This window comes from Rhizobium sp. BG4, from assembly GCF_016864575.1.
In the GTDB taxonomy this organism is placed as follows: Bacteria; Pseudomonadota; Alphaproteobacteria; order Rhizobiales; family Rhizobiaceae; genus Rhizobium.
In genome coordinates, this window is the sequence record NZ_CP044125.1 from 2160704 (window position 1) to 2215014 (window position 54311).

61 protein-coding genes and 3 pseudogenes (2 of these 64 running past the window's edge) are annotated in these 54311 nt (G+C 60.9%); 22 read left to right on the forward strand and 42 right to left on the reverse strand.

Annotated elements, in window-relative coordinates; all coding sequences use genetic code 11:
• The 4 genes from cobS to F2982_RS11010 form a co-directional block, all read left to right on the forward strand.
• Positions 1 to 478: the 3' end of a cobaltochelatase subunit CobS gene (cobS, locus tag F2982_RS10995; protein ID WP_112720187.1), read on the forward strand. The gene continues 515 nt to the left of window position 1, outside the view; only the last 478 of its 993 coding nucleotides appear in the window; its start codon lies off the left edge, out of view; the stop codon is at positions 476 to 478.
• Between the two features lie 12 nt (positions 479 to 490).
• Positions 491 to 2392, forward strand: coding sequence for a cobaltochelatase subunit CobT (gene cobT, locus F2982_RS11000; protein ID WP_203427829.1), 1902 nt, complete (start codon positions 491 to 493; stop codon positions 2390 to 2392).
• 5 nt (positions 2393 to 2397) lie between these two features.
• Positions 2398 to 3387, forward strand: a complete 990-nt coding sequence (locus tag F2982_RS11005; RefSeq protein ID WP_203427830.1) for an esterase-like activity of phytase family protein — start codon at positions 2398 to 2400, stop codon at positions 3385 to 3387.
• Between the two features lie 69 nt (positions 3388 to 3456).
• Entirely contained in the window at positions 3457 to 4017 is a 561-nt protein-coding gene (locus F2982_RS11010; RefSeq protein WP_203427831.1) for an AAA family ATPase, read from the forward strand.
• Between the two features lie 21 nt (positions 4018 to 4038).
• Here F2982_RS11010 and F2982_RS11015 read toward each other — a convergent pair whose 3' ends face one another.
• Positions 4039 to 4674 (reverse strand): VUT family protein, encoded by a 636-nt coding sequence (locus F2982_RS11015; protein ID WP_199627828.1) that lies wholly within the window; start codon positions 4672 to 4674, stop codon positions 4039 to 4041.
• A 133-nt stretch (positions 4675 to 4807) separates the two neighbouring features.
• Complete coding sequence (gene rpmB / locus F2982_RS11020; RefSeq protein ID WP_112720192.1) at positions 4808 to 5104, reverse strand: 50S ribosomal protein L28; 297 nt, start codon at positions 5102 to 5104, stop codon at positions 4808 to 4810.
• Positions 5105 to 5341: 237 nt separating this feature from the next.
• On the opposite strand from rpmB, the pseudogene F2982_RS11025 reads away from it, so the two are divergent.
• Both F2982_RS11025 and F2982_RS11030 read left to right on the forward strand, forming a co-directional pair.
• Positions 5342 to 6117, forward strand: a pseudogene (locus F2982_RS11025) (DUF3108 domain-containing protein).
• Between the two features lie 30 nt (positions 6118 to 6147).
• A complete protein-coding gene (locus F2982_RS11030; protein ID WP_203430052.1) occupies positions 6148 to 7041 on the forward strand; it encodes an EamA family transporter in 894 nt (297 codons plus the stop codon).
• Here F2982_RS11030 and F2982_RS11035 read toward each other — a convergent pair whose 3' ends face one another.
• Both F2982_RS11035 and gloB read right to left on the reverse strand, forming a co-directional pair.
• A complete protein-coding gene (locus F2982_RS11035) occupies positions 7042 to 7464 on the reverse strand; it encodes a cupin domain-containing protein (protein WP_130284258.1) in 423 nt (140 codons plus the stop codon). It abuts the gene before it with no gap.
• Positions 7464 to 8234: a hydroxyacylglutathione hydrolase gene (gene gloB / locus F2982_RS11040; RefSeq protein WP_112720195.1), complete on the reverse strand. Its 771-nt coding sequence runs from the start codon at positions 8232 to 8234 to the stop codon at positions 7464 to 7466. Before gloB ends, F2982_RS11035 begins: the two co-directional genes overlap by 1 nt.
• Before the next feature lie 53 nt (positions 8235 to 8287).
• On the opposite strand from gloB, the gene F2982_RS11045 reads away from it, so the two are divergent.
• The 3 genes from F2982_RS11045 (at position 8288) to F2982_RS11055 (ending at position 11190) form a co-directional block, all read left to right on the forward strand.
• Positions 8288 to 9064, forward strand: coding sequence for a class I SAM-dependent methyltransferase (locus tag F2982_RS11045; protein ID WP_112720196.1), 777 nt, complete (start codon positions 8288 to 8290; stop codon positions 9062 to 9064).
• Between the two features lie 87 nt (positions 9065 to 9151).
• The gene (gene hisC / locus F2982_RS11050; protein ID WP_203427832.1) at positions 9152 to 10261 is read left to right on the forward strand and encodes a histidinol-phosphate transaminase; all 1110 of its coding nucleotides are present in this window, start codon (positions 9152 to 9154) and stop codon (positions 10259 to 10261) included.
• Positions 10258 to 11190, forward strand: a complete 933-nt coding sequence (locus F2982_RS11055) for a prephenate/arogenate dehydrogenase family protein (RefSeq protein ID WP_199627825.1) — start codon at positions 10258 to 10260, stop codon at positions 11188 to 11190. Before hisC ends, F2982_RS11055 begins: the two co-directional genes overlap by 4 nt.
• 25 nt (positions 11191 to 11215) lie before the next feature.
• Here F2982_RS11055 and F2982_RS11060 read toward each other — a convergent pair whose 3' ends face one another.
• Positions 11216 to 12217 carry a DUF2125 domain-containing protein gene (locus tag F2982_RS11060; RefSeq protein ID WP_203427833.1) on the reverse strand — a complete coding sequence of 334 codons (1002 nt, stop codon included), beginning with the start codon at positions 12215 to 12217 and terminating at the stop codon, positions 11216 to 11218.
• Positions 12218 to 12268: 51 nt separating this feature from the next.
• Between F2982_RS11060 and F2982_RS11065 the strand changes: the two genes are divergently transcribed.
• Positions 12269 to 12799 carry a gamma-glutamylcyclotransferase gene (locus tag F2982_RS11065; protein WP_203427834.1) on the forward strand — a complete coding sequence of 177 codons (531 nt, stop codon included), beginning with the start codon at positions 12269 to 12271 and terminating at the stop codon, positions 12797 to 12799.
• Position 12800: 1 nt separating this feature from the next.
• On the opposite strand, the gene F2982_RS11070 is transcribed toward F2982_RS11065, so the two are convergent.
• The 4 genes from F2982_RS11070 to ftsE all read right to left on the reverse strand — a co-directional run bounded on the left by F2982_RS11070 (position 12801) and on the right by ftsE (position 16134).
• On the reverse strand, positions 12801 to 13598 hold the full coding sequence (locus F2982_RS11070) for a 1-acyl-sn-glycerol-3-phosphate acyltransferase (protein WP_203427835.1): 798 nt from the start codon (positions 13596 to 13598) through the stop codon (positions 12801 to 12803).
• Positions 13599 to 13684: 86 nt separating this feature from the next.
• Positions 13685 to 14401, reverse strand: coding sequence for a YdcF family protein (locus tag F2982_RS11075; protein WP_203427836.1), 717 nt, complete (start codon positions 14399 to 14401; stop codon positions 13685 to 13687).
• A 67-nt stretch (positions 14402 to 14468) separates the two neighbouring features.
• Complete coding sequence (locus F2982_RS11080; RefSeq protein WP_246777552.1) at positions 14469 to 15416, reverse strand: ABC transporter permease; 948 nt, start codon at positions 15414 to 15416, stop codon at positions 14469 to 14471.
• 58 nt (positions 15417 to 15474) lie between these two features.
• The gene (ftsE, locus tag F2982_RS11085) at positions 15475 to 16134 is read right to left on the reverse strand and encodes a cell division ATP-binding protein FtsE (RefSeq protein ID WP_112720204.1); all 660 of its coding nucleotides are present in this window, start codon (positions 16132 to 16134) and stop codon (positions 15475 to 15477) included.
• A gap of 207 nt (positions 16135 to 16341) precedes the next feature.
• Here ftsE and F2982_RS11090 point away from each other — a divergent pair.
• The 3 genes and pseudogenes from F2982_RS11090 (at position 16342) to F2982_RS11100 (ending at position 18087) form a co-directional block, all read left to right on the forward strand.
• Positions 16342 to 17003, forward strand: a pseudogene (locus tag F2982_RS11090) (hypothetical protein).
• A gap of 61 nt (positions 17004 to 17064) precedes the next feature.
• Positions 17065 to 17607 carry a hypoxanthine phosphoribosyltransferase gene (gene hpt / locus F2982_RS11095; protein ID WP_112720206.1) on the forward strand — a complete coding sequence of 181 codons (543 nt, stop codon included), beginning with the start codon at positions 17065 to 17067 and terminating at the stop codon, positions 17605 to 17607.
• Between the two features lie 120 nt (positions 17608 to 17727).
• Positions 17728 to 18087 (forward strand): response regulator, encoded by a 360-nt coding sequence (locus F2982_RS11100; protein ID WP_130284240.1) that lies wholly within the window; start codon positions 17728 to 17730, stop codon positions 18085 to 18087.
• Positions 18088 to 18099: 12 nt separating this feature from the next.
• On the opposite strand, the gene F2982_RS11105 is transcribed toward F2982_RS11100, so the two are convergent.
• From F2982_RS11105 to argH, 5 genes are all read right to left on the reverse strand, one after another.
• Positions 18100 to 18549: a hypothetical protein gene (locus tag F2982_RS11105; RefSeq protein WP_112720268.1), complete on the reverse strand. Its 450-nt coding sequence runs from the start codon at positions 18547 to 18549 to the stop codon at positions 18100 to 18102.
• Between the two features lie 78 nt (positions 18550 to 18627).
• The gene (locus F2982_RS11110; protein ID WP_246777429.1) at positions 18628 to 21315 is read right to left on the reverse strand and encodes a TIGR02302 family protein; all 2688 of its coding nucleotides are present in this window, start codon (positions 21313 to 21315) and stop codon (positions 18628 to 18630) included.
• 164 nt (positions 21316 to 21479) lie between these two features.
• A complete protein-coding gene (gene lysA / locus F2982_RS11115; protein ID WP_203427838.1) occupies positions 21480 to 22748 on the reverse strand; it encodes a diaminopimelate decarboxylase in 1269 nt (422 codons plus the stop codon).
• A 12-nt stretch (positions 22749 to 22760) separates the two neighbouring features.
• Positions 22761 to 22955 (reverse strand): lipoprotein, encoded by a 195-nt coding sequence (locus tag F2982_RS11120; protein WP_130284234.1) that lies wholly within the window; start codon positions 22953 to 22955, stop codon positions 22761 to 22763.
• A 96-nt stretch (positions 22956 to 23051) separates the two neighbouring features.
• Positions 23052 to 24455: an argininosuccinate lyase gene (gene argH / locus F2982_RS11125; protein ID WP_203427839.1), complete on the reverse strand. Its 1404-nt coding sequence runs from the start codon at positions 24453 to 24455 to the stop codon at positions 23052 to 23054.
• 41 nt (positions 24456 to 24496) lie between these two features.
• On the opposite strand from argH, the gene F2982_RS11130 reads away from it, so the two are divergent.
• The gene (locus F2982_RS11130; protein ID WP_199627819.1) at positions 24497 to 25159 is read left to right on the forward strand and encodes a TlpA disulfide reductase family protein; all 663 of its coding nucleotides are present in this window, start codon (positions 24497 to 24499) and stop codon (positions 25157 to 25159) included.
• A gap of 6 nt (positions 25160 to 25165) precedes the next feature.
• On the opposite strand, the gene F2982_RS11135 is transcribed toward F2982_RS11130, so the two are convergent.
• The 7 genes from F2982_RS11135 to F2982_RS11165 all read right to left on the reverse strand — a co-directional run bounded on the left by F2982_RS11135 (position 25166) and on the right by F2982_RS11165 (position 30528).
• The gene (locus F2982_RS11135) at positions 25166 to 26047 is read right to left on the reverse strand and encodes a 3-hydroxybutyryl-CoA dehydrogenase (RefSeq protein ID WP_203427840.1); all 882 of its coding nucleotides are present in this window, start codon (positions 26045 to 26047) and stop codon (positions 25166 to 25168) included.
• Between the two features lie 150 nt (positions 26048 to 26197).
• Positions 26198 to 27127: an electron transfer flavoprotein subunit alpha/FixB family protein gene (locus F2982_RS11140; protein WP_203427841.1), complete on the reverse strand. Its 930-nt coding sequence runs from the start codon at positions 27125 to 27127 to the stop codon at positions 26198 to 26200.
• Positions 27128 to 27150: 23 nt separating this feature from the next.
• Positions 27151 to 27900, reverse strand: a complete 750-nt coding sequence (locus F2982_RS11145) for an electron transfer flavoprotein subunit beta/FixA family protein (protein ID WP_203427842.1) — start codon at positions 27898 to 27900, stop codon at positions 27151 to 27153.
• 180 nt (positions 27901 to 28080) lie between these two features.
• Entirely contained in the window at positions 28081 to 28836 is a 756-nt protein-coding gene (locus F2982_RS11150; protein WP_203427843.1) for a rhomboid family intramembrane serine protease, read from the reverse strand.
• A gap of 34 nt (positions 28837 to 28870) precedes the next feature.
• Complete coding sequence (locus F2982_RS11155; RefSeq protein WP_203427844.1) at positions 28871 to 29449, reverse strand: cob(I)yrinic acid a,c-diamide adenosyltransferase; 579 nt, start codon at positions 29447 to 29449, stop codon at positions 28871 to 28873.
• Positions 29450 to 29472: 23 nt separating this feature from the next.
• Entirely contained in the window at positions 29473 to 29676 is a 204-nt protein-coding gene (locus F2982_RS11160) for a twin transmembrane helix small protein (protein ID WP_112386119.1), read from the reverse strand.
• An 18-nt stretch (positions 29677 to 29694) separates the two neighbouring features.
• Positions 29695 to 30528, reverse strand: coding sequence for an SDR family oxidoreductase (locus F2982_RS11165; RefSeq protein ID WP_203427845.1), 834 nt, complete (start codon positions 30526 to 30528; stop codon positions 29695 to 29697).
• A 76-nt stretch (positions 30529 to 30604) separates the two neighbouring features.
• On the opposite strand from F2982_RS11165, the pseudogene F2982_RS11170 reads away from it, so the two are divergent.
• Positions 30605 to 31569, forward strand: a pseudogene (locus tag F2982_RS11170) (YihY/virulence factor BrkB family protein).
• Here the strand turns inward: F2982_RS11170 and gluQRS are convergent.
• Positions 31534 to 32412 (reverse strand): tRNA glutamyl-Q(34) synthetase GluQRS, encoded by an 879-nt coding sequence (gluQRS, locus tag F2982_RS11175; protein ID WP_203427846.1) that lies wholly within the window; start codon positions 32410 to 32412, stop codon positions 31534 to 31536. The pseudogene F2982_RS11170 and the gene gluQRS sit on opposite strands and share 36 nt — an antisense overlap.
• Here gluQRS and F2982_RS11180 point away from each other — a divergent pair.
• Together F2982_RS11180 and F2982_RS11185 are read left to right on the forward strand one after the other, a co-directional pair.
• The gene (locus tag F2982_RS11180; protein ID WP_203427847.1) at positions 32411 to 33097 is read left to right on the forward strand and encodes a DNA-3-methyladenine glycosylase 2 family protein; all 687 of its coding nucleotides are present in this window, start codon (positions 32411 to 32413) and stop codon (positions 33095 to 33097) included. The genes gluQRS and F2982_RS11180 overlap by 2 nt on opposite strands.
• Before the next feature lie 111 nt (positions 33098 to 33208).
• Positions 33209 to 33766, forward strand: a complete 558-nt coding sequence (locus F2982_RS11185; RefSeq protein ID WP_112720222.1) for an HNH endonuclease — start codon at positions 33209 to 33211, stop codon at positions 33764 to 33766.
• 15 nt (positions 33767 to 33781) lie between these two features.
• Here the strand turns inward: F2982_RS11185 and F2982_RS11190 are convergent, their stop codons facing one another.
• From F2982_RS11190 to F2982_RS11200, 3 genes are all read right to left on the reverse strand, one after another.
• Positions 33782 to 34297 carry a disulfide bond formation protein B gene (locus F2982_RS11190; RefSeq protein ID WP_130284212.1) on the reverse strand — a complete coding sequence of 172 codons (516 nt, stop codon included), beginning with the start codon at positions 34295 to 34297 and terminating at the stop codon, positions 33782 to 33784.
• A 22-nt stretch (positions 34298 to 34319) separates the two neighbouring features.
• Positions 34320 to 34916: a YqaA family protein gene (locus F2982_RS11195; RefSeq protein ID WP_112720224.1), complete on the reverse strand. Its 597-nt coding sequence runs from the start codon at positions 34914 to 34916 to the stop codon at positions 34320 to 34322.
• Between the two features lie 115 nt (positions 34917 to 35031).
• Positions 35032 to 36795 carry a cation:proton antiporter gene (locus tag F2982_RS11200; RefSeq protein WP_203427848.1) on the reverse strand — a complete coding sequence of 588 codons (1764 nt, stop codon included), beginning with the start codon at positions 36793 to 36795 and terminating at the stop codon, positions 35032 to 35034.
• A 187-nt stretch (positions 36796 to 36982) separates the two neighbouring features.
• Here F2982_RS11200 and F2982_RS11205 point away from each other — a divergent pair, with 187 nt between their 5' ends.
• The 3 genes from F2982_RS11205 (at position 36983) to F2982_RS11215 (ending at position 38742) form a co-directional block, all read left to right on the forward strand.
• Positions 36983 to 37192 carry a hypothetical protein gene (locus F2982_RS11205; protein ID WP_112720226.1) on the forward strand — a complete coding sequence of 70 codons (210 nt, stop codon included), beginning with the start codon at positions 36983 to 36985 and terminating at the stop codon, positions 37190 to 37192.
• A 143-nt stretch (positions 37193 to 37335) separates the two neighbouring features.
• Complete coding sequence (locus F2982_RS11210) at positions 37336 to 37623, forward strand: hypothetical protein (protein WP_203427849.1); 288 nt, start codon at positions 37336 to 37338, stop codon at positions 37621 to 37623.
• Between the two features lie 66 nt (positions 37624 to 37689).
• A complete protein-coding gene (locus F2982_RS11215) occupies positions 37690 to 38742 on the forward strand; it encodes a tyrosine-type recombinase/integrase (protein ID WP_203427850.1) in 1053 nt (350 codons plus the stop codon).
• A 339-nt stretch (positions 38743 to 39081) separates the two neighbouring features.
• Here the strand turns inward: F2982_RS11215 and F2982_RS11220 are convergent, their stop codons facing one another.
• The 13 genes from F2982_RS11220 to F2982_RS11280 all read right to left on the reverse strand — a co-directional run bounded on the left by F2982_RS11220 (position 39082) and on the right by F2982_RS11280 (position 50712).
• Complete coding sequence (locus tag F2982_RS11220) at positions 39082 to 39636, reverse strand: hypothetical protein (RefSeq protein ID WP_203427851.1); 555 nt, start codon at positions 39634 to 39636, stop codon at positions 39082 to 39084.
• A gap of 626 nt (positions 39637 to 40262) precedes the next feature.
• Entirely contained in the window at positions 40263 to 41393 is a 1131-nt protein-coding gene (locus F2982_RS11225; protein WP_203427852.1) for a putative sugar O-methyltransferase, read from the reverse strand.
• A 140-nt stretch (positions 41394 to 41533) separates the two neighbouring features.
• Entirely contained in the window at positions 41534 to 41866 is a 333-nt protein-coding gene (locus F2982_RS11230) for a hypothetical protein (protein WP_203427853.1), read from the reverse strand.
• Entirely contained in the window at positions 41850 to 42305 is a 456-nt protein-coding gene (locus F2982_RS11235; RefSeq protein ID WP_203427854.1) for a hypothetical protein, read from the reverse strand. Before F2982_RS11235 ends, F2982_RS11230 begins: the two co-directional genes overlap by 17 nt.
• The gene (locus tag F2982_RS11240; RefSeq protein WP_203427855.1) at positions 42305 to 42604 is read right to left on the reverse strand and encodes a hypothetical protein; all 300 of its coding nucleotides are present in this window, start codon (positions 42602 to 42604) and stop codon (positions 42305 to 42307) included. The genes F2982_RS11235 and F2982_RS11240 overlap by 1 nt, the downstream gene beginning before the upstream one ends.
• Positions 42586 to 42981, reverse strand: a complete 396-nt coding sequence (locus F2982_RS11245; RefSeq protein ID WP_203427856.1) for a hypothetical protein — start codon at positions 42979 to 42981, stop codon at positions 42586 to 42588. Before F2982_RS11245 ends, F2982_RS11240 begins: the two co-directional genes overlap by 19 nt.
• Positions 42981 to 43580: a glycoside hydrolase family protein gene (locus tag F2982_RS11250; protein WP_246777430.1), complete on the reverse strand. Its 600-nt coding sequence runs from the start codon at positions 43578 to 43580 to the stop codon at positions 42981 to 42983. Before F2982_RS11250 ends, F2982_RS11245 begins: the two co-directional genes overlap by 1 nt.
• Before the next feature lie 16 nt (positions 43581 to 43596).
• Complete coding sequence (locus F2982_RS11255; RefSeq protein WP_203427858.1) at positions 43597 to 43893, reverse strand: hypothetical protein; 297 nt, start codon at positions 43891 to 43893, stop codon at positions 43597 to 43599.
• 24 nt (positions 43894 to 43917) lie between these two features.
• On the reverse strand, positions 43918 to 44229 hold the full coding sequence (locus tag F2982_RS11260) for a hypothetical protein (protein WP_203427859.1): 312 nt from the start codon (positions 44227 to 44229) through the stop codon (positions 43918 to 43920).
• Between the two features lie 3 nt (positions 44230 to 44232).
• Positions 44233 to 46320, reverse strand: coding sequence for a discoidin domain-containing protein (locus F2982_RS11265; protein ID WP_203427860.1), 2088 nt, complete (start codon positions 46318 to 46320; stop codon positions 44233 to 44235).
• 14 nt (positions 46321 to 46334) lie between these two features.
• The gene (locus tag F2982_RS11270; RefSeq protein WP_203427861.1) at positions 46335 to 47891 is read right to left on the reverse strand and encodes a hypothetical protein; all 1557 of its coding nucleotides are present in this window, start codon (positions 47889 to 47891) and stop codon (positions 46335 to 46337) included.
• Positions 47891 to 50305: a phage tail protein gene (locus F2982_RS11275; protein ID WP_203427862.1), complete on the reverse strand. Its 2415-nt coding sequence runs from the start codon at positions 50303 to 50305 to the stop codon at positions 47891 to 47893. The genes F2982_RS11270 and F2982_RS11275 overlap by 1 nt, the downstream gene beginning before the upstream one ends.
• A complete protein-coding gene (locus F2982_RS11280; protein WP_203427863.1) occupies positions 50305 to 50712 on the reverse strand; it encodes a hypothetical protein in 408 nt (135 codons plus the stop codon). Before F2982_RS11280 ends, F2982_RS11275 begins: the two co-directional genes overlap by 1 nt.
• Positions 50713 to 50796: 84 nt before the next feature.
• On the opposite strand from F2982_RS11280, the gene F2982_RS11285 reads away from it, so the two are divergent.
• On the forward strand, positions 50797 to 50994 hold the full coding sequence (locus F2982_RS11285; protein WP_246777431.1) for a hypothetical protein: 198 nt from the start codon (positions 50797 to 50799) through the stop codon (positions 50992 to 50994).
• 42 nt (positions 50995 to 51036) lie between these two features.
• Here the strand turns inward: F2982_RS11285 and F2982_RS11290 are convergent, their stop codons facing one another.
• Positions 51037 to 51318, reverse strand: coding sequence for a hypothetical protein (locus F2982_RS11290; RefSeq protein ID WP_203427864.1), 282 nt, complete (start codon positions 51316 to 51318; stop codon positions 51037 to 51039).
• A 66-nt stretch (positions 51319 to 51384) separates the two neighbouring features.
• On the opposite strand from F2982_RS11290, the gene F2982_RS11295 reads away from it, so the two are divergent.
• On the forward strand, positions 51385 to 51648 hold the full coding sequence (locus F2982_RS11295; protein WP_203427865.1) for a hypothetical protein: 264 nt from the start codon (positions 51385 to 51387) through the stop codon (positions 51646 to 51648).
• On the opposite strand, the gene F2982_RS11300 is transcribed toward F2982_RS11295, so the two are convergent.
• The 3 genes in view from F2982_RS11300 to F2982_RS11310 are tightly spaced (at most 44 nt apart) and all read right to left on the reverse strand, a layout consistent with a single transcriptional unit that may run on beyond the window.
• Positions 51635 to 52279 carry a DUF2163 domain-containing protein gene (locus tag F2982_RS11300; protein WP_203427866.1) on the reverse strand — a complete coding sequence of 215 codons (645 nt, stop codon included), beginning with the start codon at positions 52277 to 52279 and terminating at the stop codon, positions 51635 to 51637. The genes F2982_RS11295 and F2982_RS11300 overlap by 14 nt on opposite strands.
• Positions 52279 to 53127 carry a hypothetical protein gene (locus F2982_RS11305; protein ID WP_246777432.1) on the reverse strand — a complete coding sequence of 283 codons (849 nt, stop codon included), beginning with the start codon at positions 53125 to 53127 and terminating at the stop codon, positions 52279 to 52281. Before F2982_RS11305 ends, F2982_RS11300 begins: the two co-directional genes overlap by 1 nt.
• Before the next feature lie 44 nt (positions 53128 to 53171).
• Positions 53172 to 54311, reverse strand: partial view of a phage tail length tape measure family protein gene (locus F2982_RS11310; protein ID WP_203427867.1) — the 3' portion only. 813 nt of this gene lie beyond the right edge of the window; the window shows 1140 of its 1953 coding nt (coding positions 814-1953); its start codon lies off the right edge, out of view; its stop codon occupies positions 53172 to 53174.

The following is a 54311-nucleotide window of genomic DNA, read 5'->3' on the forward strand; positions in this document are numbered from 1 at the left end:
TATCCGTCCGCACCCGGCTTTCCGTCTGTTCGCGACTGCCAACACGGTCGGCCTCGGCGATACGACCGGCCTCTATCACGGCACGCAGCAGATCAACCAGGCGCAGATGGACCGCTGGTCGATCGTGACGACGCTGAACTATCTGCCGCACGACCACGAAGTGAACATCATCGCCGCCAAGGTGAAGACCTTCGGCAAGGACAAGGAAGGCCGCGACACCGTTTCGAAGATGGTTCGCGTCGCAGACCTGACGCGCGCTTCCTTCATGAACGGCGACCTGTCGACCGTCATGAGCCCGCGTACCGTCATCACCTGGGCCGAGAATGCGGAGATCTTCGGCGATCTCGCCTTCGCGTTCCGCGTCACCTTCCTCAATAAGTGCGATGAGCTCGAGCGTGCGCTCGTGGCCGAGCATTATCAGCGTGCCTTTGGCGTCGAGCTGAAGGAAAGCGCTGCCAATATCGTGCTGGAGGCCTAAGGCCGGTCGATCATGGCATCTCGTGGTGACAATTCGAAAGCCAAGCCCAACGGCCCCGTCGATGTGGAGCCGTTGCGGCGTGCGATAACCGGCTGCGTTCGCGCAATCGCCGGTGACGACGAACTCGAAGTGACCTTCGCCAACGAACGTCCGGGAATGACGGCCGAGCGTATCCGGCTGCCCGAACTTTCGAAGCGCCCGACGGCGCATGAGCTGGCGGTGACCCGCGGTCTCGGCGATTCCATGGCGCTCCGGCTTGCTTGCCACGACGAGAAAGTTCACACGACGATGGCGCCGCAGGGCTCGGATGCCCGCGCGGTCTTCGATGCTGTCGAGCAGGCGCGTGTCGAGTCGATCGGTGCGCTGCGCATGGAGGGCATGGCTGCAAACCTGCGCTCCATGACCGAGGAAAAATACGCCAAGGCCAATTTCTCCGGCATCGAACGCCAGGAAGATGCGCCGATCGGCGAAGCCGTCGCCATGATGGTCCGCGAGAAGCTGACCGGTCAGAAGCCGCCAGCGTCCGCAGGCAAGGTGCTCGATCTCTGGCGGCCCTTCATCGAAGACAAGGCCGGTGCCGAGCTCGATAACCTCTCGAACGTCATCAACGACCAGCAGGCCTTTTCGAAGGTGATCCGCAACATGCTGTCGGCCATGGAAATGGCCGAGGAGTATGGCGACGACGACAGCGAGCCGGAGACCGACGAAGATTCGGATCAGGACGATCAGCCGAGCGGCGACGAGCAGGATCAGGACGAAGTCGACGAAGATGCCGGCTCGGATGCAGCACCTGTCGAAGACAGCGAAGTTGCCGACGAGCAGATGGAGGACGGCGAGACCGAAGGCGCCGAGATCTCCGACGACGACATGATGGAAGAGGGCGAGGACGATTCCGAGACGCCGGGCGAAACCCGCCGTCCGAACACGCCTTTTGCCGATTTCAACGAGAAGGTCGACTACCACGTCTTTACCGAGGAATTCGACGAGATCATCACGGCCGAAGAGCTGTGCGACGCTGCCGAGCTGGAGCGCCTGCGCGCCTTTCTCGACAAGCAGCTGGCGCATCTGCAGGGTGCCGTCGGGCGTCTCGCGAACCGCCTGCAGCGCCGCCTGATGGCGCAGCAGAACCGCTCCTGGGATTTCGACCTCGAAGAGGGTTACCTCGATCCGGCGCGCCTGACGCGCATGATCATCGACCCGATGCAGGCTCTCTCCTTCAAGATGGAGCGCGATACGCAGTTCCGCGATACGGTCGTGACGTTGCTGATCGACAATTCCGGTTCGATGCGCGGACGTCCGATCACGGTTGCCGCGACCTGCGCCGATATTCTGGCCCGCACGCTGGAACGTTGCGGCGTGAAGGTCGAGATCCTCGGCTTCACGACCAAGGCCTGGAAGGGCGGGCAGGCACGCGAGAGCTGGCTTGCCGGTGGCAAGCCGCAGACGCCGGGCCGTCTCAACGACCTGCGCCATATCATCTACAAGTCCGCCGATGCTCCGTGGCGCCGCGCCCGCAGCAATCTCGGCCTGATGATGCGCGAAGGCCTGCTGAAGGAAAACATCGACGGCGAGGCGCTGATCTGGGCGCATAACCGCCTTCTCGCCCGCCGCGAACAGCGCCGCATCCTGATGATGATTTCGGATGGTGCGCCGGTCGATGACTCGACGCTGTCGGTCAATCCCGGCAACTACCTTGAGCGACATCTTCGCGCCGTCATCGAACAGATCGAGACGCGTTCGCCGGTCGAGCTGCTGGCCATCGGTATCGGCCACGACGTCACGCGCTATTATCGCCGTGCCGTCACCATCGTCGATGCTGACGAACTTGCAGGCGCGATGACCGAGCAGCTGGCTTCGCTCTTCGAGGATCACGCCGCCGCCCCGCGTGGCGGGCGCCTCCGCCGCGCCAGCTGACCCATATGATCGCTCTTTCCCGCGTGGCCATGCTTGCCGCCTGCCTCGCGGGGTTGCCGTCTGCCGTCTTCGCAGAAAGCGCTCCGATCGAGAGCCGCGTCATCAACACCTTCAAGATCGGTTCTGACGAGACCAGATTCGGCCCGCTGGAATTTATCGGTGGTCTGGAGATGGTTTCGAGCAACCGGATCTTTGGCTCGTGGTCGTCGATCAAGGTCGATCCGGACCGCAAGCATGTGGCGGGCGTTCTCGATACGGGCCACTGGCTGACGGGTTCGCTGGTGCGCGATGCGCAGGGCCGCCTCTCCGGTCTTGCCGATGTCGATATCACGCCGATGCAGGATCGCACGGGCCGCAGTTTCGAAGGCAAGGGCCGTATGGATGCCGAGGGGCTGGCGCTCGACAAGGACCGGGCGCTGGTCTCCTTCGAGGGCAATCACCGCGTCGATATCTATCCGCGCCAAGGCTTCGCGACATCAGCCGCCGTTGGCACGCTGCCGATCCTCATTCCGCGCGACGAGCTCAGGGGCAACCGCAGCCTCGAGACGGTGGCAATCGCGCCGGCAGACAGCGCCCTGAAGGGCGCTGCAGTCATCGTTTCGGAAGAGAGCCTTGATGATGACGGAAACGTCTATGCGGCGATCCTGGAGGGGCCGCTGAAGGGCCGGTTTACCGTCAGCCGCACAGATGATTTCGACCCGACCGACGCGGCGTTCCTGCCGGATGGCGACTTGCTGCTTCTGGAGCGGCGCTTCAACATGGCAAACGGTATCGGCATGCGCATCCGGCGGATCGCTGCTGCCGAAATCCGGCCCGGTGCGGTTGCAACGGGCAAGGTACTGATGACGGCCGATTTCGGCTATCAGATCGACAATATGGAAGGGCTCGATGCCTTCCAGGCCGAGGATGGCTCGACCCATATCATCCTCGTGTCTGATGACAACCATTCGATCCTGCAGCGGAACATGATGCTGGAATTCCGGCTCCTCGACTGAGCGCGCCGCCGAACAACTGTCACAACTCTCCGCTATCTGCTCCCTCCCTTCACCCATTTCGAGAGAGCCATGCTGAACATCCATGTCATGGGAGCCTCAGGCTCCGGCACCACCACGCTCGGTCAGGCGCTCGCCGAAAAGCTCGGGATCCGTCATCTCGATACCGATCACTTCTTCTGGATGCCGACCGATCCGCCCTTCACGACGCAGCGGCCGGTCGAGGCACGCGTAGAAATGCTGCGCGAGGCGATCGGGGCCGCCGATGGCTGGGTGCTCTCGGGCTCGGCGCTGAAATGGGCGGCCGAGTTCGAGCCGCTCTACGATCTTATCGTGTTTCTCAAGATCGATCCTGCAATGCGCATGGCGCGCATCCGGCGGCGTGAGGAGACGCGCTACGGCGACCGGATCAAGCCGGGCGGCGATATGGCGGAGAAGAGCCGGGAGTTTCTGGAATGGGCCGAGAGCTATGATACGGCGGAGCCGGAGCGGCGGAGCGCTGCCTCGCATGAGGAATGGCTGAAGGAGAGGGCCACGCCGTTGCTGAGGCTCGACTCGTCACAGCCGGTCGGCGATCTCGTTGCGCAGGTTCTGGGCCATGCAGCCGTCATGGCGAAAAGGCCGCAGGCTTAGCGCCGGCGGCCTTTGCTGCAATCAGCGGGCAGGCGTTGCCTGCATCGGGCGCAGGGTGTTCATCAGCGCGCCGTAAGGCAGCAGCATGATGAGGCCGACCAGCATCTTCACGGTGAAGTCGCCGAGCGCCCAGGAAATCCAGCGCGGGGCCTCGATCGAGAGCACGCCAAGGATCGGTGCCGTTTCGAGCGCGAAGGGTTCGTTCGGGCCGAAGAAAACAAAGAAGGCTGCGAAGGCGAACGAGAAGAAGATGATCGTATCGAGCGCCGAGCCGATCAGCGAACCGACCAGCGGCGCGCGCCACCAGGCTTGGCGGCGAAGGCGGTTGAAGACCGAGATGTCGAGCAGCTGGCCTGCGAGATAGGCGGAACCGGAAGCGATCGCGATGCGCGGGACGGCCGTATAGAAAGATAGGCCGACGCCGACGACAAAGCCTGCGAAAACGACCTTGCGGGCGGTCTGCGGGCCGAATTGGCGGTTCGTCAGGTCGGTGATCAGGAAGGCGATCGGATAGGTGAAGGCGCCCCAGGTCAGGATGTCGGCAAGATTGATACCGGCAACCGTCGCGTTCAGCGGAAACTGGACGAGGAAGTTGGAGGCGACGACGACGAGCGTCATCAGGGCCACATAGATAAGCAGATAGCGTGTCTTCAGCATTTTTTTATCCTGGGTGATGCCACCAGTTGGAGTGAACAAATTTTGGCCGGCACCATGCCGGCAAAGCAAAAGGCTTGTCCGGTATCAACCGTGCAAGCCTTTTGAAACTTTCGAGAAGAAAGCTGACCGATGCTTACGCAGCAGCGGCTTCTGCAGTCTTCTTGACGATCTGGCGGCGCAGCAGACGAGCGCGCATCGACAGTTCGTTTTCGCTTGCCTTGATCAGGAACGCATCGAGGCCACCGCGGTGTTCAACCGAACGCAGAGCGTGGGCCGAAACACGGAGACGGTAACGCTGGCCGAGAGCGTCGGAGATCAGCGTAACCTGGCACAGGTTCGGCAGGAAACGACGCTTGGTCTTGTTGTTGGCATGGCTGACATTGTTGCCAACGAGGACGGCCTTGCCGGTCAATTCGCACACGCGAGACATTTGACACCTATTCTTGTTTTTCTCAGCCACCAAATTGCGACGCACGGCAAAACCGGGCTTGCAATCCAAGGCCATGATTGGAAAGTTGCGGTTCTATAGTCAGAGCGGCCGCCCGCGTCAAGCCAAACCTTGGCCTTTCCCGCAATTCTGTCAAAAAGCTCGTGTTTGCTTCGCGGGGCGGGCAGAGTATGGACCGCTTAACAGGGCGGGTTTCGCCCGTCAAACAAGGCTTGCTTCATGGCTCTTTCGGGCAGACGAATTTTGATCGCGGCAATCGCGGCGCTGATGGCCGTTCCGGCAGGTGCCGAAGAAATCCGCCATCGCACGGAATATCGCGTCGCCCTCGGCATCCTGCCGATCGCGCGTGCGGCCTTCGTCACCAAGATCGAGGATGACAAGAGCTACAAGGTTTCCGGCGATATCAGTTCGGCGGGCCTTGCCGATCTGGTGACGACGATCTCGGCCAAGACCAGTGTCGACGGCGTCATCCGCGACGACCGGCTGCAGGCGCAGCGCTATTACCTCTATTACAAGAGCGGCAAGCGGGCGCGCACTTATGAAGTCCGCTATGCTAACGGCAATATCGTCTCGACGACGGTGAAGCCGGAGCGGAAGCTGCCGAACAATTGGGTCAATCTCAAGCCGGGCGACATGCGCGCCGTGCTCGACCCGATCTCCGGGCTGATCTTCCCGGCGACACAAAGCTCTGCTCGCAGCGGCTGCCGATCTATGACGGCGAGATGCGCATGGATCTGGTGCTGTCGCCGAAGGGATCGAAAGATTTCGAAACGGATGGCTTTGCCGGTCAGGCGACGGTCTGCAGCGTGCGCTTCGTGCCGAAGGCCGGATACAAGAAGGGCCGCAAGGATATCGATTACCTCAGCAAGAGCGGCCAGATGGAAATCTGGTTTGCCAAGGCCGACGCCGCGAATGTATATGCTCCTGTCTATGTCAGTATTCCGACGCAGTATGGAACGGTGACGATCAAGGCAGTGAAATACAGCGCAAGCTGACGGAGCCTGTCTCCGGTTTCGGGGGACATGATGAAGCTTCGGGCGACTTTGATCGGGTTCACGGCCATTCTGATGTGGTCGTTTCTGGCGCTCTTTACTGCCGCCTCCGGCAAGATGCCGCCGTTTCAGCTTTCGGCGATCTGCTTTGCCATCGGCAGTATTCCCGGCATTGCCGTGCTCGTTCTCAATCCCTCGCGCCTGGTCCTGTTGAAGCAGCCGGCGAAGGTGTGGATCATCGGGATCGCCGGTCTCTTCGGCTACCACTTTCTCTATTTCACGGCCCTCAGGAATGCGCCGGCTGTCGAGGCGGGGCTGATCGCCTATCTCTGGCCGCTGCTGATCGTCGTCGGCTCGGCGCTGCTGCCGGGCGAGAGGTTGCGCTGGTATCACCTTGCTGGGGCGCTGGCCGGTCTCTGCGGCACTTTCCTAATCGTCGGCCGCAACGGCATCAATTTCGACGGCGCCTATGCCGTCGGGTATGGTGCGGCTTTCCTCTGCGCTTTCACCTGGTCGAGTTACTCGCTGCTGACGCGCCGCTTCGATGCGGTGTCGACGGATGTGGTGACCGGCTTCTGCCTGGCGACCTCCGTCCTCTCTCTGATCTGCCATATCGGCCTGGAAACGACGGTCTGGCCGGAAACGTCCTTTGAATGGCTGGCTGTGGTCGGCCTCGGGCTCTTCCCTGTCGGAGCAGCCTTCTATGCCTGGGATTACGGCGTGAAGAACGGCGACATCCAGATCCTCGGTGCCGCCAGCTATGCGGCGCCGCTGCTCTCGACGCTGATCCTGACGCTGTTCGGCTTTGCCGAACCGAGCCTGCGGATTGCCTTCGCCTGCCTGCTGGTGACCGGTGGTGCGGTGCTGGCGGCTCAGGAAATGTTACGGCGGAAATCGGCCGCAGCAGAAGCTGCCGCAGCCGAGTAATCAGGCTTCCGGCTTCCAGTCCGGCGGCGCCATCTCGAACTTCGAGAATTCGAAGCCGGGGGCGACGGTGCATCCGACCAGCGTGAATTCGCCGAGCGTTTCGGCTGATTGCCACCAGTTCGCCGGGATGATCGCCTGCGGGCGTTCACCCTTGGCGAAATCGGTGCCGAGTTTCAGCGTCTCGCTGCTGCTGCCATCTTCCGAGCGGTGCAGGGCGAGCGGCGCTCCGGCATAGTAGTGCCAGACCTCGGCGGCATCGTGGACGCGATGCCAATGCGACCGCTGCCCGGCCTTCAGGAGATAATAGATCGCTGTCGAATGGCCGCGCTCGCCGCCATTGGTGTCGCGGAAAGTCTGGACGTACCAGCCGCCTTCCGGGTGCGGCTGCATCGAAAGCGTCTCGATGATCTCGTCTGGAGACATCAGAAATTGTCCTTGCGTTTGCGGATTTCCGCAAAGACCTCTTCGTTCGTCTTGGTTTCCATCAGCAGGTTGCGGCGGATCGCCGGATCGGCGGCGCGCAGGAAGGGGTTGGTTTCCTTTTCCAGCGCCAGCGTCGTCGGGATGGTGAAGCGTCCCTCGGCACGCAGCGCCTCGATCTCGGCCGCGCGGGTTTTCAGCCTCTCATTGTCGGGGTCGATCGTCAGGGCGAAGCGGGCGTTCGACAGCGTATATTCGTGGCCGAAATAGACTGCCGTCTCATCCGGCAGCACCGCAAGCTTCTGCAGCGAATGCCACATGTCGGCAGCGGGGCGCTCGAACAAGCGGCCGCAGCCGAGGGCGAAGAGCGTGTCGGCGGCAAAGAGCAGCTTGTCGTCCACGAAGTGGTAGCAGATGTGACCGGCGGTATGGCCGGGCGTCTCGATGACGTTGACGGTGTGATCGCCGAAGGTGAAGCTGTCGCCATCGGCCATGGTCTTGTCGAGGCCGGGAATGGCAACGGCTTCATTGACCGGACCGATGATCTCGCAGCCGAACTGTTCCTTCAGCGCCAGATTACCTTCGACATGGTCGGTATGGTGATGGGTGGTGAAGATATGCGAGATGCGCCAGCCGCGGCGCTTGGCAGCCGCCTCGACGGCAGCCGCATCCGGCGCGTCGATCGTCGCTGTCAGGCCGGTTTCCGGATCATGCACGAGAACGCCAAAATTATCGGATCGGCAGAGAAAAACTTCTAATTCCAAAGGTTTCATAGTCTAAGCGGCCTCTTTCCCACGGACATGTCCGGAATGTAGAGGCTCCGGCCTTGAAGTCCAACCGCCCACTGATAACATTTAGTGCAATGCACGCGGATATTGTCGATCTACGCCAGTTTTATCATTCCGAGCTTGGCCGCCTGGCGGAGCAGTCGATTGCCATGGCGCTGTCGTCGCTCTGGGTCCGGTTGCCGCAGGAGCGACTGATCGGCCTTGGCTATGCCGTGCCTTTCCTCGACCGTTTCAGCGCCGACACCGAGCGCACCTTCGCCTTCATGCCGGCAGGGCAGGGCGCGGTGAACTGGCCGATGGGCTCTCTGTCGTCGACTGCCCTGATCTTCGACGAAGAACTGCCGCTGCCCGACTCGTCCATCGACCGCGTGCTGATGGTGCATTCGCTGGAATTTGCCGAAAGTCCGCGGGAGACGCTGAAGGAGCTCTGGCGCGTGTTGGCGCCGGGCGGGCGGCTCGTCATCGTCGTTCCGAACCGCCGAGGCGTCTGGGCGCGGATGGAGCACACGCCCTTCGGCTCCGGCCGGCCTTATTCGCGTGGCCAGCTGACCCATCTGCTGCGCGAGACCAATTTTACGCCGGGCGCCACGGCCGAGGCGCTGTTCTTCCCGCCGTCCAAACTGCGCACGGTGCTCAGCCTGCGGCGCGGCTTCGAGCGGATCGGGCGCACGCTCTGGCCGGCCTTTTCCGGCGTCATCATCGTCGAGGCGCAGAAGCGTCTCTATCAGGGCCTGCCGGTGGCCGCCCGCGCCTCGCGGCGGGTTTTTGTGCCGGTTCTGGCGCCGCACGGCGTCCCGACGACCCGCAACCGTTAAGTCCTGCTCGACAAAAGCCGCTTTCCCCTTTATTGCCACATGGCAATTTTGAGCCGGATTTCCCGGCATTTTTCCAAGGTCGAAGCTATGAGCGTTGAGAAGAGCAAGCCCGTTCCGCGTCCCGGTATCCTGGATATCGCAGCCTATGTGCCGGGCAAGGAACATGCGCCGGGCGTCGCCCGCGTCTACAAGCTCTCCTCCAACGAGACGCCGCTCGGCGCCAGCCCGAAGGCGATCGAGGCATTCAAGAGTGCTGCCGGCAATCTCGAGCGCTATCCCGATGGCCAGGCCCATGAGCTGCGCGAAGCGATCGCAGCGGTTCATGGTCTGAATCCGGCTAACATCATGTGCGGCAACGGCTCGGACGAGCTGCTCGGCCTGCTTTGCCACGTCTATCTCGGCGCCGGCGACGAGGCGATCATCACCGAGCACGGCTTCCTCGTCTACAAGATCCAGATCATGGGCGCGGGTGCGACGCCCGTGACCGTCAAGGAAAAGGATCACGCGGTCGACGTCGACGCGATCCTCGCAGCCGTGACGCCGAAGACCAAGATGGTGTTCATAGCCAATCCGGGCAATCCGACCGGAACCTATGTGCCGGTCAGCGAGATCCGCCGCCTGCAGGCCGCGTTGCCGAAGGATGTCGTGCTGGTGCTCGATGCGGCCTATGCCGAATATGTCCGTCGCAACGATTACGAATCCGGTATCGAGATCGTCTCGTCCAACGCAAACGTCGTCATGACCCGCACGTTCTCGAAGGTCTATGGTCTGGCGGCGCTCCGCGTCGGATGGATGTATGCGCCGGCCGAGATCATCGATGCCGTCAACCGCATCCGCGGCCCGTTCAACATGAATGCGCCTGCAATTTCTGCAGGTGCTGCCGCTGTTCGCGATCAGGCGCATGTTCAGGACGCCGTCGCCTTCAACCTGATGTGGATCGAGAAGCTCAAGGGCGCCTTTGAGGCCATTGGCCTGACGGTTACGCCGTCGGTGACCAATTTCATTCTGATCCATTTCCCCGATATCGAGGGCAAGCGCGCTGCCGATGCCGACGAGTTCCTGACCAGCCGTGGCTACGTGCTGCGTGCGGTCAAGGGCTACGGCTTCCCGAACTCGCTGCGCATGAGCGTCGGTCCGGAAGAGGCAAACCGCGGCGTTATCGAGTCGCTCGGCGAGTTTATGGGGCGTAAGGTATGACGATCCAATTCGACCGCATCGCGCTTATCGGTATCGGCCTCATCGGCTCCTCGATCGCCTATGACGTCAAGCGGCTCGGGATTGCCAAGGAAGTGGTGGTCTCGACCCGCAGTGCCGAAACGCTGAAGCGGGCGCAAGAGCTCGGGCTCGGCGATCGCTACGTGCCGTCGGCGGCGGAAGCCGTGAAGGGTGCGGATCTGGTGATCGTATCGGTGCCGGTTGGTGCCTCGGGAAGCGTCGCGAAGGAAATTGCCGGCACGCTGATGCCGGGCGCGATCGTCACCGATGTCGGCTCCACCAAGGCGTCGGTTATCGCGCAGATGCAGCCGCATATGCCGGAGAACATCCATTTCATCCCGGGCCACCCGCTCGCCGGTACCGAAAAGTCCGGTCCGGATGCCGGTTTTCCAGGGCTCTTCGAGCAGCGCTGGTGCATCTTTACGCCGGTTCCCGACACGGACCCGGCTGCGATTGCCAAGCTCAGGGCATTCTGGGAAGCGCTCGGCGCCCGCGTCGACGAGATGGATCCGGAACATCACGACAAGGTGCTGGCGATCGTCTCGCATCTGCCGCACATCATCGCCTACAACATCGTCGGCACCGCCGATGATCTGGAGACGGTGACGGAATCGGAAGTCATCAAGTATTCGGCATCCGGCTTCCGCGACTTTACGCGTCTGGCGGCATCCGACCCGACGATGTGGCGCGACGTCTGCCTGCATAACAAGGATGCAATCCTTGAGATGCTGGCACGTTTCTCAGAAGATCTCGCCTATCTGCAGCGCGCGATCCGCTGGGGCGAGGGCGACAAGCTGTTCGAGCTCTTCACCCGCACCCGCACCATTCGCCGCTCGATCATCCAGGCCGGCCAGGACGTCGATGCGCCGGATTTCGGCCGCCCGCACGGGCAGGATCAGAAGAAGAGCTGATCCGGGGCGTTTCTCAAGAAACGCTTTAGATCGGCGGGATCGAGCCGAGCGGAATGAAGCCGCTGATGGTCGCCTCGCCGCGATTGACGACCAGATCCACCGAAGCGCGCTCGCCGCCACCGGCCAGCGCCTTCAGGAGCTTGGCGGCGGTATCGACCGTCTTAGCGACCTGCGGGAAGGCCTGCTTGATGCTGTCGCGCCAAGGGCCGAGCTGCTCGATCTCCAGCTTGAACTTGCCCGAGAGGAAACCCTGCTCGTCGAAGGAGAAGGGGCCGGTCAGCGTCATTACCTTGCCGTCACCGATATCAACCACGACCTTTCGCAGCTCGCCGTTTGCGCCGTAAATGCCCTGCCTGTCGCTGCCGTCGACCATGCCTGCCTTGCCTGCGAGCGTGACATCGGCGCTGGCTGAGAATTTCGGGAAGACCTGCGGCCAATCCTTGATGACGGTATTGGCGTCCTGCAGCGAAATCGCGCCGTCGAGATCGCCCTCGTTCTGACGCAGATGGATTTCCGTGCGGCCTGCATCGACATTAATCGTCTGCCCGTCATAGGAGGAAATCGCGGTTGCTTTAAGGCCCTCGATGACGGTCGAGGTGCGGTCGATGCCGCGCAGCTTGGTGATCAGGCTCGATTGCAGGTTCGCCCACTGGGCGTTGATCGTCAGGCCGTTCGCCGTGCGGATTTCGGCAGGCGAATCCAGTTCCCAGACGATATGGCCGGGCGCATAGACCTGTGCGGCAGAGCGCAGGGCGCCGAAGCTTGCGGATACGCCGTTCTTGTTGTCGTCGACATCCACTTTCGAGCAATAGAGGCCGATGCGGAAGGGATAGCCGCGGAAATCGATATCGGTGCACTCGCCGCTGACGCCAGCGGTATTGCGCGGCGCGATCGCCTTCAGCACCGTGTCCTTGAGCTGCGAGGCGGCATAGAACCAGCCGCCGGTATAGATCGCGATAACCAGAACGATGCTCAATCCAAGCCACCAGAATTTTCTGCTGCTACCGGATTGGCTTGACGCTGCCATGATGTTCTCCAATGGTGAATCGCGAATGGGAATCTCGGTCTGGCTTGCGATATGGACGAATTTTGGGTGTTTGGCTATGGATCCCTGATGTGGAATCCGGGCTTTGAGTTTGCCGAACGGTCGCAGGCTCTGATTTATGGCTACAGGCGTTCGCTCTGCGTCCGCTCCTGGGTTCATCGCGGTACCGAGCAGAATCCGGGGCTCGTGCTCGGGCTCGATCGCGGCGGTTCATGCCGCGGCATGGCGTTTTCGGTAGCGCCTGAGAATTGGGAAGAGGTGATCGAGTATCTTCGGGCACGCGAACTCGTCACCAATGTCTATTTGGAGCGAAAGGTGCCGCTTCTCCTGGCTGATGGACGCGCCGTGAAGGCGGTGACCTATGTCGTCGATCGCGCGCACAGGCAGTATGCCGGCGCGCTCGACGCGCTCGAGGCGGCGCGCGTGGTCGACCAGGCGGAGGGCCAGTCGGGGCCGAACGACGCCTATGTTTTCAACACGCTTGCCCATCTGAAGGAGATGGGCATTCGCGATCATTGGCTGGAACAGGTGGTTGGCGAAGTCGAGCGGTTACGCGCGGCCTAGATTACGCTGATGCGGCCTGTGCCTGGCGCAGGACCGCCAGGCGATCGATCGCCGTCTGCGGCAGCGGCAGGTCCGGGTTGCGGGCAACGGTATCGAGCAGCAGCTCGTCGCTTGCCTTTTCCGTCACGTCGATCAGATGTGCAAAGAAGGCATCGGGATCCATGCCCGGCTGGATCGGGGCGAGGATGCGGACCTTGAAATGGCCGGGATAGCGCATGGTGCTGCGGCGCGGCCAGAACAGGCCGGGATGCATGGCAATGGGAACGACGGGGATGTTGAGATCGCGGTACATGCGGGCGATGCCGTATTTGTAGACCGGCTCGGCGCCCGGAGGACGGCGCGTACCCTCGGGATAGATGATCAGCTGGCGGCCGGTCGAAAGCTCTTCCTTGGTGCGCTTCAGCACCTCGACCATGACCTTGCCGCGTGCGCCGCGATCAACCGGGATCATCCGCTGCTTCTTGGCATACCAGCCGAAGAGCGGGATCCACATCAGTTCGCGCTTCAGAATATAGACCGGATCCTTCAGCCAGGGCAGGATCGCGTAGGTGTCCCAGAAGGACTGATGCTTGGGCGCCAGGATATAGCTGCCATCGGGCAGGTTCTCCAGGCCTTCGATCTCGAAGGTGGTGCCAACGATTTTTTCCATCAGCCAGTGATTGGAAAGCGCCCAGTTCTTCGGGATGCGGTAGGCGGTCTCGCGCGACACGATGAAGTAATAGGGCGAGAGCACGATCATCCGGATGATCAGGTTGGCGTAGAAGATCGTGTTGAAGAGAACGGAACGCAGGGCGAGCATAAGGATTCCCGAAAAGCCTATATCCGCGGGCAGGGCGGTTGCGATTTGCCTACACGATTATCGCTGCCATAAAAAGACGGTTTGGCTCAGCCTTCGCCGCCCATCTCCGCCGAGCGCAGGCCCGGATGGCGGCCGAAGCCGGTGATATTGCGGGCGCCGGCGAGCAGCACCTTGCCATATTCCGCCAGCATGACGCGCAGCGCATTCGGATCCATGAACCAGGCGCGGGTCTTCAGGTCGGAATTGACGACCGGGTAGGGAATGAACTGCGTGTCGCTGTCGACATAGGCAAGTTCGGCGAGGCTCCGCGGCATGTGGTAATTATTGGTGACCACGAGAACGCTTTTATAGCCCTTCGCGTGGATCCAGTTCGAGGCTTCCTCGGCATTGCCGATCGTGTCGATCGCGTCATAACCGATATCGACGCAGCAATCGAAGAGATCGGCGGAACCCGTTGTCGTCTTGCGGATCTGTGCGGGTGTCGTGGAGGGATGGACGCCGGAGATCAGCAGGCGCTTGCCGGCGCCCTTCTGCAGAAGCTCGACGGCCTGGTCGATGCGCTGGTAGCCGCCCGTCAGGACGACGATCGCGTCGGCCTTCGGGTCTGCCGGTGGCTTCATCGTGGTGATCGAATCGGCAAAACGCAGGAAGCCGCCGAAGATCAGGGCGACGGCGAGAATGCAGGCAAATCCGCTCCAGCGCAGCATCCGGCGCAGCGGGCCGCGGCGCGGCGTCTCGACCCGGTAGCTTGCAAGTGCCGGATCGGGCCGAATCGGATTGCGTCGCGTATAGCCCATGGTCATGAGTCGTGCATATATCGAGATTGCGGCGGGGAACAGGCAAAGGCGGCGGTAAATGTGATCGCTGTCATCAGCTCGCTATCCCGTCTGTTCGTGTCGGATCGGAGCGGAGTGTATCGATCTCGTATATCGTGCGGACGACCGTAACGCGCGCCGTCAGCGTCGTCAGGAGAGCGATGATGATCATCGTGGCGAAGATGCCGGCATAGCCGAGCGCGCCGACCGAGAAGGTGCCGAACAGCGCGGTTGCCTGATCGGTCTGCGGTGTGGCGATGGTCTTGCTCTGCAGGAAGCCGGCGCTGGCGAAGAAGAGGGCGGCAAGCGCGCTACCGATCGCCGAGCCCTTGAGGCTGATCTTCAGGAAGTGCTTTTGAAATTCGGTGGCGACGAAGGAGCTTTCGGCGCCGACGAAATGCAGCACCTCGACGATATGGCGGTTGCCGGACAGGGCGCCGCGCGTCGCGAAGACGACAGTCAGCACCATGGCGGTGAAAACCAGGAGCAGAATGCCGGTGCCGATCATCACGGTCGTATGCGCCATCGAGACCAGCCGGTCGACCCAGGTTCTGTGGTCGTCCAACGTCGCCTGCGGGATACTGTCCTTGAGCAGCGAGCGCATTGCCTCGAAATCCGGCGGATTGTTTTCATCGATCGTGACGATAACGAGCCTGGGAACCGGGAGTTCCTTGAGATCGAGCCCGCTGCCGAGCCAGGGCTCGAGCAGGCGTGCCGTTGCCGCCTCATCGACGATCTGGCCGCTCTTGGTGCCGACGAAGGTCATGGCGATATCACGGGCCTGGTTCAGCGCCTTTTCCATGTCGAGGCCGTCGTCCGGCTTGATCTGGATGGTGATCTCGCGGGAGATCTGGCTTTCCCAGCTGGCAGCCGTCGACCGCACCATGCTGACGCCGCCGAGCGTCAGGCAGGCGAGGAAAGCCATGATGGCGATCACCACCATCAGCGCGTTGCCCTGAATATTCGAGGGCGGCAGGATCGGGGCCGTCGGGCGCACGCGCATTTCCGGGCGCTTCTGCTGCTGCGCTGCGGGTTCAGCCGCCGGTTTCTTGGAGGATCGCTCAGTCATAGACGTCGAGATGCCCCCCGGAAAGAATCATGCGGCGCGCCTCGACCTGGTCCATCAGGGCCAGATCGTGGGTGGCGATGACGACGGCGGTGCCGAGCCGGTTGAGCTCGAGGAAGAGATTGAGCAGGCGGCGCGCCATCGGCGGGTCGACGTTGCCGGTCGGCTCGTCGGCCAGCAGGATTTCGGGGCGATCGATCAGCGCGCGGGCAATCGCGGCGCGCTGTTTCTCGCCGCCCGAAAGCACCGGCGGCAGCACGTTGATGCGCTCGCCGAGGCCGACCCATTTCAGGAGTTCCAGCACATCGGTCTTGTAGGTGCTCTCGTCCTTGCCGCGCACGCGCAGCGGAAGCGCGACGTTTTCATAGGTTGTCAGATGATCGAGAAGGCGGAAGTCCTGGAAGACGATGCCGACACGGCGGCGCAGCAGCGGCAGCTCGGGCCGCGGAATATCGGAGATATCGCGGCCGAACATGCGGATCAGACCGCGGGTCGGCTGCAGCGACATGAACAGAAGGCGCAGCAGCGTGGTCTTGCCGGCGCCGGAGGGACCCGTCAGAAACTGGAAGGACTTTTTCGGAATGTCAAAGGTCAGGTCCCGGAGGATCTCCGGTCCCATACCATAGCGCAAACCGACATTCTCGAAGTGGATCAACGGGCAACTCAGATTGTTCGTGGTTTCACACCATCGACTTGTTAACCAACTCGATTAACAACCGGTAAATTTCGGCGGAAAGATGCCCGGCCGATGCCAGATTTAGCGAAGCATTAACCATTAAAATTTACGACTGGGCGGGATTCGTTTCAATGCCTGGGATCGTCCATGCACTGAAACCATGTGAAGAGCTGAAAGGCCGTCATCATGGAAGCATCTTCGTTCAGCCGCCGTTCGCCCGGCCACGCTTATGATTTCCTGCCGCCAGACCGGGCGGCGCGCCAGCCGCGGGCGAGCGCTCGCCCTGCCGATATCTCGGATGCCGAATTCGTCGTCATCGGCGGCCGGCAGTCGCAGGCGTTCAACGCCAAAAGCTTCAACGACAATCGCAAGCAACAGGCCGCAGCCGTCAGGAAGGCGGAGCCCCCAAGGCGTTTTCGGCTGCAGCGGGCATTGCCCGCGGTGTCGAGGAGCATCTGCAGCAGGCGTCGTTCAAAAGCTTCACGGCGCTGGTTTTCCTGCTGTTCCTGCTGGTTTTCGGCCTCTCCGGCGGTTTCTCCGGGCTGCAGGCAGAGGACCAGGCGGCCGCGGGATCGCCGCTGCATTTCACCCATGTGACACTGACGCCGCGTGATGCCAACGGCATGCGCATCCTGATGATCAACGGCATTCTCGAAAACGAGAGCGGCACGACGCAGACAGTGCGGCCGATCCGCGCCGATCTCGTCAGCGACGGCAGGCTGACCGCAAGCATCGTCATCAACCCGCCCGCTGACGTCATCTATGGCGGCGAGAGCCGCGGATTTTCGGCGCGCGTCCAGCACTCTGGTGGAAAAATGCCGGAAGTCCGGCTGTCATTCATGCCCTAAGGGTGTTTCTCCGCGTCTAATGTGCTAACGGCTTACCCTTCATTTTCACGGAGCAAGCCGTATGCCTGTCGTGCGCGGAAAAAATATCGAACCTCTTTTCACTGCCGAGCAGATTGCCGAGCGCAATGATGCGATGGCAAAGCAGATCGCCGAGGGCCCCACAAAGGACCTTCTGGTCATTGCCGTTCTGAAGGGGTCGTTCATTTTTGCCGCCGACCTTATCCGGGCGCTTCACAACAACGGTCTCGCCCCCGAGGTCGAGTTCATCACGCTGTCGAGCTACGGCACGGGCACGGTTTCGCAGGGCGTTCGCATCGTCAAGGATATCGACAGCGACGTGAAGGACCGCGATGTCCTCCTGATCGACGACATCCTCGAATCCGGCCGCACGCTGCTGTTTGCCAAGGAATTGCTGTTCGAACGCGGCGCCCGCAACGTGACGATCGCCGTGCTGCTCGACAAGAGCGTCAAGCGCAAGGAAAAGCTCGAGGCTGATTATGTCGGCTTCGAATGCCCCGACTATTTCGTCGTTGGCTACGGCATGGACGTCGCCTATGCCTTCCGCGAACTGCCCTTCGTCGGCGTCGTCACCGGCGACGCCTGAGCCGTCCTGGATGCAGACGGGTTGTTAACCATCCCGTCCATCGCCCGCCGCTGTTTACCGATCGCAAAGGAGCGGCGTGCGATCTCCGTCTTGGGGCATGAAGACGGAGCGATGCACATCATGGCAAAAATTCTGATCACGGAAGACGAAGACTCCCTCCGTTCTTTCGTCGCCCGGGCACTGCGGCTCGACGGTCATGAGACCGAAGAAGCGGCTGATGGTGCCGAGGGACTGGAGAAGCTGAAGGACGGCGTCTACGATCTGTTGCTCTCCGATATTCGCATGCCGGTCATGGACGGCATCGAATTGGCGCACCAGGCAAAGTCGGCCTTTCCGGCGCTGAAAATCCTGCTGATGACCGGCTATGCCGAACAGCGCGAGCGCGCTGACGATCTCGCTGAAAAGATCGTCGATGTGGTCTCGAAGCCCTTTGCGCTTCCCGATATCCGCAAGGCGGTTGCCCGCGCTCTGGCTGCCTGATTTCGGGCAGCCTCAGTTATCGTCCGGGACGAACTTGCCTTCGTAGCGCACCCGGAAATTCCGCCTGTGAAAATCCTGCTCGAAGCAGACGAACACCAGTTCGATGTCATTGTCGCTATCCCGCTTTCCGAGCAGGCTGAGCGTGATGACGATGACGCCGCTATAGCCGCGGGTGATGCGAAAGGCGGCATTGCGGATATCGGTTGCCTCCGGATCCCGCCGGTCTTCGCGGCGCTCGTAGATGATCCAGAAGCGGGCCGCATCCCATGTCTTCCTGAGGATCTCACTGACCTCGGCCTTGAACTCTTCGGCATGCATCGCCGGGCCCCAGGACAAGGCGGTCTCGCCGGCATCGCTGACGACGTTGAGATAGCCGTCATACTGGTAGGCGCCGGATAGCGCCCGTTCGATCATCTCGAATGCCGAGTTTTCGCTGATTGCGGTCTTGAAGAGAATTGCCATCGAATCGCTGTCGTTCGTCAATCGTCAAGATTGACATTACGAAGCTGACCGAAAAACGCGAGCCCTTCAGCCGCCCGATCACTGAATATCGAGCAGCCGCTCCAGATAACGCCGCTCCATTTCCTGCGGCGGGTTGTTGCCGAGCTTCTCGCGGATGGCATCGAGAATCTCGCGGGCGCGCTGGACGTCGATCTCGTCGGGTACCTTGACGGTGTCGCCGAAATCGGGGCCGTCGGCTCGGCGCGGACGACCGAGCGGATCGCGGCCGTTCTGGTCACCCTGGCCAACCTGGCCGTTCGGTCCCTGTTGACCCTGCTGGCCCTGTTGCGCCTGCATCATCTGGCTCATCATGTCGCGGGCGCCCTGGCGCAGCGCTTCCAGCGCGCGGCCCTGGCCCTGGACGGCGGTATCGCCGCGGCCCTGGCCGAGTTCGCGTCCGGCGCCTTCCATCTCGCGCTGCGCCTGGCCGAAGCCCGGGCCGGGCTTCATGCCCATGTCGCCGAGACCCTTCTGCAGCTCGCCGAGCTGCTTGCCGAGTGCGTCCTGCTGCTCGCGCAGCTTTTTCAGCGCGTCACGCAGCTGCTGCTCGGTCATCTCATTCGACTGCTGGTCGCCCTGCTGACCGTTCTGGCCCTGCTGTTGCTGCTGGCCCTGATCCTGCTGCTCGCCGTCCTGGCCGGGCATCATGTTGTCCAGCAGCGGATCGTTCATGCCCATGTCTGGGTCGCCGCGCTGCATGCGGTCGCGCAGCTGCTGATCGAGCTTGAAGGTCTGTTCCATCAGCTGCTGCTGATCGCGCAGGATCTTGCCGAGCTTGTCCATCTGCTGGCGCATCTGGCTGTTGTCGCCCTGCTGCTGCTGGCCCTGCTGCGGCCTGCCTGCCTGCAGGTTATTCATCATCCGCTGCAGTTCGGACAGCATCTGCTGGGCCGCATCGCGGTTGCCGGAGCGGGCAAGGTTTTCGATCTGGTCCATCATGCGCTCCAGATCCTGCTGCCGCAGCATCTGCGCATTCTGGTTGGGCTGCGTCATCGGCGCATTCTGCATGCGCTGAGCGAGCTCCTTCATGTAGTCGTTCATCGCCTTGCGAAGCTCGTCCATCAGCTTCTTGATCTCGGCGTCGGGCGCATTGCGCTGCAAGGCGTCGGCGAGGTTCTGCTGGGCGTTGCGCAGGTTACGCTCCGCCTGCGAAAGGTCGCCATCCTCGATGCCGAGGGCGATGTCCCAGAGATAGTCGGCGGTGTCCTTCAGCTGTTCGTCGGTCCTGGCGAGCTTCATACGCGCCAATGCGGATTCGATCAGCAGGTAATTGGTGAGCTTCGGGATCGTCTCTTCGGGGCGGATCGTCAGCGCCTCGTTCAGCGCGATCGCCTCGGGCATCTTGCGGGTATCGAGCGCGAAGACCTGGCGCTCCTCGGCAACAGCTGCGGCCAGCGGCTCGTTGAACGGACGGGCAGGCAACGTCATTTCGTGCGGCGGGCTGCGGCCGATCTGGCCGGCGCCATCCTTGGCAACGAGCGTAACGCGGACTCGCTTGCCGGCGAGCGGATGCTCGGTCAGGTTCTTGCTGCTGACGCCCTTTGCGTCGCGCGCATTACGGCGCGGAATCTCAAGGCGGAAATCGGGAAGCGGGTAGAGCGGCTTGGCTGACGGATCGGTCTCGACCGGCAGGATTTCGGCATGGGCTTCCTGGATGCCGTAATCGTCCTTGGCGGTGAACTTGATCTCCAGCGCGCCGTTGACGGTTGCCTTCGGGATGCCGTCGAAGGCGATCTCGGGTGCCTTGTCGGGGATGACGTTGAAGGTCCAGTTTCGGCCATTCACCTGCAGCGCGCCGTTTTCCTCAAGCTTCATCAGGTGCGTCTGCGCTGCGGGAACGGGTGTTTCGCCGGCTGCCATCTGCTGTGGCTGCGGCTGTTGGGGTTGCTGCGGCGCGCCAAGCGGCTGCTGGCTTGCCTGCTTTTCAGCGGCAATCTCTTTCGCCTCGCCGTTCTCCTTTTTGAAGACGACCTTCTCGTCGGCCTGGCCGCCGCTGACGCGCACCGTCAGGTTGGAGAATTGCGGGACGTTGATGGGCGCCTGTTCGGTGCCTGTTGCCGTGAGGTAGACGGGCGCACGGCCGGTATAGGAGGGTGGCGTGACCCAAGCGTCGATGCGCACGGCCGGATTGCTTTCCCCCTGCTCGACCGGTGGCTGGAAGGCGTCGGCGATCGAGCCGCCATTGGTCGACAGCGAATAGCCGAAGCCCATGACGACGAGCAGCGCCGGAATGGCGCGAAGGGCAAAGCGGTCGTGTTTGGCGATATCGGGGCGGGGGAAACCGGCATCGAGTGCCGCGATCTTCTCGGCCATGCGCGTCTGGTGTTCGCGCCAAAGGGCACGGGCGAAGGGTGTGTCGAAGGCCGGTTCGTCTTCCTGCACGGTGACCGGCTGGTGCGGCAGGCCGTTGCGCTCTTCGAGAAGGCGGTCGGCTTCCGCCGTACCCGGCCAGCGCAGGCGGCGGAACGGGATTAGTGCGGCAATCAGCGCTCCGGCGAAGGCGATCAGCAGCAGAATGCGCGCGATATCGGGGACGCTGCGGAAAAGGCCGAACCAGGAGGCGGCCAGATAAAGCGCGATGACCGAAAGAACCGGCACCAGCGGCGGCAAGATTTGCTCGGAAAGGAGGACGACACGCGCGAAGAGCCGCTTTACCGCAACCAGCCTCGCAAGAGATGGCCTGATGGCAAATGCACCATGTCCCTGCCTGCCTGGGCTCTTCTTCAATCCGGTCTCCGCCATGGCGTGTTAGAGTAACAGTGGGCGCTTCCGGCGATTGCTCAGCAATTCGCTCGCATGCTGAAAGGATAACACTCTTTGTGGCGAAGGCGAGGGCGACCGGCTGCTAATGCCGGTTTTTCACGCCCAGTCGCCAAAAAGTGATGCTTCCGTCAGTCGAGCCAAGCCGGGACGGAATCGAGGCCGATCAGCTCCTCGTAGGTCCGTCGCGGCCGGATGACATGGAACTCGGAGCCCTTGACGAGGACTTCGGGCACCAGCAGGCGACTGTTATAGGTGCCCGCCTGGACCGCGCCATAGGCGCCGCCGGACATCACGGCGAAGAGGTCGCCGGGCTTCGGCATCGCCATTTCGCGGTCGAGCGCCAGGTAGTCGCCGGTCTCGCAGACCGGGCCGACGATATCGGCCTTGATGCGCGGAGCGTTGGCGGCCGAAATCACCACAGGCTTGATCTCGTGATAGGCTTCGTAAAGCGTCGGGCGGATCAGATCGTTCATCGCGCCATCGACGATGACGAAGGTCTTCTCGCCGCCATCCTTCACATAGAGGACTTCGGTCACCAGGATACCGGCATTGCCGACGATGAGGCGGCCGGGCTCGGTCACGATCTTGCAGTTGAGGCTGCGCAGCTGGTTCTTGACGATCGCCGCATAGGCGTCGGGCAGCGGCGGCGGGTTGTTGTCGTCCTTGTAGGGGATGCCGAGGCCGCCGCCGATATCGACGTGATGGATGTCGTGGCCATCGCCGCGCAGCGTATCGACGAGATCGCGCAACAGCTTGAAGGCGTCGTCGAAGGGCTGCAGCTCGGTGATCTGGCTGCCGATATGCATATCGATGCCGGTAACCTCGATGCCCGGCAGGGTGGCGGCGCGCGCATAGACGGCGCGGGCGCGTTCCCAGGAAATGCCGAACTTGTTTTCCTTCTTGCCGGTCGAGATCTTCGAATGCGTCTTGGCATCGACATCAGGATTGATGCGGAAAGAAACGGGAGCCTTCTTGCCTGCCTTGACGGCGCGCTGGTTGAGGATCTCGAGTTCCGGTTCGGACTCGACGTTGAAGCAGTAGATGCCGGCTTCGAGCGCGAAATCCATCTCGTGCGGCGTCTTGCCGACGCCGGAGAACATGATGCGGTTTGCCGGGATGCCGGTGGCGAGCGCGCGGCGCAGCTCGCCTTCGGAAACGACGTCGATACCGGCGCCGAGCTTGCCGAGGGTCTTCAGCACCGCCTGGTTCGAGTTCGCCTTCATGGCGTAGCAGACCATGGAGTCGACATCGTTGAAGGCTTCGGCGAAGACGCGGTAGTGGCGCTCCAGCGTCGCGGTGGAATAGCAGTAGAAGGGGGTGCCAACGGCCTTGGCGATGTCGGGAACGGGAACGTTCTCGGCGTAGAGGATGCCGTCGCGGTACTCGAAATGGTTCACGGCTTTAGCCTATCAGAGCAGGGGATCGAGAAGGAAAGGCTTGTCTGCGACACCCGGCTGTTTCGTCGGCTTGGAGGAATCGCCACCCTTCGTTGCCATCGCGCTCGGCGGATCGAGATCACCTTTGCGACCGCATCCGGCAACGGCAAGGCCGATGACGGCGAAAACGACCGTCAGGCGGATGAGGTGCGGCAAGCTGGTCTGCATGGGATTCCTCTTGGAGCGGCGCTGTTGGACACCTTCATAGCGAAGTTTATCCAGCTTGTGCACCCTGATTGTTGCGCTGATAGCGGCGGCCGGAACTCAGTTGCGGCCGCGCCAGTAGGCGATCTGCTTGCGCACTTCCGAGGGCGCCGTGCCGCCGAAGCTCTTGCGGCTGGCCACCGATGCTTCCACCGTCAGGACGCTGTAGACGGCGTCGGTGATGGCGGAGTTGATCGCCTGCAGGTCGGCGAGCGGAAGCTCCGCCAGATCGCAGCCCTTGCTTTCGGCAAGCGCGACAGCGCGGCCGGTAACGTGGTGGGCGTCGCGGAAGGGAAGGCCGGCTTCGCGCACCAGCCAGTCGGCCAGATCGGTGGCGGTCGAGTAACCGGAACCGGCCGCCGCCTTCATGCGCGCGGTGTTGATGGTCATGTCGCGGACCATGCCGGTCATCGCGGCAATTGCCAGTTCCAGGCTTTCGGCGGCGTCGAAGACCTGTTCCTTGTCTTCCTGCATGTCCTTCGAATAAGCGAGCGGCAGGCCCTTCATGATCGTCAGCAGCGCGACCAGCGAGCCGTTGATGCGGCCGGTCTTGGCGCGCACGAGCTCGGCAGCGTCAGGGTTCTTCTTCTGCGGCATGATCGAGGAGCCGGTCGAGAAGGCGTCGGACAGGCGCACGAAGCCGAACTGCGGCGTCGACCAGATGACGATTTCTTCGGCAAGGCGCGACAGGTGCATGCCGCAGATCGCGGCGATCGACAGGAATTCGATGGCGAAGTCACGGTCGGAGACGGTGTCGATCGAGTTGCGGGTCGGCTCGCGGAAGCCGAGGGCCTTCGCGGTCATGTGGCGGTCGATCGGGTAGCCCGTGCCAGCAAGGGCAGCAGCACCGATCGGGCTTTCGTCGAGATGCTCGATGGCGTGGCGCACGCGCGAACGGTCGCGGCCGAACATTTCGACATAGGCCATGCAATGATGGCCGAAGGTGACGGGCTGAGCGGTCTGCAGATGGGTAAAGCCCGGCATGACGCTTTCGGCGTGCTCTTCGGCGCGGTCGAGGAAGGCGGCGATCAGGCTCGTCAGCATCGCCTCGGTCTTCTGCAGCTCTTCCTTCACCCAGAGGCGGAAGTCGAGCGCCACCTGGTCGTTGCGCGAGCGAGCGGTGTGCAGGCGGCCGGCAGCGGGGCCGATCAGCGTTGCGAGGCGCGCCTCGACATTCATGTGAATGTCTTCGAGCTGACGCGAAAATTCGAAATTGCCGCTTTCGATTTCTGACAGGATCGTGTTTAGCCCGTGAACGATCTTGTCCTTATCGTCGCCGGAAATGATGCCCTGATGGGCAAGCATCGTCGCGTGGGCGATCGACCCGCGGATATCCTGAGCGAATAGCTTCTTGTCGAAACCGATCGAGGCATTTATCTCCTCCATGATCGCATCGGGGCCAGAAGCGAAACGCCCGCCCCACATCTGGTTGGAGGATTTGGTGTCCGTGTTGCCGTCGGCCATCGAAGCTGCCTGCCTTGAGGATGCATGTCCTGGAGAATGAAATGACGACAAGAAAGCCGCTTGGGCTGCCATCCCTGAAACTGATCTCGATAGCCGCCGTTGCAGGCATAATTGCCGGTGCGGCAGCGGTTTACATTAAGGAGACGGGGTCTGGCAATGGCGGCGGCGAAACGGCGTCCGGCCAATGCGCTGCTGCGAAGGATCTGGCGCAGAAGATTACGCCCCTCGCCAAGGGGCAGGTTGCCGCCATGGTTGCCGCCAACGAGCCGCGCAAGCTGACAACGGTTGCCTTCAACGATGCCGACAACAAGCCGGTGACGCTCGACAGTTTTGCCGGCAAGACCGTGCTTCTCAATCTCTGGGCCACATGGTGCGTGCCCTGCCGCGAAGAGATGCCGGCGCTGAATGCGCTGGAGAAGGATATGGGTAGCGACAAGTTCCAGGTCGTCGCCGTCAATATCGATACGGGCGATGACGAGAAGCCGAAGGCGTTTCTCAGCGAAACCGGCGTCGATTCCCTGAAGCTCTATCGCGACAACACGATCGGCGTGTTCAACAATCTGAAGAAGGAAGGCCTGGCCTTCGGGCTGCCGGTCACGCTGCTGCTCGACGACAAGGGATGCCTGATCTCGGCGATGAACGGTCCGGCTGCCTGGGACAGCGAGGATGCGAAAGCGCTGATCAAGGGCGCGATCGGCCTGTAAGGCCGGTCAGCGGGTCGGAACCGGAACCTCGCCGCGGTAATCGTAGAAGCCGCGGCCGGACTTGCGGCCGAGCCAGCCGGCTTCGACATATTTCACCAGCAGCGGGCAGGGGCGGTATTTCGAATCCGCCAGGCCGTCATGCAGGACCTGCATGATCGACAGGCAGGTGTCGAGGCCGATGAAATCGGCAAGCTGCAGCGGGCCCATCGGATGATTGGCGCCGAGCTTCATGGCGGTGTCGATCGCGTCGACGGTGCCGACGCCTTCGTAAAGCGTATAGATCGCTTCGTTGATCATCGGCAGCAGGATGCGGTTGACGATGAAGGCCGGGAAGTCTTCGGCGACGGTGACTGTCTTTTCGAGCGAGGCCACGAAGGCCTTGGCGGTCGCAAAAGTCGTCTCGTCGGTGGCGATGCCACGCACCAGCTCCACGAGCTTCATGACCGGAACAGGGTTCATGAAATGGATGCCCATGAAATGCTCGGGGCGGTCGGTCGCCGATGCAAGGCGGGTGATCGACAGCGACGAGGTGTTGGTAGCAAGAAGCGCTTCCGGCTTCAGGACAGGACAGACCTGCGCGTAAATCTTGCGCTTGACTGCCTCTTCCTCGGTTGCAGCCTCGATGACGAGATCGGAAGGGGCGAGGTCGTTGAGATTGGCGGAGCCGGAAATCAGTGCAAGGACCGCCTTGCGCTCCTCGTCGGTCATCTTGCCGCTGGTTACCTGACGAGCCAGGTTTCCGTTGATGGTTGCCAGGCCCGATTCGATGCGCTCCTGGCTGAGGTCGTAGATATGGACCTTGTAGCCTGCGGCAGCCGAAACATGCGCGATGCCGCAACCCATCTGGCCCGCACCGACAATACCGATCGTCTTCAACACCGCGCTCATCTCCAAACCCCCGCAGCAGTCACCCCCGAAAGCGCTGCCGTATTTTCTAATGAAATTGCCGGGCAAATGGATCGCCCGGCAGCAGTAGTAGCGCCATAAAAGATAATTTTCCAGTCATTCGCAAGTGCGAAAAACCGGCAACCTGCCCGCTCAGAGAGCTTTCTGCAGCTCTGGCAGGATGTCGAAGAGATCGCCGACGAGGCCGTAGTCGGCGACCTGGAAGATCGGGGCTTCCTCGTCCTTGTTGATGGCGACGATGACCTTCGAATCCTTCATGCCGGCGAGATGCTGGATCGCACCCGAGATGCCGCAGGCGATGTAGAGCTGCGGAGCGACGACCTTGCCGGTCTGTCCGACCTGCCAGTCGTTCGGGGCGTAGCCTGCGTCGACGGCAGCGCGCGAGGCGCCGACGGCGGCACCGAGCTTGTCGGCAACCGGCAGGATGACTTCCTGGAACTTCTCGGCAGAACCGAGCGCGCGGCCGCCTGAGATGATGATCTTGGCGGAGGTCAGTTCCGGACGGTCGGAGGCCGAGAGTGCGTCCTTGACGAAGGTCGACAGACCCGGATCGGAAACGGCCGGGATGGCATCGACCGAAGCCGAGCCGCCTTCTGCCGCAGCAGCGAAGGAAGCGGTGCGCACCGTGATGACCTTCTTGGCGTCGGTTGCCTGAACCGTCTGGATCGCGTTGCCGGCATAGATCGGGCGCTTGAAGGTGTCGGCGGAGACGACTTCGATGATCTCGGAGATCTGCGCGACATCGAGCAGGGCGGCAACGCGCGGCAGCACGTTCTTGCCGGTCGAGGTCGCAGCCGCGATGATCGTGTCGTAGCTGCCGGCCAGCGAGACGATCAGGTCGGAGAGCGGCTCGGCCAGATTGTTGGCGAGCTCGTCGCTTTCGGCGAGCAGAACCTTGGAGACGCCTGCGAGCTTGGCAGCCGCATCGGCAGCAGCCTTGGCGCCCTTGCCGGCGACCAGCACATGGACGTCGCCGCCTATCTTGGAAGCGGCCGTCAGTGCCTTGCCGGTCTGGTCGGAAAGGGTTGCGTTGTCGTGGTCAGCCAGAAGAAGAATGGCCATGGTGGTAAATCCTTTCTCGAACCTTAGAGGACGCCAGCTTCGACTTTAAGCTTTTCGACGAGCTCGGCGACCGACTTGACCTTGACGCCTGCCTTGCGGCCGGACGGTTCTTCGGTCTTCAGCACCTTGAGGCGCGGCTCGGTGGAGACGCCGAAATCAGCCGGGCTCTTCTTGTCGAGCGGCTTCTTCTTCGCCTTCATGATGTTCGGCAGCGAGGCATAGCGCGGCTCGTTGAGGCGAAGGTCGGTGGTGACGACAGCCGGGAGCTTGACGTCGATCGTCTGCAGGCCGCCATCGACTTCGCGGGTCACGGTTGCTTTGCCGTCACCGATCTCGATCTTCGAGGCGAAGGTTGCCTGGGCTGTGCCGAGGAGGGCGGCGAGCATCTGGCCGGTCTGGTTCGAGTCGTCATCGATCGCCTGCTTGCCGACGATGATGAGGCCGGGCTGTTCAGCGTCGGCGACGCCCTTCAGGATCTTGGCAACAGCGAGCGGCTCGACAGCATCGTCGGTCTCGACGAGAACGGCGCGGTCGGCGCCCATGGCGAGCGCGGTGCGCAGCGTTTCCTCGGCCTTGGCCGGACCGATCGAGACGACGACCACTTCCTCGGCCTTGCCGGCTTCCTTCAGGCGCAGAGCCTCTTCCACCGAGATCTCATCGAACGGGTTCATCGACATCTTGACGTTGGCGAGCTCAACACCCGTACCGTCAGGCTTGACGCGGATCTTAACGTTGTAATCAACCACCCGCTTCACTGGGACGAGAATTTTCATGGGGTCCTTCCTTCAACTCTTTCGCCAAGAAAATGCGCGCTTCGGCGCTGCTCCGATTGTCGAATGGCGACATGGATACGCGTTTTTCCTCCAAACACAACGCTTGCCAGTCGCAGACAGACAAATTGGAGAAGGGAAATATATTACGTTTACGTGAACGTCAATATTGTGGCTGTGGGCTCAGGAGGTGCCATCTTCGGTCGCCACCGTGCGCCGGATTGCCGGCGTGCTGCGAACGGCGCGGGGCGTGACGATCTCCCGGTCGAAAAGCGGAACGCCGCGCCGCCGGAAGAAGACGATGAGGATGGCGCCGGCGATGATGCCGCCGACATGCGCGCCCCAGGAGACATCGCCGTCGCGATTGATGACCAGCATGAAGAACTGCTGGCCGATCCAGAGCAATAGCGGAATGAAGGCCGGGAGAGGCAGGGGCACGCGGAAGAAGACGAGAACCCAGACCTTCACCCGCGGGTGCAGAACGACATAGGCTGCGACAACGCCGGATATGGCGCCGGACGCGCCGATCAGCGGCGCCTGGGACTCCGTTGCCAGCAGGCCGTGGCAAAGCGCGCCGAATGCGGCGCAGGCAAGATAGAAGACCAGGAAGCGGATGTGTCCCATCGCATCCTCGACATTATCGCCGAAGACCCAGAGGAAGATCATGTTTCCTGCGATATGCCAGAAGCTGCCATGCAGAAAGGCGTAGCTGATATAGGTCAGCGGCTCGGGGACGAGCTCCAGTTCCGGCGGCAGGATCGCATGGTCGAAGGCGACGGCGGGGATATAGCCGAGCCCGACGGTCGCCGCCTTGGCGAGATCGGGTGCTGCAAATCCGGTAAACAGCCATATCGCGACATTGGCGGCAATCAGTCCAAGCGTCACCCACTGAACCTTGATGTGCTTCAGCGTGTTGGCATCATGCAACGGAATGAACATGGAAGGCCGCCCCCGGCTATGTCGATGCCGGACCCTATCTGTTTTTTCCGGGAACCCAAAGCACATCCGCGCGGCCCCGGTCATTGGCATGACGGGCGGCGACGAAGAGGAAATCCGAGAGGCGGTTCACATATTTCAGCGCCTCGGCGCCGACGATCTCGCCTTCGGTGCGCGACAGCGCCACCATCAGACGCTCGGCCCGCCGGGAGATAGTGCGTGCGAGGTGGAGATGCGCTGATGCCGGGGAGCCGGCCGGGAGCACGAAGGATTTCAGCGGCTCGAGATCGGCATTCAGCGTGTCGATATCGCCTTCCAGGCGCGTCACCTGCGCGGCGACGATGCGCAGCGGCTCGTAGTCGAGTGGCTTGCCGGTATCGGGCGTTGCGAGATCGGCGCCGAGATCGAAGAGGTCGTTCTGGATGATCATCAGCATCCGGTCGAGATCAGGCAGGTCCGCCGTATGCAGTCTGACGATGCCGATCGCCGAATTGGTCTCGTCGATCGTGCCATAGGCCTCGACGCGCAGATCGTGCTTCTGTCGCCGCGGGCCGGAAACCAGTGCCGTCGTGCCGTCGTCGCCTGTCTTGGTGTAGATCTTGTTGAGCTTGACCAATCGATCCCCCGGTTGTCAGTGCGTCAGGTCGGGCGGCCGCCGCCGGTCAGCCACAGTGTCAGCATGATCAGGATGACGGCGATCGCCTGCAAGAGCACGCGCAGCTGCATGAGCTTGTTCGACAGATTGGAATCGCCACCCTTCATCATGTTGAAGAGGCCGCGGATCAGCACCAGGGCGACGAGGCCCATGACGATGATGGCGAGAATGTAAGTGGCCGTGGACATGGCATTCGGCTTTCTTGGTCAGTCGGTCCAGCGCATCAGGCGGTAGAAGAGATCTGCAGGCAGCAGCCTCTTCAGCATCATGCCCTGCTTTGCCGGAACCGTTACAGGATAATGTGGCTTCGGATTTTTCGAGTTCAATGCGTGTTTCAGCACCGCATAAACCGCATCCGGTTGTAGTTTATGTCGGCTGACCGGACCGCTGCCGTCAAGGCGGGCGAGCTGGCGGCGATAATCTGCCGCATGCACGGAGCCGCGCACATCGATGTGTTCGTTGATCTTGGCGAGCGCGTTGGCCGTGAAGCGAGAGGCGATCGGCCCCGGTTCGATGAGGCTCACATGGATGCCGCTGCCCCGCAGTTCCATCCTGAGGGTGACGCTCAGACCTTCGAGCGCGAACTTCGATGCGGTATAGGCTCCCCGGTAACGATAGGGCACGACGCCGAGGATGGAAGAGCACTGGACGATCCGGCCGCTTCCGTGCCTGCGCATCAGCGGCAGCACCCGGCGCGTCAGGTCGTGCCAGCCGAAGAAATTCGTCTCGAACTGTTCGCGCAGCACGTCGGTCGTCAGGTCTTCGACGGCGCCCGGCTGGCCGTAGGCGCCGTTGTTGAAGAGCGCGTCGATCCGCCCGCCCGAGAGCGCTTCCACCTCACGCATGAAATCGGCGATGGAATCGCCATTGGCATAATCCATGCGGAAGGCTTCGATGCCATCGGCCTCAAGCGATCCGAGATCTTCCTGTTTCCGTACAGTGGCGAAGACCCTCCAGCCATCGGCCTTGAGGGCGCGTGCGCAATGGGCACCGATACCGGACGAGCATCCGGTAACGATGATTGTGCGCGGTTCAGCCATTCAATGATTCCTGTACAAACTGGGACTCGTTTCCCATATTCGCACCGAGGTTACAATCGTCAGAGCCGGAGATGGAATGCCGAAGATCATGCGCACGCTCTATGAGGTGGTCTATGACGCGATCTGCCATCTCATCGAGGACGACGGCTTCGCCATGGCGAGCCACGTGGCGCTGTCGACGCTGCTTGCGGTCTTCCCTTCCTGATCTTCGGAACGGCGCTTGCGAACTTCCTCGGCGCCGATCAGTTTTCGATGACGGCGATCCACATCATCTTCGATACCTGGCCGGAAGCGATCGCCAAACCGCTGGCTGATCAGGTCGTGCAGGTTCTGACCATCCCGCGCGGTGGACTGCTGACGATCTCGGTGCTGGCGGCGGCCTATTTCGCCTCCAACGGCGTCGAGGCTTTGCGCATTTCGCTCAACCGCGCCTACCGGGTTCAGGAGACGCGGCCCTGGTATTTCACCCGCCTCGCCAGCCTTGGATATGTGCTGGTTGCGGTGATCATCTTCGCCGCGATCAGCATTCTGCTGGTCGCCGTTCCGGTCGGGCTGAACTATGCCCGCGAATGGTTGCTGCACAACGATACGTTCGAGTGGGTGCCGGATACGATCCGCCAGTGGCTGCCTGTCATCGTCGATACGCTGGAGATCGTCTTCAGCTGGCGTATCTACGGAACGCTGGTCATGCTGACGCTGGGGTTGCTTGTCGTCCATCTCTGGCTTCCGGCAGGGCGCCGGAAGGTTTTCGATGTCATCCCCGGGGTGCTGCTGACGCTCTTGCTCTGGCTCGCGGGGGCGCTGATCTTTGCCTATTACCTCGCCACCTTCGCCAACTACACCGCGACCTATGCGGGTCTGGCCTCCGTCATGGTGGTACTGATCTTCCTCTATATGGTCGGCGTGATCTTCATCATCGGGGCGGAGCTCAATGCGGCGCTTTTGAAATTCCGGGTACGGGCGATCTTCAAGCGCAACTTCCTGAGCGGCAACGGCCACAAGCGCTCAGAGACCGACAAGCTGCCTGACGCCGGCCACTGAGAGCCCCTTGGGCAGTTCCGCCAGCCCGGTATCGCCCTCGCTCTTGGACAGCTTGCGGCCTGAAGCATCGGTGATCAGCCGGTGGTGATGGTAGATCGGTGCGGGAAGCCCGAGCAGGGACTGCAATAGCCGGTGGACCGAGGTCGCGTGGAAAAGGTCCATGCCGCGCACGACATGCGTGACGCCTTGCAGGGCGTCGTCGAGGACGACCGACAGGTGGTAGCTCGAAGGCGCATCTGAGCGCGACAGGATCACGTCTCCCCATGCCGCCGGATCGGCCTTGATCGTGCCGGTCTCGCCATCGCCGGTTTCTGTCCAATCGAGCTTGGCGCCAACCTCATCGAGCGCACGCCTTGTATCGAGGCGCCAGGCATGTTTGGCGCCTGATCTCAGCCGTTCCTCGCGCTCGTCCTGCGTCAGTCCCCGGTCCCGTGGGGGATAATGCGGCGAGCCGTCGGGATCGCGTGGCCAGCTGCCGCCATTGGCCTCGAATGCCGTAACCTCGGCCTTCACCTCGCCGCGGGTCATGAAGGACGGATAGACGAGGCCGTGGTCGATCAGCTTTTGAAGCGCTGCCTGGTACTCGCCGAAATGTTCCGACTGGCGGCGGGCCGGTTTTTCCCAGTCGATTTCAAGCCAGTCCATATCCCGATAGATGCCGGTCTCGAAATCGGGTGTGCAACGCGTCAGGTCGATGTCTTCTATGCGCAGCAGCAAACGGCCGCCCGAAGCCTTCGCCATGTCCTGATTGATGAAGGCGGACAGCGCGTGGCCGAGATGCAGCGGCCCGTTCGGGCTTGGGGCAAAACGGAAGACGGGCTTTTGACGCTGAGTCGTTGTCATGCTTTCTTCTGCCACGGATTCGAAACCACCGCGAGGCGACGTGCAGATCATTCGAAACGAAGGCGATGTCGAGCAGGGACTGTCGGAATTGCTGCGCCTCGACCCGCGCCTTTCCGTCGTCGCCGCCGATGCCGGACCGCTGCCTCTGCGGCTGCGCGAGCCGGGATTTGCCGGACTGGCGCATATCATCGTCTCGCAGATGGTGTCGCGGGCGAGCGCCGAGGCGATCTGGCGGCGGATGCTGCCTGCCGATGGCGAGCTGACCGCCGAGAGCTATGTGATGTTGCATGACGAGGCGTGGCGGGAGTTCGGGCTCTCCCGGGCCAAGGCCACGACCCTTTCGGGGATCGCCACCGCCGTCGCCGCCGGGCACCTCGATCTCACAGCACTTTCGGTACTGCCGCCGGGCGAGGCGTTGCATGCACTGACAACGCTGAAGGGTGTCGGCCCCTGGACGGCGGAGGTCTATCTGATGTTCTGCTGCGGCCATGCGGATATTTTTCCGTCCGGCGATGTGGCGCTGCAGAATGCCGTGGCCGCGGCATTCGGTCTCGCTCAACGGCCACAGGCGAAAGCGCTGGCTGCGATGGCGGAAGCGTGGTCGCCCTGGAGGTCCGTCGCCGCAAGGCTTTTCTGGGCTTACTATGCCCAGAAACTCGGCCGCGGCCTCGTGCCGGTCGCCTGATCTGCAACACTCATCGAATTGCCGTTATTGACTGAATTTATTGGACTTCACAAGGCTGTCACAACCGGCCTAATATAAGGATGCAGATGCCGAATCGATCAGGAGAGTCCCTTGACGATTGCAGTCTCCCCCCAGGCCCTGCCGGCGCTCGTCCTGAACGCTGACTACAGGCCTTTGAGTTATTATCCCTTGTCGCTCTGGTCCTGGCAGGACGCGATCAAGGCGGTCTTCCTTGACCGTGTGAATATCATCGCAGAGTACGAACACTCGGTGTCTTCTCCGAGCTTTTCGATGCGGCTTCCCAGTGTCGTTTGCCTCAAGACCTACGTTCAGCCGTCCCGTAATCCCGCCTTCACGCGCTTCAACGTGTTCCTTCGCGACAAGTTCGAGTGCCAGTATTGCGGCGATCACAACGACCTGACCTTCGACCACGTCATCCCGCGCGCTCATGGCGGCGAGACGACCTGGGAGAATGTCGTGGCGGCCTGCTCCCCCTGCAATCTCAGGAAGGGCAGCAAGCTACCGAAGCAGGCAGGCATGTTCCCGCATCAAAAGCCGTATCAGCCGACAGTGCAGGACCTGCACAATAACGGCCGGCTCTTTCCGCCGAACTATCTGCACGACAGCTGGCTCGACTATCTCTACTGGGATAGCGAACTGCAGCCCTGACGGCTGTAGCCATATTCAGGCCGACTTGCGGACGCCGATAAAGGCGAAGGCCGCGAGCACGAGGCTTGCAATCACGTTCCAGCCCGCAAAGGACAGGCCGAGCACGCGCAGCGCTGCGTCGGTGCAGGACGGACCCTTGATGGTGTTGAGCTCCGTCAGGAGGTCGCCGGCATTCTCGGTCATGCTGCCGGCCGTGGTCGAGCAGGCGGTCGGGCCAGCCCAGAAGTGCCATTCGACGCCGGAGTGATAGACGCCCATGCCGGCGCCGACGACCATCAGCATGCCGGCGGCGAGAAGTAGCGCGCGGCACATCCAGTTGGGCAAACGGAAAAGCGAACCGACAGCACCGAGCAGGGCGATCGGAATGGCATAATAGTAGGGCTGGCGCTGCATCAGGCAGAGCTCGCAGGGAATGTAGCCGCCGATATACTGGAAACCGAGCGCGGTGCCGACGACGGCAGCCATGGCGACAGCCAGGACCAGCGAATAAACGAGGACTGGACGGGTGAGGGGCGAGGCAATGGCAGTCATGGCGGAACTCCGCGAGTTGGGCTCAGTGGGCAATTAACTTGTAGGCGACGCCGAGCGCGATCAGCACGACTGCGGCAATCGCCGCCAGCTGGCCGAGGCGTTTCTCGATGAAATCGCGGATCGGCTCGCCATAGCGGCGCAGCAGCCAGGCGAGGAAGAAGAAGCGCGCGCCGCGGGCAATGATCGCCGAGATGACGAAGAAGCCGAGGTTCATGTGGATGACGCCGGCGAGAATGGTGACCACCTTGATCGGCGGCAGATGCGCGAGACCCGAGGTTACCAGAAGCAGCAGCAGGATTTCCCACTCGTCGTGGATATAGACCCTCAGCTGCTCGAAGGCATCGAGCTTGCCGTAGAATTCCAGAACGGGGCGGGCGATCGCATCATAGGCGTAGTAGCCGAGTGCCCAGCCGGCGATGCCGCCGAGAACGGAGGCGACAGTCGCGACCAGCGCGTAGCGATAGGCGCGCTCGGGCTTGGCAAGGGCCATCGGCAGATAGAGCACATCGGCCGGAACGAGAAAGACGGAGCTTTCGACGAAGGCGATAACGGCGAGCCAGACTTCGGCCGACTTGCGGGCGGCGAGAGACATGGTCCAGTCGTAAAGTCTGCGGAGCATTCCATTCCTTTCGTGCTGCGGTGCAAAAGCATTAGGGGGCCGGTCCGGCGCTGTAAATGCCGACTATGGCAATGATAGCGGCGCCGGCGTGGAAATTTTTCGTGATCTCGCGCCGTCAGCTTTCCGTCGAGGGCTCGTGTTGTTCGGCCTGTTTGGCGCGCTTGGCGCGCATCACGTTCATCTCCGTGCGCTCGCGCGCCATTTCGCTGACGGCAGCCCTCAGCGCCGGGTGGCGGGCCGAGAACATGTTGAAGTCGCGCCGCTCAAGAACCAGGAACTGGCAGAAATCGATAGCGATGACATCGGCCGTGCGGCGCCCGCCGGAGAGAAGCGCCATTTCGCCGAAGAAGGATCCCGCCTCAAGCGCCACCGGTCCGCCATTGACGCGAACCTCGACGGCGCCCGAGGAGATGAAATACATGCCGTCGCCGCGGTCGCCCTTGCGTACCACGCGTTCGCCCGGCAGAGCCGATTTCGGGCGGAAGAGCAGCAACAGCTCCTCCTGCGAATGTTCATCGACCTCGGCAAAGAGCGGGAAAGTTTCGACCAGTTTCTGCATTTCGAGCTGATGTTCGCGCTCGCGCTCTTCGCTGAGAAGCCGGTTCTTTTCGAGTTCGCGGCCCAGCATGTCGAGACGCTTGCGGCCGTAGCCGTCGTAAAGGTGCGGCCATTTCTTGTGCACCTTCTTATGCGCGACCTCCGCGGCAAAGCAGACCAGCGGATTGAGGGTGATCGACAGGATGGCGGCGGCAAGGATCAGATCCTGGCCCTCCTGCGGCATCAGGCCGAGCGAAACACCGAGACCGGCGAGGATGAAGGAGAATTCGCCGATCTGCGCCAAGCCGCCAGCGACCGTCAGGCCCATGCCGACGGGATAGCGCAAGAGAAGCACGACGCCGAAGGAAATGATCGCCTTGCCGACGATGATCAGCAGCAGTGCACAGAACACTGCCATCGGCTCCTTCACCAGAACCGCTGGATTGAAGAGCATGCCGACGGAGACGAAGAACAGCACCGAGAAGGCGTTCTGCAGCGGCAGGGAATCGGCGGCGGCGCGATGGCTGAGGTTGGACTCGCTCATGACGACGCCGGCGAAGAAGGCGCCGAGCGCGAAGGACACGCCGAAGATGGCGGCCGAACCGAAGGCGATGCCCAGCGCGATCGCCAGAACCGCAAGCGTGAAGAGTTCGCGCGAACCGGTACGCGCCACCAGCGTCAAAAGCCAGGGAACCACCTTGGGGCCGAGCACGACGGCCATGACCGCGAAGGCGCCGACCTTGAGCAGCGTCAGGCCGATGGTCAAGGGCAGCGGCAGGCCGCCGCCATGGGCGAGCGCATCGCTCGCATGGCCGCCGAGCAGTTCGGCCAGCGCCGGCAGCAACACGAGCGCCAGAACCATGGCCAGATCTTCGACGATCAGCCAGCCGATCGCCACGCGGCCGCTGGCGGAATTGACGAGATTTCGCTCCTCCAGCGCCTTCAACAGGACGACGGTACTGGCAACCGAGAGGCTGAGCCCGAAGACGATACCGGCGCCGAGCCCCCAGCCCCAGAAGGAGCAGAGCGCAACGCCAAGCAGTGTGGCGATGACGATCTGCAGTACGGCGCCCGGAATGGCGATGCCCTTGACGGCCAGGAGGTCGCCGGCCGAGAAATGCAGGCCCACGCCGAACATCAACAGGATGACGCCCATTTCCGCGAGCTGGCTTGCAAGCCCGGTATCGGCGATGAAGCCCGGCGTGAAGGGGCCCATCAGGATGCCGGCCATCAGATAGCCGACCAGCGGCGGCAGCCGCAGCCTGTCCGCCACATAGCCGAGCACCGCTGCAAAGACGAAGCTTACGGCCACCGTCGCGATAAGGGTTGCTTCCTGATGCACGTCTTTCCCTCGGTGTTGAATGCGGCGCCACTTTAGAACGAAGGATGAGCAGAATTAAACACTTGATTTGAGGCGCCGCAGCGCTTCCCGCAGATAATCCGCAAAAGTTGCAACAGCCTGAAGCCAGTTTCGGGACGCAATATGAGTGCGCACTAAAACAGTCGATGCCATCTCATTGGAGATTTCCATGCGAGAATTAGGAACTGTTGCTGCGTCAGCCACCTACTATTCCGAGGATACCGTCGAGTTCGGCTATGTCCGCGAGGTCTTGCTCGAAGACGAGGCGTGCTGGGGCGTGTTCGACGAGGACGGCGACGTGATCTTCGTGGGCGACGACCTGGCGGAATGCCGGTCGTTTGCGGCGAAGGAAGAGATCAGGCTGCAGCTGATCCACTAGCAGGGCGGCCTCCCAGCGGGCGCCGCTGTGATGGATCTGCCGCGCATTCATGCAGAAAATGCAAATCCGGCCGCTTTTTTGAGGTGTTGCCGCAAATGTGTGCTAAGGCCCCCTCGGAAACTTAGAACAGGCCTTTTACAATTATGACCGAACTTACACCCGCCCTCATCTCTGCGCTGAAGCTTGCAAAGGACGGCGACCTCCATCCTCAGCCCACCAACAAGTGGACGCATGAGAATGCCACCGTGACCTACGCGAAGAACGACCGGTGGAAAGAGCGCCCGCAGAAGATCAAGTCCGTGACGCCAAAGTCCATCGTGGAACTGAGCAACTCCGGCCTCATCGAACGCCGCAACCTCGACACCGACGCCGCCAAGGATGTCTACGGCATCACCATGGCCGGCAAGATGTGGCTGCTGAAGAACAAGTAGGGTCAGGAGAGCGCTGAGAGCTGCTTTGCTGAGGAGTGGTGCCCCATGCCGTTGTAAAACATCGCAATGTTTTCAACGGCCTACGCGCCCGCACCGCGTTTACATGCCCCTTTGAATTCATTGTCGAATTTGCACAACCGCCCGCACCTTTTGGGGGTCGCAAATTTAACGCCCCCTTATGGCCAAGGCTTTGAATTCGCTCCTTCGGGTTACCGGAGGCCAAGAAGAACACGATATCTTGGAGGATGCATGACGCATCAGGTTTTCATCTCATCAGCGGTGCCCGTCACCAGCGAGAAGACATTCGCCGAAGCCGCAGCCAGCTATCTCAAGCACGGCGGCGACGGAAAGCACATTCAGCCGATCATCGAGCATTTCGGAAATCGGCCACTCGCCTCGATCTTCCCGTTCGATGTGAAGGAGATGGCGTCCGCGCTGTACCCGACGCAGAGCAACGCTACGCGAAATCGCCAGGCACTGACCCCGGCGCGAGCCGTGATCAATCACGGCTACGAGCGCGGCTGGTGCAGCCTTATTCGCATCAGGAAGCTGAAGGAGGAACCGCCGAGGCGAAAAACGCCGGCATCACCAGTCTGGATGCACTCCTTCATCCGGCAATGCGCCAAGGACGGTCTGCCGCATGTCGCCGCGATCGTGCTGTTCATGTCGCAGACCGCGGCGCGAATTAGCGAGGCAATCAATGTACGATGGAAGGATGTCGATCTCGCCGGGCGCAAGGCGCTTCTCGTCAAGACGAAGACCGGGGCGAACTCGCTGCGCCACCTGACCGACGAGGTCGTGCGCCGCCTCCATGACATGCGAGAGGGCGCGGCCGACAGCGACCGAGTGTTTCGTTACACCAACCGGCATTCGGTTAATGAACGCATTCTGGCGGTCTGTAGGCGGGCGGAGATCAGCTACAAGTCCAGCCACCTCTGCGGCAGGCATACCTTTGCGACCAACGCGATAGATATGGGCCTGGACATAAAGACAGCGATGGATGCCGGTGATTGGAAAAGTCCCGAAGTCTTCCTCGGAACATACGTACACTCGCGGAGAGATGCGAGCCGAGCAGCCGCAGACCGCTTTAATTCGTTCCAATTCGATGAGGCTTTCTGATTAGAACAGCGATCCGATCTTGGGTGGCGGTGGCGGTGGGGGTGGAGGGTTGCTGTCGTTGGCCCACCTGACGTTGAACCAGTCCCATGTCCACTGAGGCGCCCAGCCTTCCAAGGTGGACTTCGTTGCCTCGCAAATGATGAGGTTATCGTTGACGTGTAGACGAGACATAAGAGCCGTCCTTAGCGTCGTCGGCGCAAATGATGTCGACACGAACCACGTCCAGCCGTTCCATCGCAACCAATCTCCGTGCGTGCCGAGAATGCTATCAATCATCTCGGCGTTTTGGGGAGTCTGGATCCACCGGATAGATACTAGGTAAATCTTAATCATCGCAGCTCACCCGTCTTGGATCGTATTTTTTGTTGGTGGGGGCGAATTTTGTGCACCTTCTGGAGAGATATCGATGATCCTTGGATCGCTCGCAGCGATCTCATTTTGTTGATACTTTACAAGATGCAGCCCTTCCAGAACAGCGGCGCCAGGATTTCGCTCCGCGTAGCGGAAAGCGACAAAAACGTAGGCTGCAACTAAGGCCGCCGCCAGAACGGCGAGACCAGTGACAAAAAACACGCCACTTTCCGGTATGCGCCAGATTGCAATTGCCATCATGATCAGGAACGCGACCATCACAGGGGCCGTTTTCCCGAGGACGCCACTACCCAGCTTCACGGAATTGAAGGGGCTAAAGTTGGGAATGTCTGGTCGTTTCGGAGTCAAGGCGCTCCCCTCTCTGCCCCTGCATCCGTAGCCTACAATCACGGCGTATGCAATTTGCGGGTGCTTGAGCCCCATGCCGGAGCACCAGAAGCTCACATTGCCAAGTGTTTGGCGAAATGTGAGGCGAAGCGAGGTTACACCGAATTGCTTTGCATTTTGAATGACGCGCCCCACATATCGGCATCTCATGCCCTACCGACCCCTTTACCATTGGCGCCGGACGAAGATCGACAAGAATGACATACCCACCGATAACGACTGGTCGGGGTATGACGGAGATGTTTGCATTGGGAGGATTCAGCGGCAGACCAATGGGCCGATGAAAGATCAATGGCTTTGGACCGGGGGAACGATCCGCCGCGCTCCGAAGAGGCTATTGCCCCATAGCGGATATGTAGGAGAAGGTCGGGAGGCTATGCGGGCGGTCGAGGAGTGGTACCACCGGCAGCTTGAGCTGAATGGGATCGAGCGTCCGACCGATTGACCCGGCCGGTCACTGCGCCGATATTCCCGCAATGATCGACACCCTGCCCTTCAACGAAATCCACCTTCTGAACCACACAGTCGTGCACTGGCGCTTGGGAGATCCGGGATGGGAGATCGCCGCCTTACCGATCATATGGCGGCGGAGGCATACTGAATTCTGTCACGGGGGAGCCGATCAAGCGAATCTCGATCGGAGGGCCGGGCACGGAAGAGTTCAGCGCGGCGCTTGGCCTTTCTTCGTCTTCCCTGTTCTCGAAGATCTGCCTGGAACGGCTCCTCAGCGGTCTGCAGCTTCGCGTGTTATCGAAACCTTCCTAGTCGATCGCCTCATTCTGGAGCTTGTATAACTCTTCAACGTACCCCTGCTCCATCCAATAAGGGTGCCTACTTAACCGGCAAAAGCCCTCGGTCTTATCGGCTAGATTCGAAACTATATGTTGTCCTCGCTTACCAGCCTCCTGGTTTACAGAAAGAAATAGCATCGCATTACGCTTAAGTTGGCTTAAGTAGGACAAAACGTACTTTTCGGCCATCTCCGGCAATGAGTCCATATTGATGGCGAGGGCGAAACGCCGATCCGGAAAACTAATATTTGCGGGATGAAGCGAAATTGATGCTGCCCGCCTCTCTTCCCCAAACAAAGATACGGCGGCTTCCCCAAGTGCTGAAGCAAGAAACGCGGCCTGGGTCGCCAACACAAACGGGAGATCGACTATTGTATAGTCTGTGTAACCTCTGACGATAACGTACCGGGCGACATGACCAAGACCACCGCCAATTTCGATAATGGGATCATCTTTTCCTATTCCAATTTGTTCGATTCTATAGGGAACGTACGCTTGACGGACGAAATCAGGATTGATCCAGCGATTGTCGATTCTAGCGATAGGGGCAGAGCCGAAGTCAACTGGCGCGAGAGAGTGACCAAGGCGATGCTCAATGGCTTCAATAGTCGGCTCCAAGAGACCGTTCTGCCGCCCTATGAGTTTATCCCATGAGGTTTGCTCTGTCGAAGCCACACCGATGACTCCTACAGCCTCCGCCAGCGCCAGGATTGCATCTCGACAGCGCGTTGAGAAGTACTCCCTACCCCACTGCCAATCAGATTGAGCGCTATGGACCGTATGAGCGTATCCGGTCGCCGTGGTGCCAGTCAGAAGAGTTGAAAATAGACGGCGCATCTCAGCTATGTCGGCACTCTCGAGCGCTAACCTCATTTCGTTGCTTTTGCTTCTCAGATCGTTCCAGATGTCTGGTTGCGCCGTGTCTTTGGGGGCAAGCCGATATGCATTCGAGACACGAAGAAGGAATTCGTCGGAAAGATTGCAGTGGGGCTGCTGGGCGGAAATTTCCGCCTGGGGAGGATCGATCCATAGGCGAGTGACTTTTGGAAGACGCGTAAATTTCGCGTTCCGGAAGATCCTAAGCCGTGTCTTCAGTTTCATCTTTTGTCCAACCTCGAACGCAAAGGAAATGCATCAACACCTTTCCTTACGCTTTCTGATAGCACGATTTACAGTTGTATCAACAGCATCTCCGCCAATTACATTTTCTTCCAATTTGAGCCCCGTTTTTTTGAGCCTAATCAAGAAGACCTTCGCGCTACTTCGCTCTGTATGCGGAGTTCTTCGCGAATGCGGTCAAGTTCCGTCGCTACCATCCGATCGACGCGGATACGCTCACGGGCGAGTTCATTCATCTCTTCGAACGTCTCGTTGAGACGGGCTGCCTGATTGGTCAGCTTGTTGAGCGCCGTGGAATCTACAATCACGGCGGCCACTTGCGCCGCAGCAGGGCTATTGATAGGAACAGAGCGCTCGCCGTTCATCAGGCCAAGGTATCGAGCCGCGAAAATGACCGCCAGCGTAGCGCCAAGAGTGACCAAAGCTAGCGGCGGCAGGTCAAAGAGCTTTTCCATTCCTTGTTTCCCCTTGGTCATGAGCGGCGCGGTGGATATTGACAAGCTCGCCAACCGCGAAAAGCGGATAGATGGCGAGCCAGGTGCTCATGACATTCGAGGATGCATAGCAATACGTGATGCCGACCCAGATGAGGCAGCCTATGCCTGCTGATACCTGCCGGATGACCGGAGTGACGTGCTTCCGCGCTCCGTTCACGATCAGGCCACCGATGCGCATGATGCCGAGCATCATCATTACCCAGCCTAGAATGTCCTCGTTTCTGAATACTGCCCGAAACCCGCCCCACGCCGGCTGATTGAAGAGATCGGTGCTGGCAAGCAGGACCGCGCCCCAAAGAACGGTATGTCCGGCCAGAAACCATTCCGTCATGCGTGGGCCGAACCGGTGCTGAATGCGGATCCAGATGCCAGGACCAACGTAAGGTGTGTCTGACATCACCGCGCACCCCCGTATTTCTGTTTCGCCTGCTTTCCCCAGGCGTCGCAGTCGGCCGCGAGCTGGTCTCGGTTATCCGCCGTGATCTCCCACCGGCTCTGCGTCCAGCGGACCTTCTCGCCGACCTTCGGGATTACCCGCTCGACCTTCGCCGTGCAGGCGTCCGGGAGATCGGGAAAGTCGAAGTGCGCCTGCGTTTGGCCGGTGGTGGTTGCCGCCTCGTTGATCTGCTTGGTGACCGACTGACAGCCGGCGACGAGGAGCGCGATCGAGACGAGCGTCAGTGTTTTGACCGCCATTGGATGTCCTCCTCTGTCCACACAGCGCCGTCAGGGCTCGTGTCCGCCTTGATGCGCGCTTCGAGGTCAGCCTTTGCTCTATCTCGCGCCGTTGCGGCTGCCTGCGCCCGGCTGTCGGCATCGGCCCGGAGTTGATCGGCCGTCTCCCGATCTCTGCGCTCTTTGTCGAGCTGTGCCAAGGCAGCGGTCAGGCGGAAGCTGGCGACCATATCTTTCGTCGCGGCATCCACTTCGTCCTGCACTCGGCCGTTGATGACCTGTCCTATCAGCGGGAGGCGCAAACCTTCGTAGGTGAAGAACATGACCACAGTCGCCAGGATCATGCCGATGATGATGGCGGCCGGGATCTTGACGATGTCCGAGAGGTTGCCGAGCATCACTTCAGCCCCGAGACGCAAAGCTCGGCCTCCCCGATGCGCTGGGCGTCGCCCATTTCACGTCGATTGACGAGGCCCTTCCAGATCTTGCCCCCCGCCCGATTGTAGGCCGTCTGGGCCTCGCAGGCTTGCCGGTACTGATGCTTCGTGACGAACTGAGCGGCCGACGACTTCAGCTTGACCCCGAAATTATACGCGCCCGAGGTGAGCGACGCCTGGACGCTGTCCGGCGCCTTGACGAAGTCCTTCACGCCATCGACGAGCGGCAGGTAGTAATCTCGCGTCACGCGGACCTGCAGGCGCTTGTCTGCATCCTCGAGAGAGATGTAATCGCCCTTTCGGACAGGCCGACCGTTGAGCGTCGTCTCGCCCCAGCCGATGGTCCAGACGCCAATGCTATCCTGGTAGGCGATGTTCGAGAAACCTTCCCATGGCTTAATCAGGTTGGTGATCGCGAGATCGACTGCGGGAGGGGTGATGCCCTTGGTAACGGCAGCATGGACGATCGCCGGCGTCATCTCAGGCTTAGCCGCAGGCATCTGGCTAGCCGTGAAGTAGGCCCAACCGCTGACGATTGCCGCCGCGGCGCCTGTAGCCACTGCCGCGGTCCCGCGCTTAGAACTGGTTATCTTGCCGACCGGCATCCTGCCGCTCCTTTTCAGCTATCTTGTCGTGAAGTTTCTGCTGGAAGACGACGCGGGCCCATGTCGCTGCGAAGCCAGTGAGGCCGATTGCCAGAGCGACGGCCATGTTGACCCAGATCGAATCGAAGGTGATCGATTGAAGGGCTGAACTGATCAGTGGCTCCATGATCATGAGCAGAGACGCCGCGATCATGATCCGCACGCTCCATGCGGTCTTCAGAATCGTCCAGGCATGCGGAACCGGCCTCAGCCAGTGTGGGAGGTTCATTGCAATCTCCGAGATGAAGAAGGGTTACGGCCAGTCGATCGACGGCAGCTCGGCCAGGAATTCGGCGATCGTCGGAACAGGCCTCTCTCCGGTCTCGACCTTGGCGAGTTCAGCATCTGCGTATGTCCAGACCGCCGATCGCCATGCGAACAAAGCCGCCGCTTCGGCGGCGAATTTTGGGTTTTCGTCATCCCGGTAGCTGATGCCCGATTGGATGCTGTCGTAGCGGCGCTCACCAGCCGTCGTGTCGAGAAGCTGCTGGATTGCGGACGAATAAAGCTTAATGGTCGGCGCTTCGCCCTCGATCACCACATTCCCGAAAACTCTAGGTGCCATGGGTTAGCTCCACTGCAGGACGACGCCGGAGACAGCGACGTTCTTGTTGTTGAGGGTTTTGACGCGCCAACGCATCGACGTACCGGATGGCTGGCCGCTGATCGTTGCGGTGCCTTCATAGACCTTCACGCCGTTGAGGTTCGTCGAGAGCGCGAGGGTGACTGCCGTCCATGTAGTGCCGCCGTCACGAGAGACTTCGCCGGTCAAATCAGTGTTGACGGTGACCGCATCGGTTTCTGCAGTCTGCACGGCAAGACGTGCGGTTGAAGGAACGCTAGCCGCCGTGTAAGCCGCAGAAACCAGCGTCATATTCTGCAGCGTATCGATATTAAGCTGGATATTACGCATGGACGCGTACGCGTTGTCGGAGGTCGAAAATACAATCCGATAGTAGAGATAGGAACCAGGCGTGGCGATCTGGTAAAGAGAGCCTCCGGACACCTTGGACGGTGTCTGGGCGGTTCTGGTATCGATTACCGTCCAGGCCGAGTTGTCGTTCGATCCAGAAACCGTCCACGCGGTTGGAAGGGCCGAAGTCTCGTCTCGCCAGCGCAAACGATAAGACGTAATCCGTTTTGCTGCAGAGAAGGTGGCAAACCATGTGGCGGGCAAGCCGCTGGCGGAATGCCAGAATGTATTGGTACTATCGGCATCGGCTGCGTACCAAGCATCAGTGCTTCCAGCGCTTAGTACGCTTGAGGCTGAAACCGTCACGCCAGCACCGCTATTGGACGTTAGCGCCGGTATCTGGCTGCTTTCAACGCTCGAGCCTTTATACCAATCGTTGCCAGCATCGTAGGCCTGATTGGTCGATCCGCCCGTGTTCACACCTGTCTCGTCATCGAAGGCATCGGCGATCCCGCCAGCCATACCCATACGCGAGCCCTTCAGGTCGGCGATTTCAAGCGCGAGCAGCGCGTCGTTCTTGCCGCCCTGTCCGAACCTCGCATCATCACCAGCGGCGACTGTTCCCGCAGCCGTGCCGACACTCAAATCCACCTGGCGCCATGCCGACCAGCCGGACAGACCGCCCGTCGTTGTGGTGAAGCGGCGATAGACGGCATCCCCGGTATAAAAATACTGGATATAGAGGTTGGTATATCGCCGCGTGCGAACTTCCAGCACGCCGGTGTATGTGGCGGCGCCCGCCCCGCTCGTGCCGTTCGTCCAAGAACCAGCAATGGTGTAGCAGCCGGCATAGTTGATTGCGTTGAAATCACCATCGGATAGGCCAACGCCTGCCTCACTGGGAAGCGGAGGCGGGCCACCGAACACCGGGCCAAGCCGAAAGGCGTCGAGCGCTTCCTTTATGGTAGCGGCACGAAGAAGCTTGCCGGTCACGCCGTTGTAAAAAGAAAGAGCCCAGTCGGTCGCGCCGTCGGGGCCAACCACGTCGCCCGTTCCGGTACCATCGGCACCTCTCTCAGCAGTCAAATCCCACCAGGCATTTGTCGTGGCGGGGAATACCGGAAGAGCATGGCCGACATTCCCGTCCTGCAGAGATACGAACGATCGCCGATCGCCTCTGACGCCATCATTCTTCGCATAGGTCGTTGCGCCGCTGTAGGCGCCACGCCAGTTGAATATAGCAGCGGGGCCCGGAGGGCCTTCATCGCCTTGCTCACCCTGTCCATAGCTAAACGGGCCCGCCCAATCTCCGGAGGCGTCTGACGCCTTGATGAAGAGCTGCGCCGGGTTCACATCGATGGCGAGGAAGGCGAAGTCATCAGGGCGCTCATCGTATGTCGCCTTGTCAGCGAGGTCGCCGGAGACGTCATAGCGATAGATCGTCCCGGCCTCCATGCCGACGAGAAGTCGGGACATGATATTGCTGTTGGCCTCCAGCTGCTCGCTGAAGGCCGTGGCACGGAGGAGAGCGTAATCGTATGTGCCGGTCGCACCGGTCCACTTGATCGCTGCTGTCGCGTGGGTGTCATCCTCGATCGAGGCAAGCGGGAGAGGATTGCCAGCCGCCTCAGCAAAGATTGTGCCGCCGGCGACATTGGCAATCACCCATGCCGTGCCGACGCCGACAATCGACGCGCTGCCGTTCGTCAGGGTGATTTGCCCAGTCGTGTAGTAATCAGACATGTGATGGATGCCCCTTAAGCCGGGATGCCGAAGATGTAGTAGCGGATCTTGGTGGCTGGATTTCTGACGGCGCGCGTCACGATATCACCGCCGCCGTTATCGAAGATGCGATAGGGCCCACCGCGGTAGGTAACGAAGCGCGCCCTGTTCGTGGTGAGCTGGCAGATCGCCGTTTCGCCGCTGATGTAAGCATTCTTCGGACCGCCATTGTTTCGGTAGAAGCCCGCGGCCGCCTGTGGCAGCCGGATGATCTTACTCACCTGCGCCGGGCTGTTGACCGTGCCAAGGCTGTTCGAAAAAGGCAGCAAGCCAGCCGGATGCACCGTATGAAACTTGATGAACGGGAAAAGCCCGGTGCTGTCGAAGGTGATATCCGTATTGGCCGCAGCGCCGCCGCTCGCCGGGATATCGAACCAGCCTTCCTTGATGATCTGCAGGCAAGGCCACCGGCTGTCGATAATGACGTCAGCTAGCGTTGGCGGGTCAGCAGCGCCCGGTCGGATGAACTGGAAGACATCGACCCCGCCGATATTGACTTGGCGGAAGACTTTGTTGCTCCCGACCGATGGCGCCGAGTTGTCCTGCGCGATCACGATGAACCGTGCCCGGACGGCGCTTCCGCCATTGCTGAACTCCAGCGTGGTGCCATTCACTCGATACGCGGCCCCGAAATCGTCCTCGTCGTTCGGGATCGAGCATGGGAACGTGATCGTCGATCCCTTGTACTGCAGGACATCGACTACCAGCGATGCGGTATCGACATTGATGCCAGCCAGCTTGTCGGTGAAGTCAAAAACCGTGAGGCCGGAAGGGATCGCGATGTCGCCGGACGCCACCACCTTGCAAGGCCGGGTCGCGCTGTCGAAGGCGAGTTTCGCGGCGATGTCGGTGACGGCATAGCCAGGCTTGGCAACGCGACAGAAATCCTTGGTGATCTGAACCACCTTCTGTCCCGGAACCGGAGTGGTTGCCGGATAAAGGATCGCCGTGTCATCACCCGGCAAATTGTAGACGATAGCCTGAACGCTCGTGCCCGGACCCCATGTCGAGGTCTCGCAGTACGCTGCCAGAGCCGTAAACACCGTCCCGTCGAGCGGGAAGGAGCTGCCGTTGCCGAGATAGTAGTCCTTCGCCCACCCGGCATAGAGCATCGAGTAGTTATACCACTTGGTGTCCGTCGAGCCGGTCGAGCGCTGGATGCTGCAATAGATCGTCCAGCCGTTGCTGGCGATCGGCTTCAGGTCGAACAGCGGCAGCTCGTAGTCAAGCTGACCGAGATCCTGCCAGAACTCATTCTTCCAGAAGACGTTGTTATAGCCGAGATTGTCGCCGAACTTCAGCCGCTTGAAATTGGACGGTCCCGTTCCGGCTGGATACCAGCTTCGGAATGTGCCGCCCTGCACCGACTGCAAATCCTGACCGACAAAGCGGACATTCATGTCCCATTTGCTGTTGAAGTAGAACTTTCCGTAATCCGTGTCCGGGGTCGAATACGGATTATCGGCGTTGTCCTTCATGATCTTGATACAGCCGATGTTGAGGCTATCGACACCGATCAGCAGTCTTGGCATCAGGCAAACACCTCAATCGTGCCGGCAATGCCGTCGATCTGCAGCTTGTTATTGTCGGAGATCCAGGCGCCGCCGCGGATCGTCTTGATGCGAGCAGTATTCAGAGTCAGCTCGCCGTTCTCGATGAGGAAGGGGTAGGAATTCTCGTCGTCTGAGGTGAGAACCGAGAAGCGATTAACATCGAAGGCCACTTCAGATTTTAGGACGCCTGCATCCGTGTAAATTTGAATGTAGAAGCCGCTCTCGAGGAAGGCATCGTCAAGTTCGGCCTTGAGCAGGATAGCATACCTCACCGTCACGCCTTCCGGCGCCGCCACAGCCTGAAACGCGACCAAGCCATTAGCAAGGTTCTCGCCAAATTGCGCAATCAGCTCTGTCGTCTGCTCGACGACATTGGCGACGTCCGACGTGAGCACGAAGATCTGCTCATCGAACTTGGCGCCGGTCACCTCAAGCTTTCGGTTGAGGGATTGCGATACGCCGCCGGTGATCTGCAGGTTCTGCTGGATTTGCGCCAGTCGCGACTCGTTGCGGTTCAGCCCGGCGTAAAGTTCCGAGAAGATGTCCTTCACTTCCTGCTTCAGGTTGCCGAGACCAACCTCAAGATCGGAGTTACCGCCGTCGAGCGACGTAGCATCCACCGCAGCTGCCCAGTTCGTCGGGCGATCGGCGATCACCTTCGATCGGAACTGATAGGTGGTCAGGCTGAGGATGCCCTCTTGAAGGAAGGCCACCGTCTGATCTGGCGTGATCGTGCGCGAGAACTTGTTCGTCGGATCGGTCTTGATCCACCATTCCAGCTGAATGCTCGTCACGGTCGGATCGTCAATCGGCGACCAGGACACGCGGAAGGCCGGATAAGAGCGGCCATCAGCGCCGACACCGATCACCGGAGCAACAGAGAAGTCCTGCAACTCGTTGAGATAGACCGGGCTATCGTTGGGGATCGGGATCACGGGCGGAATGACCGTCACCGCATCATAGATCGCGCCGTCACGCTCTTGCAGCGACAGAGCGACATTGCGGGGGCCGTCGCTGGTCAGAGCCTTGATGGATCGAGCCTGCACCATGTAGACGCGGTCGCCGTAGCGCGCCGAATTCCAGCGCACCCAGTCACCGGCCTTGATCGTCTGGAAGCGCGGACGAAGGACGATGTCAGCCGTCGCCTCGTAGCGGTTCTCATTGAAGTAGATCGATGCCAGCTGGTTTGCCTGGCGCTTCGAGCAGACTGTCGGCAGTTCGAGGTTCACGTCACGCGAGCGTCTATCAAGGGCGACGTAGCCCGCGTCCGTCTGTGTGTCATAGCCGGCCGGGCTCCACATGTTGGAGGGTTCGGGATAGGTGCCCGAGACTGCGTTGACCAAATCGGCCATTGACCGGCGCTTCTGAAAGCGCACGGCCTCGCTCTTGATGAGGTCATCGTCGGTGAAAGTTTCGACGATCGGCTGATCAGTGCCAATGAGCGGCCAGGAGCCTTCGACGCTATCAATAACGATACCACCGCAGGAGACCATTACCGACTGAATGTTGTCGCCGTGCTCGACGTCGCAATCGAAGATGATCGAGCAGCGGTAGCGCGCTTCTGTGCCGTCAACGATCTCGTCGCAGATGTTCATGGCCGTGAAATAGCGATCGAGCGGAAGATCAACCGCGTCCATGCCCATGCCGCAGAACATGTCATCGTTGATCGAAAAGCCGCGGCGGTAGTTGTATTCCTGAACGATCGGGTTCTGCGAGAACTCGTAGGTGGCGTAGTTGTCCCAACGATGAGCGCCGACGCCGCCAACGGTCGAATCCTTGCGCGGATCGTAAAGGCGAGCGCCGCGCAGTTCGAAGAAGAAGTCAGGGAAGCTGCCGAGCTTCTCTTGATCATAGGTCAGGCGGGCGATGATGAAGCAGATGCCCGTGCCGATATGGTCGGCTGTCCAGCGCCCGATCGGGTTCGAGTGATCAATCAGGCCGGCATCTGCCGTCGTCTGCGTGCCGTTGTAGAAGGTGAAGGTCATCAGGCCGGCATAGTCGCCGGAAGAAACCGCATACACTGTCTTCACCGCATCAGACGACGTCACTGAGAGCGTCAGTTGTTTCCCGCCGGCGTAGATCTTCGAGAGGCCATCGCAGGGGAAGTCGGAGAACGCGTAGATCTGCTCAAGCTGCTTGTTCGAGCTGCCCCAGGTGTTGACGTAGCAGTCGTGGCCGGCGAGGCCGACGAGGCCGCACGCGACCTTGCGGCTGACGTTCTCGCCATAGTCCCGTTCGAACTGCGAGCCGCTCGGCGTGGCCTTCTTCTGCTCCTTCTTCGTCAGAACACCGACGAGAAGGTTGAGGCCGATCCCGATGATCGCCTTGCCGATGATGCCGAGCGACCCGAAGAACGTGCCGATCGCGCCAATGACAGGTGCTAGAAAGCCCATCAGATAACCTTGAATGCTGCCGTGACGCGGTCGATCGGAACAAACTCGACGGGTCCGGCGTGGGAGCGGGTCATGAAGCCGATAGCGGTGAAGACCCCACCGGAGAACGCGCCATCGCGTTCGATCACGCCGATGTCGCCGCGCTGGGCCATGGCAACGGGGATTTCATCGAGCTTAGCGGCAAAAGCCTGCCGGACATTATCGAAGCCGCGCTTGCGCAGCTGCTTGGCAGCCCCTGCCTCAGTCTTGTAGCCACTGGCGTCGGGATACATCTTCTCGCCCGTCACCGCCTCAACGGCGTCATCTGGGATGATGAAGCAGTCGGAGACGCCCCACTCGCCTGGCAAAGCCTGATGTGCCGCCACAACCGCGTTGAGGCGCTTTTCCCAACCGGGAAGTCTTGCCATGTTGGATTATCCTAGAAGGAGGACTCGACTCGTAGTTGTCTGTCTGCTTTCCTCCGGATGCCAAGCTTAGGAGGAAAACGCACAATGGCTACCAAGGAAGAAGCGATCGGCTCAGGAGTAGCAGGGGTAGCTCTCGCCGCCGCGGCAGTAGAGATGCTAGTTCGGCTGGGGCACGGCGACGTTCTGGAGCAGTTAAAATCAACCGCTCTGGACACTCTCAGCCGATCAGTCGACGAATACCCGGGGTTGATCACGATAAGGCCAAGGAAGAAGGCCGGTTGAAGGTGATGGCGCTGGTTGAGGGCGCCAAAGTCAGTGCCGCAATCAACTCACGACAAACTGGTCAGGGTTGATCAAAAACCTCCCTTCGGAAGTGACCTTGTAGACCCAGTCATCGCGCCGCTTCTCAAAGTCTGCCACGCTCTCTTTGCGCGGGTCGTAAAGCCGATCCGCGCTGAGTTTACCAATGTTGGCAACGGACAAAGAAAGCTGGCCCTCTTCGAATATAAACGGAGAAAGTGCCGGGGCTTTGGCAACCGCCCTGCTCGCAATCACCGGCGCGAAAGGAGCGGCTAGCAGAGCCGCCAAGAAAGATCGTCTGTTCATCTCCATCTCCTAATGAAAGAGGCGGTGTGAAAGCCGCCTTTTGGATTGCAGTTTTAAACTTAAGGCATGCGCTGCACCGAAAGCGCGCAGCGGAAGGGCACCCGCAAAATGAATTCAGTTCTGTCAAAACATCAGAAACACATCGAACAGGTCATAGGCAGCCATCGTGAGCGGCTTATTGATCTGCAGATCGATATGTCAGCGGTGTCGGATATCGACCCGAAGTTGCTCCGGTTCCTAGCCCGGCTTGAATCGGAATATCGCGAGGTCCTCGCGCGCTTCGAGAACCTCGCAGAAGCGATGGAGGTGGTGCAGCCTAAAGCCCCTTAAAGCCTATTGCGCGCGCCGCGCCTGCTGCCGCGCTCTTGGCGGTATTGATTGCCGAGCCGACAGCCCTGCCCCAGTTCACGTCAACGCGCCCTGCCGTTGCAGCGTGCTCGAAGAACCGATCGCCGGGATCGCGCCGCTGCTGATCAGCCACGGTGCGCTTGCGGCCATTGCGGCGTGAATAGTCCAACTGCCGGCCTTCGCAGCGGGCAGTGAGGTAATAGCCACGCTCATCGTCTTCGTTATGCTCGATGACATCGAGGTAGCCGCGAGCAACCGGCTCGACCTGGATCAAAGCCCGCGTGTCCGGGTGGAAGTGGGCGTCGTAGACGACAACCGGTCGGTCCCGGTAGTCCTCGTCTTCGATCTGCGTCAGAATTTCAGGCGTCAGGCCTAAATCCTTACTCTCGGCAAGCGTGAGCGTGAAACCGCCATCCGCCGCCGTCCCGGTACCGCCGCCGATATCGGAGACCTCAAGCAGACCGAATGGCTGATACGTGACGCCGGCATAGACCAGCGGCTCTCGGCGCGCGATGAAACCATAAATGCCGGAACCGATCGAGACGCGGATCATCTGGCGCGTGGAGATGCGCCCCTGGTCGTAGAGAGCCGTGACCTCTTCAGAGAGCGCCATCACGGGCTCTCCCGAAGTTGAAACGACACGCTGTAGCGACCGTTTGACCGCGGAGCCTGCCAGCTGCCGGGAACCGGTCGCATCACTAGGCCAGGCCGTGTGAAACGAACCACGGCATTAGCCTGAGCAACGCCATCGAATGGCGGCGGCTCGACGGTTACGGTTCTGATCGTTCCCCCGCCAGATGCCTCCGTGACGCGGCCGAGGTAGAATTTGCCCGCGTTCTCAAGCCCGATGCGGTCACCCGCCGTCAAGGAGAGACCAGCATCGACGCTGTTGATCGAGAGGACGTTTCCGTCAGCCACCGACACGAGGTTTCCGGCGTCGTCGGCTGGCGCCTGATTGTCGCCGTGAGCTGCCGGATAACAAACGAATGGATGACGGAACATCACCGTTCGCAGCCCCTCGCGAAGAGACAACCACCACGCCTCAACAGCGGCATACTGCGAGTAAACGAGCGGTCTTGTGACAAGCGAAGCGACCCATGCAGGATCTTCCGTCTGCGTGTAGTTGATCAGGCGCGCGCCCGAAGGGGAAGCCTTGACAGGATCGTCGAGCAGAAAATCCGCCGTCACGTAGCCGACATCAGGAAGCTCCCGAGGAAATGTGATTGCCAATGAGGTAACCTTCGGCGATTGCTTGGGGAACGACAGCCATAGGAGCTGTCGCAACCATGGAGACTTGAAGTGAGTTTTGAGAAGCAGTTTGCTGATGTGGCCTTCGACGACGAGCAGGGCGTATATCGCGGAAGCGTTGAATACTATTCCGACGAACACGCATCCCCCGTCGTCGTGCCCGTTGAATTTACCGGCGAGAAAAACGTGACTTTCGCCGACCTTGAACGTCACGCATTCAAAGCGTCAGAGGAGATCCTCCGCGCGATCATTGGATCTTAGAGCCCCTTGAAGTTTCGCCGCCTAGCATCAACGACAGTCTTAACGACCCGCGCCGAGAAATCGGCGCGATCCTTTGCCAGAACCTGTTCAATACGCGCGACGGCCGCGTTGTCGGCGCCACGAGCGTCGATGACAGGCGCATAAGTGAAATTGGACGAACCCGTCTGCTGAGCGGATTTTCCACGAGGGATGATCCGCTCACCTCTCTGTAGGATGGCCGGAACTTCATCCGGCTTCAGGCCAGCAATTCCACCCGTATGATAGCGCTTGGCGCCAGAAAAGACCGATGGCGAAACTGCGCGGCCATGGCCGTAGCCGTCACGACCAACAACACCACCGTCATGCAAAATGCCGGGGATGATCGATCCTCCGAACAATCCGCCTTTGCCGCCCACGCCGCCGCCTCCGCTGAAGAGACCATCGAGCGCTGAGCTCAGCAGACGATCACCGACACGCTTGAGCGCATTCGCAAGGATGTCCGCCGCACTCTTCCCGTCTTCCAGATCCGAGACGATGCCTTCGAGAACATCCCGACTGATGTCCTGCAATTCGCGCATCGCATCCTGGCTGGCGCGGAGCGCATCGCGTTCAGCATATGTAGTTTCGACGAGCTGCGCGATCTTTGCGCGTTGCTCGTCCGTCGCCGCCGCTCCGGCCTGTCGCAGCGCATTTGCCTCTGCGCGTTCAGCGGCGGTTTTTCCGATAAGGTTTTGCTCAAACTCTAGCTGCTCAATCAGATCGACAACGGCCTGCTTTTCCCGCTTGATCTTCTCAGCTTCCGCATCGCGCGAACGGCCCGAGCGACCTGATCCCGGCAATCCCTCAAGCTCGACTAGCGGACGTCCCTCCGGGGTGGGACCGTCTACCGGCAAATCCGGATCGGATGAACCGCGAAGAGGCCCCTCTGCGTTGCCTATGAGCCCATTCCCCCGCCAAGTCTTTGGGTCGTTCATAAGCGCTTGGGTCTGCGCTATTGCAGCGTTGGTCTGCTGAACACTGCTTGCCGTCCCAAGAGCAGCCTCAGACAATTGCTGAAAATAGCTCTTAAAACTATCTAAAGCAGGTATTCCGGTACTGTTTATTGCGGATGAAAGGGCATCCTGAACCCGCTGAACATCCTCAAGCTTCAGCGAACC

Coding starts and splice junctions, on each gene's coding strand:
- cobT (WP_203427829.1), top strand. CDS start 491: ATGGCATCTCGTGGTGACAATTCGAAAGCCAAGCCCAACGGCCCCGTC.
- F2982_RS11005 (WP_203427830.1), top strand. CDS start 2,398: ATGATCGCTCTTTCCCGCGTGGCCATGCTTGCCGCCTGCCTCGCGGGG.
- F2982_RS11010 (WP_203427831.1), top strand. CDS start 3,457: ATGCTGAACATCCATGTCATGGGAGCCTCAGGCTCCGGCACCACCACG.
- F2982_RS11015 (WP_199627828.1), bottom strand. CDS start 4,674: ATGCTGAAGACACGCTATCTGCTTATCTATGTGGCCCTGATGACGCTC.
- rpmB (WP_112720192.1), bottom strand. CDS start 5,104: ATGTCTCGCGTGTGCGAATTGACCGGCAAGGCCGTCCTCGTTGGCAAC.
- F2982_RS11030 (WP_203430052.1), top strand. CDS start 6,148: ATGAAGCTTCGGGCGACTTTGATCGGGTTCACGGCCATTCTGATGTGG.
- F2982_RS11035 (WP_130284258.1), bottom strand. CDS start 7,464: ATGTCTCCAGACGAGATCATCGAGACGCTTTCGATGCAGCCGCACCCG.
- gloB (WP_112720195.1), bottom strand. CDS start 8,234: ATGAAACCTTTGGAATTAGAAGTTTTTCTCTGCCGATCCGATAATTTT.
- hisC (WP_203427832.1), top strand. CDS start 9,152: ATGAGCGTTGAGAAGAGCAAGCCCGTTCCGCGTCCCGGTATCCTGGAT.
- F2982_RS11055 (WP_199627825.1), top strand. CDS start 10,258: ATGACGATCCAATTCGACCGCATCGCGCTTATCGGTATCGGCCTCATC.
- F2982_RS11060 (WP_203427833.1), bottom strand. CDS start 12,217: ATGGCAGCGTCAAGCCAATCCGGTAGCAGCAGAAAATTCTGGTGGCTT.
- F2982_RS11065 (WP_203427834.1), top strand. CDS start 12,269: ATGGACGAATTTTGGGTGTTTGGCTATGGATCCCTGATGTGGAATCCG.
- F2982_RS11070 (WP_203427835.1), bottom strand. CDS start 13,598: ATGCTCGCCCTGCGTTCCGTTCTCTTCAACACGATCTTCTACGCCAAC.
- F2982_RS11075 (WP_203427836.1), bottom strand. CDS start 14,401: ATGACCATGGGCTATACGCGACGCAATCCGATTCGGCCCGATCCGGCA.
- F2982_RS11080 (WP_246777552.1), bottom strand. CDS start 15,416: ATGCGCGTGCGCCCGACGGCCCCGATCCTGCCGCCCTCGAATATTCAG.
- hpt (WP_112720206.1), top strand. CDS start 17,065: ATGCCTGTCGTGCGCGGAAAAAATATCGAACCTCTTTTCACTGCCGAG.
- F2982_RS11100 (WP_130284240.1), top strand. CDS start 17,728: ATGGCAAAAATTCTGATCACGGAAGACGAAGACTCCCTCCGTTCTTTC.
- F2982_RS11105 (WP_112720268.1), bottom strand. CDS start 18,549: ATGGCAATTCTCTTCAAGACCGCAATCAGCGAAAACTCGGCATTCGAG.
- F2982_RS11120 (WP_130284234.1), bottom strand. CDS start 22,955: ATGCAGACCAGCTTGCCGCACCTCATCCGCCTGACGGTCGTTTTCGCC.
- argH (WP_203427839.1), bottom strand. CDS start 24,455: ATGGCCGACGGCAACACGGACACCAAATCCTCCAACCAGATGTGGGGC.
- F2982_RS11130 (WP_199627819.1), top strand. CDS start 24,497: ATGACGACAAGAAAGCCGCTTGGGCTGCCATCCCTGAAACTGATCTCG.
- F2982_RS11135 (WP_203427840.1), bottom strand. CDS start 26,047: ATGAGCGCGGTGTTGAAGACGATCGGTATTGTCGGTGCGGGCCAGATG.
- F2982_RS11140 (WP_203427841.1), bottom strand. CDS start 27,127: ATGGCCATTCTTCTTCTGGCTGACCACGACAACGCAACCCTTTCCGAC.
- F2982_RS11145 (WP_203427842.1), bottom strand. CDS start 27,900: ATGAAAATTCTCGTCCCAGTGAAGCGGGTGGTTGATTACAACGTTAAG.
- F2982_RS11150 (WP_203427843.1), bottom strand. CDS start 28,836: ATGTTCATTCCGTTGCATGATGCCAACACGCTGAAGCACATCAAGGTT.
- F2982_RS11160 (WP_112386119.1), bottom strand. CDS start 29,676: ATGTCCACGGCCACTTACATTCTCGCCATCATCGTCATGGGCCTCGTC.
- F2982_RS11165 (WP_203427845.1), bottom strand. CDS start 30,528: ATGGCTGAACCGCGCACAATCATCGTTACCGGATGCTCGTCCGGTATC.
- F2982_RS11180 (WP_203427847.1), top strand. CDS start 32,411: ATGCTTTCTTCTGCCACGGATTCGAAACCACCGCGAGGCGACGTGCAG.
- gluQRS (WP_203427846.1), bottom strand. CDS start 32,412: ATGACAACGACTCAGCGTCAAAAGCCCGTCTTCCGTTTTGCCCCAAGC.
- F2982_RS11190 (WP_130284212.1), bottom strand. CDS start 34,297: ATGACTGCCATTGCCTCGCCCCTCACCCGTCCAGTCCTCGTTTATTCG.
- F2982_RS11195 (WP_112720224.1), bottom strand. CDS start 34,916: ATGCTCCGCAGACTTTACGACTGGACCATGTCTCTCGCCGCCCGCAAG.
- F2982_RS11205 (WP_112720226.1), top strand. CDS start 36,983: ATGCGAGAATTAGGAACTGTTGCTGCGTCAGCCACCTACTATTCCGAG.
- F2982_RS11210 (WP_203427849.1), top strand. CDS start 37,336: ATGACCGAACTTACACCCGCCCTCATCTCTGCGCTGAAGCTTGCAAAG.
- F2982_RS11215 (WP_203427850.1), top strand. CDS start 37,690: ATGTTTTCAACGGCCTACGCGCCCGCACCGCGTTTACATGCCCCTTTG.
- F2982_RS11225 (WP_203427852.1), bottom strand. CDS start 41,393: ATGAAACTGAAGACACGGCTTAGGATCTTCCGGAACGCGAAATTTACG.
- F2982_RS11230 (WP_203427853.1), bottom strand. CDS start 41,866: ATGGAAAAGCTCTTTGACCTGCCGCCGCTAGCTTTGGTCACTCTTGGC.
- F2982_RS11235 (WP_203427854.1), bottom strand. CDS start 42,305: ATGTCAGACACACCTTACGTTGGTCCTGGCATCTGGATCCGCATTCAG.
- F2982_RS11240 (WP_203427855.1), bottom strand. CDS start 42,604: ATGGCGGTCAAAACACTGACGCTCGTCTCGATCGCGCTCCTCGTCGCC.
- F2982_RS11245 (WP_203427856.1), bottom strand. CDS start 42,981: ATGCTCGGCAACCTCTCGGACATCGTCAAGATCCCGGCCGCCATCATC.
- F2982_RS11255 (WP_203427858.1), bottom strand. CDS start 43,893: ATGAACCTCCCACACTGGCTGAGGCCGGTTCCGCATGCCTGGACGATT.
- F2982_RS11260 (WP_203427859.1), bottom strand. CDS start 44,229: ATGGCACCTAGAGTTTTCGGGAATGTGGTGATCGAGGGCGAAGCGCCG.
- F2982_RS11265 (WP_203427860.1), bottom strand. CDS start 46,320: ATGTCTGATTACTACACGACTGGGCAAATCACCCTGACGAACGGCAGC.
- F2982_RS11270 (WP_203427861.1), bottom strand. CDS start 47,891: ATGCCAAGACTGCTGATCGGTGTCGATAGCCTCAACATCGGCTGTATC.
- F2982_RS11275 (WP_203427862.1), bottom strand. CDS start 50,305: ATGGGCTTTCTAGCACCTGTCATTGGCGCGATCGGCACGTTCTTCGGG.
- F2982_RS11280 (WP_203427863.1), bottom strand. CDS start 50,712: ATGGCAAGACTTCCCGGTTGGGAAAAGCGCCTCAACGCGGTTGTGGCG.
- F2982_RS11285 (WP_246777431.1), top strand. CDS start 50,797: ATGGCTACCAAGGAAGAAGCGATCGGCTCAGGAGTAGCAGGGGTAGCT.
- F2982_RS11290 (WP_203427864.1), bottom strand. CDS start 51,318: ATGAACAGACGATCTTTCTTGGCGGCTCTGCTAGCCGCTCCTTTCGCG.
- F2982_RS11295 (WP_203427865.1), top strand. CDS start 51,385: ATGCGCTGCACCGAAAGCGCGCAGCGGAAGGGCACCCGCAAAATGAAT.
- F2982_RS11300 (WP_203427866.1), bottom strand. CDS start 52,279: ATGGCGCTCTCTGAAGAGGTCACGGCTCTCTACGACCAGGGGCGCATC.